We start from the raw sequence: 57,671 nt of genomic DNA on the forward strand, positions 1-57,671 counted from the left end.
GGCGTCAGCAAACCGTTGAGATGCTTGGCGAGCGTGGTCTTGCCCGAGCCATTGCGACCTAGCAGCGCAAGAAACATGCCGCTAGGGATGCTCAGGCTAACATCGCTGAGTGCCGGGGAATCGTCATAGCTGTAGGACAGATGTGAGATGGCGATGCCCGAGGAAAGCTGCCGGTCTGGTGAGTTTCGGCGTGGCGAATGCTGCTGCCTTGGCTGATTCGCCTGGTTTGTCAGATCGCGTCGCTCCGGCTGCATTGCCTGAACCGATTGTATCGATGCGAACGACATGGGCGGCATAGATGGCGACGTTAACGGTGATTGTGCAGACGACATGGTGGATGCGTGTGATTCAACCTGCTGACCGCCTAATGCAGCTAATCTGACATTGCTCAGTGCTCGCAGGGCTTCGTCTGTCGTTGCAAAATGATACGCATGGCCGCCGTTAGCATCATCGACGTTGCCCGAACTGTCTACGCCCTCCGTGCAGTGTTCGGTCTCATTGAGCTTCCAAGCCATTTCGCATGCTTCGGGAAGTTCGATGCCGTTGCTGATAAACAGCTCCGGGTCGTCGGCAAACAGCGCGGGGTCGCCCTGTCTGATGATGCGACCCTCATCCATAACAATGACACGGTCGGCACATTGTGTAATCCAGTCCGTCTCCTGCTCCGCCATCACGATGGTGATTGGGCGCTGGTTCCGTATCGTTTCGAGTGCAGCGAACACCTCCGATTTGCCCGCCGAGTCAAGGGCCGCAGTGGGCTCGTCGAGTATCAGCACGTCCGGTTCACTCACCAGCGCAGCCGCAATCGCCACGCGCTGCATCTGGCCGCCCGATAGCGCAGTGGGCTTGCGCTTGCGGAACTCGTTCATGGATACAAGATTCAGCGCCTCGGTGATGCGGCGATCCATCTGATCGTAAGGCACGCCCATGTTCTCCAACGGGAATGCGATCTCGTCCTCGACGGTGATGCTGAACAGTTGCGCGCGCGGCTCCTGTTGCACATAGCCGACGTGCCGGGCGATATCAGCGACCGCGGCTTGGCTCGTGTCGTCGCCGTTGACGAGCACTCGGCCATGCATAAAACCGTCGACTGAACTGGGAATAAGCCCAGTCAGGGCAAGGCACAGCGTGCTTTTCCCAGCTCCTGTCGCGCCGGTGACGGCAAGGAATTCACCTTGGCGCACGCTCAATGAGACATGATTCAGCGCTTGCACGGGCTGACCGTCTGCCGTGAGCGGCATGTAGTGCCAGTTCAGGTCATGTGCCTCGATGATGTCCGTCATATGGTCGTTTCTTTGGTCTGTTGGGCGCGTTGTCGGCTGCATAGTGTTGGCCGCCGTTGTGCGCATAGTGTTGTGCGGTGTGGCATAACCTGCCTGTCATGCCACACCGCACTGGATAATTAACGTCTACCAATCACGTCGTCTTAGCTTACTGCTTGCTGTCTTCGGGCAACGATACTTCGTATCCGAGATTGCCGATGCGCACCAGCGGCGGATATGCCTTGCGGATGGCGGTGAACAGTGCGAGGCCAATCACGAGGCCGAACACGGCTTGGACGCAGTTGCCCGGGACTTCGGTGAGTGCCGGGCCCCAGCCGGAGAGGAAGGTGCCGGCAACGAGATAGCCGAGTACCTTCCAGACGGCTGATACCGCGGAGCCGGTGATAAGATACGACGGCTTGAACTTCTTCACGATAAGGCCCATGATTACCGCTTGGCCGCCGTCGATCACGAAGGTGAATGCGGCCCACTGCGGGTAGCCGGAGATCAGGTCGGACAGAGCCGGGCCAAGCCCGCCGATTACGCCGCCGATCCACGGGCCGAATGCCAGCGAAGAGAAGTAGATCATGGCGTCCGAGAGATTGAAGTAACCGCGTGTAGGGGCCGAGGGGATACGAACCGCGAAAGTAAGCACGGTGGTGATAGCCGTCATGATCGCGACCAGCGGAATGGTGCTCGCGGTGAGAACGCGTTTTCTTGCCATTATTATCGACCTTTCGAAGATCCTTCAAAGCAACTTGCTCCACCGTAGCGGATTAGTGTTGCACGAGCCTCACGACAACAATTCTCGGGGTGATGGCGGAGAAAACGGCAGAGCAAGATAGCGGGATACATGCTGAAGCAGCAATGGCTCAACGGCATTCGACCGTTGAGCCATTGGGCCGTTGAGCTATTTGGAGTATTTGGAGTATTGCCGAGGGCTAGGCGAAGAGCAGCTTGAACAGCCAGGCTCCGACGGTTGCGCCCACGATGGGGGCCACGACCGGGATCCAGGCTTCGCCCCAGCGCGAGGTGCCCTTGTGCTCGATAGGCAGAATGGCATGCAGAATGCGCGGCATCAAGTCTCGTGCGGGGTTCAGGCCTGGGCCTGTCGGGCCGCCCATCGAGGTCACCAGACCCCAGACGATGAAACCGACGACGATGGCTGCGGCGCCAAGGTTCTTTGCGCCCCACGGATTCGACAGCGCACACAGGGCGCCGAGCACCAGAATGAAGGTGCCGAAGAACTCGTTGATGAAGTAGTTGAAGCGGTTGTCCTCCGCGTCGGTGGTGCAGAAGGTGGCGAGAATCGCTTCGGGCTCGGTGGTCGAGGCGTAATGCGGCAGATACGTCACGTAGACGATGAGCTGGCCGGCCAGTGCGCCGAGCAGCTGCGCCACGATGTACGGGAGCACCTCGCTCCACGGGAACATGCCGTTGACGGCCTGCGCGATGGTCATGGCGGGATTGACATGCGCCCCCGAAATGCCGCCGAACATGAGCACGGGGAACATCACGCCGAAGCCGTAGCCCATCGCGATATTGACCCAGCCAGCGTGGTGGCCCTTGGTCTTGCTCAGCTCCACGTTCGCGACGGAGCCGTTGCCGAAGACCATCAGGAGCGCAGTCCCGACGAATTCCGCGGCCAGTTTGGTGAATAGCGTGTATTCCATAGTGTCCTCTGTCATCCTCTTCTCAGGGTTTCGCGCATGATATCGCGCTTGCACGGGCAGTCGAGGCCGGTTGCAGCGCGCAAGGCACAGTAGTCGACCTCGACTGTCGTAGGGTGGCGCACGTCGCCGTGTGACGAACGAAAACCGTAAGAAATCTTACGCTTAGGACTGAATTTTGTGGTGTCGGCGAGGTGCGGAGCTGCCGCGTGGATGAAGTTGCTGGTATTGGATTGGTATCACGCGCTATTTTGTAAGGCCTAATGTCAGATTATGGCATCTCCTAACGCATGATTATGGTAATTCTTAATGTCAAATTATGGTTTTGTGTGACGACTAAATCGGGGAAACCCAGGTCGGTTTCATGTCTGGTTGCCATAGACTTGTGTTATTGGTGGGGTTCGCCACGTCGAGCGCCCAGACCTGCGTCTTGGCGCTCGGCAACGCCAATTCGGTTACTGTCGTCCTAGTGGCTGGCGTTCTTGCCGCTGGAGCATAGTAGCTTTCGATAGTCTGATTCCTCAGACCTTTTCGCGTTCCAATGGGACAATTGGTCTGAACCCCGACTAAGAATCACCATGCCAGGCAGCGTTACTGGATGTTTGCTGTGGTCTTGCTGGTTTTTGGCTTCGCCGTGTATTTCAGTGCTGTTGTACGCGCTCGCTGTGCTGACCGACCCGGTAATCCTGACTCACGTATTGAGTACTATCTTCGTCGGATTCTGTACAGCGGTCGTCGCGATTCTTGGCAGAGCAGCGCGGCCCGGATTGCGGCGCGATCTTAAAAATAAATGAACCCCCTACAGAAGGGTTCACTCACTGTTGCGATATGAAAATACAGTTGTCTATTATGGCAATAACGTCACAAGCTGGTGAATCCGCGAATGGCACACTCGCCATATGACGAGTGGTGGCCTATATAAAAGGAGCAGCGTATGTCCAAGGCGCTTATTGTTGTTGATGTGCAGCCGACGTTCTGCGAAGGGGGAGAACTGGGCGTGCAGGGCGGCAATGCCGTGGCCGAGCGCATCGCGGCGTTCGTGAGCGAGCATCGCGGCGACTATGACTATATGGCCACTACGCAGGATTGGCATATCGAGCCGGGTGTGCACTTTTCGGAGCATCCCGATTTCGTGGACTCATGGCCGCCGCACGGCCGGGCGTCCACGACGAACGCCCAGCTGCACCCTGCCATCGCTGCGCTGGACATCGCCCATCATTTCAAGAAGGGGCAATACAGCGCCGCGTACTCGGGCTTCGAAGGCATCGAAGACAACACTGATGCCATCCCGTCACGCGATGAGGTTAAGGCGCAGGAACAGGCGGGGCACACCCTTGCCAATGCCTTGAAGGCCGCGGGCATTGACCATGTCGACGTGGTGGGCATAGCCGAATCCCATTGCGTCAAGGCGACAGCTCTCGACGCAAAACAGCTCGGCTACGAGGTGACAGTGTTTTCGGACCTCACCGTTCCGGTCAGCCCTGAATCCGGGGAAGCTGCGCGCGCTCAAATGCGCAAGGCGGGTGTTGAGCTGCGATAATTGCCGGCAAATACCGTATGAATTTTAAGGTTGAAGGTCGCTGACGTATCGCTACGTCAGCGACCTTCGCTATCCCATAAGGGGACGGATTAGAAAACGCCCCACTGGATTTCGGACCGTTCCCAGAAGTCTTAGCTTGGCGGCTTTGATGCGGGAACGTTCGCAGTGCCTTGTCCAGTACCTCTAGCATAGCCTGTAGTCTGGAACGCATCGATGGAGCCTTGTCGCAGAGGCCGAATCGATCGTCCGGCATTAGCCGGATGTCGCTGCCGCGTCTAAGCGGCGCGGCTATCCCTATAAAGGAGGGCATATTATGCCCGATTTAGAAGAAGGGCCGCACTCCGGCCTGTCACGGTGGTTGGTGGCGTTCATCGTTGCCGTCATCTGCACGAAGATCGACCCTAATGCGGTCGCTCTAGGCATCGCGCTCGTCGCGACGTGGAAAATGCCGAAGTAAGGCAAGCCCGCTCACGGGAAACTGTGGGCGGGTCTTCACTGGCCACACCGCAATCACTTGCCGAGCAGCGGCAGGTACTTGCCGTAGCCTTCTGTCTCCATCTGCTCGCGCGGGACGAAGCGCAGCGAGGCCGAGTTCATGCAGTAGCGCAGGCCGCCGCGATCCTGTGGCCCGTCGTCGAAGACGTGGCCGAGATGAATCTGCGAGTCAGCGGTGCGCACTTCGACGCGGGGGCGGCCGGGAAGCGTTGTGTCACGGTGATTGGTGAGCGCGGAGTCATCGATGGGCTTCGAGAATGCCGGCCAGCCGCAGCCAGAATCGTATTTGTCGGTCGAAAGGAACAACGGCTTGCCGCTGACGATGTCGACGTAGATGCCTGGCTCGAAGGTCTGGTCGTAGGCATTGTCGAAGGGCCGCTCGGTGGCCGCCTCCTGCGTCACCGCGTATTCTTCCGGGCTCAGCTTCCACACGCACTCGATATAGCGCTGCCGACGACCGACGTTGAAGATCTTGTCGAGGGGAATATGGCAGTAGCCGCCCGGGTTCTTGTCGAGATAATCCTGGTGGTAGTCCTCCGCGTTGTAGAAATTGCGCAGTTCCTCGACTGCGACCGCAGGCGTGCGCGGGTTCCGTGCGGCCAGTTGCTGCAGCACCGTATCATATACGGCCTGCTGGGCTGGCGAGGTGAAGAACATGCCGGAGCGGTATTGACGCCCCGTGTCGTTGCCCTGCTGATTCACGGAATACGGATCGATCACATCGAGCAGTAGCAGCGCGAGCGTGCGCAGCGTCACTCGTGCCGGGTCGAAGGTTACGCGCACGCTTTCCGCCGCGTCGGTCTCGCCTGAACAGACTTGCTCGTAGGAGGGGCTGGGAACCTTGGACTGCGCATAGCCGACCTGGGTCGCGCTCACCCCGTCGACGCCTTGGAAATAGCGTTCGATTCCCCAGAAGCAGCCGCCCGCGAAATAGGCATCCTGAGTCTGCGGCTCATGCTGCGGATCGCTGTGTGAACTTGCCTGGCCTGTAGCGTCGGGCCGCTCGGTAGTCGTGCTGCTGGTTTCCCTGCTATCGGTTGTCATACCGACAGTATCGCACCTCGGGCGTCGTTTCGCGCGCTGTCGTTCGCTATGAGAAGAGGTGGATGCAGAAAGACTTCGCTGCCTTCCTCCACAACGCCTTCGCCCGGTAGCCATAGGGCAGAAACAGCGCAAAGGTACAGGGGAGTGGTGATAATGGAAAGGTTGAGGCGGTGACTAGCCGCTGCAGGAGGTGTGAATGAGATTCACGACGATAAGCAGCATCGAGACCGATCACCGGTCCGATGCCAAACTCTACGTGATGTTTCATGGGTACGGCAACGACGAAACCGAGATGATTCGCATGCTTGGTGCCATCGACCCGGATGCCGACTACATGTCGGTACGCGGGCCGATTCGTCGCGAAAACCAAGGCGGCAATGCCTGGTACGACAGCGGATCCGACGATAATGCCGCCATTCGCGACCGGTGCTCGGCGGTCGGCGACGACATTGTCGACATGCTCGATGCGACCGCGATGCACGACAGGCCCGTCGTCTCCATCGGATTCTCGCAGGGCGGGTATCTGGCGTATCGGCTGCTGGCCGAGCACCCGGACGTTTTCGATGCGGCTGTGCTGCTTTCGCCTTCCTTCCATGACGGTGCGGATGATGACGGCGACGGGGATGAGGAGATCGAGGAGTCCTTGGTCGTCGAGCAGATCACGGATCAGCCCTCGCGTGTCTTCCTGGGCTATGGTGCGCTCGACACGAGGGTTCCGGCCGAGCAGCAGGAGGCGATTGGTCGTTCGCTGGCGCGCTTCGCCGATGTGGATGCGCATGTCTACCCCGATATGGGTCATGACGTGTGCGAGCAGGAGTTTGCGGATGTCAGGCACTTCCTGGCGCTGTAGCGAGGTCGAAGTCGGAATGCCACGAGACCAGATGCATACCTTATATATTAAGTATCGTGTGCGCCGCACGCATGCGGCAGATGAGGAGATAACGGGTTTTTGGATTGGCACGCCTCGGTATACGGATCGCGCACCGGCCATGAGGGCGGGTACGGCGCATACGACGATGACGAATTCGGTTTCGATGAGGGCGAAGACGGCATTGCCTACGGCGCGCAGGAGATCATATCCGATCGCAAGCTGAAGCAGCTGGGCGGATCGGCGTACTACCGCGCCTACGAGGTCATATCCAGCGGCCGCATGCACGATATGAGCGTCGCCGACGACGAGGAGACGCCGAACGGGCTGCTGCTCTCGGCCTACGTGGACAGCGCCGACGGCTATGGCGACGATTACGAGGTCCTTGCAGTCGTTGACGAGCAGGCCAACGACATCACTGAATCGCATTGCACCTGTCCGGCTTTCGGACGATATGGGGCAATCTGCAAGCATGTGATCGCGCTGATCATGGCGTACAACGAGAACCCGCAGAATTTCGAGCTGCAAGGCGGGCCGCTGCGGCGCTCGCCGACGCAGGACACTACGCGCCTGCTGAAAGCCTTCATGGGCACGCAGGATCGCGAGATGCAGGAGCAGGCTAAGAACCGTCATCTTGCGCTCCTGAAAACAGTGAACGGCGAGGCGGCGTCAGCCAAGAAAGGGTCGTCGGCGGCCTCGTCGGCGGCGATACAGCATATGCCCATCGGCAGCGTCACGCTGCTGCCAACCATAGGCCGGTCGATGGGCGCGTGGTATCTGCGGTTGCGGATTGCCGCGCCAAACCGCGCCGCGTCATACGTTGTCAAGGACATCGGTTCGCTGCTGCGGTCGGTGCGCCGCAACGAGCCGGTGGCCTACGGCAAGAAGCTCGCCTTCGTGCACACCGTGGATTCCTTTGACGAGCGCTCGCGCCGGATGCTTTCGGTGCTCGGCCGTGCTGTCGATATCCGCCGCAGCGTCGGGGGAGTGGTGCGCCGCAGCATGCCTTCCGAAACCGGCGGCGGGGATATGACGCTGTCCGATGACGAGATTGCGGATATTCTCGATCTCTACGTCGCCGATGCCGCAGACGCAATAGGCACAGCAGATTCGGATAAGATTCTCCAGACTCATCAGGTTCATCATGATGCAACGGTCTTTTCGCGGCGCACGTCACAGACTGGTCGTGCTGCCGGGCGGAACAGTGGCCGAAATGGTGATGGTGACCCCGAAGGCTGCGCAGTCGGGTACGTTCCGCGCGGCGTGTGGTTCACCCACGCCACATTCGCGCAGGTCAAGGATGGCGACCCCGATCTGGGGCTGCGCATCGTGCGCGCTGGCGAGTCCTCCCAGGCTCAGGGTTTCATCATCCGCCACGCGCGTTCCATCGAAGACGTGGTGTCGGGAGGGCGGTCGCGCTATGTGATGGTGCGCGAAGGCGGCGCTGATGCCGGTGCTGACGCAGACTTCGGCAGCACATTCTCCCACGCTCGTGCTCATGCCCAGTCTGATGCGCATGTGACCATCTACCGCTGCTCGGAGGCGTTCTACCGCAATCGCAAACTTGCGCAGACCTTGTGCGGCAATGGCGAGGAGGGTGAGCTCTTCCTCGCGCAGGACGATGTGGAGGCGTTCTCGCGCACGGTGCTGCCGTTCCTCGATGTGGTTGAGGATAATGCGGTTGGGGACGATGCTGGCGAAAGCGATGCTGGCGAAGGTAGCGGCGAAGGCAGCGGCGAAATTGGTGGTGCGAAAGACGATAGTGCAGCAGATACCGCTGTGCGGGATAGCGCTGCACCTTCTTTAACTTCGAACAAGGGCCTGCATGTGCGCCTTCCCGCCGAGCTGCTGCAGCGCAAGCCCGAGCCGTGCCTGATCGAGATATATCTCGACCGCGATCGCTCTGTGGGCGGGGTCACCTGCGATGTGCAGGCGCGGTACGGCGAGCGGCGCTTCCATGTGTTCGACGGCATTCCTACGGATGGGGTCACCGATGGCGTGGCGCGTGACCGGCAGAGCGAGCGGCTCGCCGTCGAGGCGGTGCGCCACTATTTCCCCATGCCGCAGGGCAATATTGCGTTCCTGCCAGAGCATAATGACGAGGCGATCTACAAGCTCATCAGCGAGGGGCTGCCAGTGCTGCGCTCGCTCGGCACCGTGTTCTCGACGCCGTCCTTCGACGGGCTGACGTCAACTCCGCGGCCGAATATCAAGGTCGGGCTGTCGCTGAGCTCCGGATTGGTCGAAATCTCGCCGATCGCCGACGAAATCGACCCCGATGATGTGCCAGCGCTGCTCAATAGTTACCGCAAGCGCCGCCGCTTCCATCGCCTGCGCAACGGAGCTTTCGTTGATATGCGCGATGTGAATGCCAGCGCTGTCGATGAGCTTGCGTCTGATTTGGGGCTTTCCGCCTCGGCCTTTGACAAGGGTTCGGTGACGGTACCCGCCTTCGAGGCCTACTATCTTGACCATCAGGTGGATGACGCCGACAAGTCCGAGGGATTCAAGGATTACCTCGACGATCTGCGGGTGATCGATCCGAAGACCTATCAGGTGCCGAGTTCGCTGCGCGACGTGCTCAGGCCGTATCAGGCCGAGGGCTTCCGCTGGCTGAGCGCGGTGTGCGACAAGGGCTTCGGCGGCATTCTGGCCGATGAAATGGGCCTGGGCAAAACCGTGCAGCTGCTCTCGCTTTTGGTTGCGCGGCGCGAGGAGAGCCGCAAGGTGGGGCCGAGCCTCATCGTGTGCCCGGCGTCGCTGGTCTACAATTGGGCTGCGGAATGCGAGCGATTCGCGCCGGAACTGAATGTGCTGACGGTCGCAGGCAACAAGGCCTCACGGCGCGCCATGCTTGATGAAGCCAAGGCGCAATATGCGCGGGTCGGGCAATCTGGGCGGGCTAACGCCGCTGCGGGAGCGAATGGGGCGATGAGCATTACGGGTGACCATGTTGCCAGTGTTGCCGATACTACCGGTATAGCTGATGCTGGCACCGTCGCTGCGAGCGCCGGCTGGCAGGGCGCGAAAACCGCTCCGCAGTCCGAAAGCAGCGGCCTCATTCCCGATGTGCTTGTCACCTCATACGATCTGCTGCGCCGGGATATCGCGGATTACCAGGGACTCGAATGCTTCTGCATGGTGCTGGACGAGGCGCAGTACATCAAGAATCATGCGACCAAGGCTTCGAAGGCCGTGCGCTCCGTGAACGCCCGCCATCGGTTCGCGCTCACCGGTACGCCCATCGAGAATCGGCTCTCGGAGCTGTGGAGCATCTTTGATTTTCTCATGCCGGGCATGCTCGGGTCATACGCGCACTTCCGTGAGCGCTTCGAAATGCCCATCCTGAGCGACGATGAGGATGCGCAAGGCAAGCTGCAGGCCTTCGTCGGGCCGTTCATTCTGCGCCGGCTCAAGGCGGACGTGCTCAAAGATCTGCCCGACAAGATCGAGAATGTCATCGCGGTGCCGCTGGAAGGCGAGCAGCGGCGGCTGTATGCGGCCCTTGAGCAGCGCCTGCGTGCGACGCTTCTGAAACAGCGCGATATTGAATTTGCCACCGGCAAGATTCAGATTCTCGCGCAGCTCACACGGCTGCGGCAGGCTTGCTGCGACCCGAGACTGCTGTATTCCAATGTGGGCGAAAACGTGGTCGAAGCGAATGCAAAGGCCTGGGGCATGCCGGCCCGCACGCTTGAGGAGTCGCAGGAGGCGACCGCAAAACGCGAGTTGGCGGCTTCGGCGAGTTCAACAGCATCGGGTAGGAAGGTCCGCAAAGTGCCTTCGGCCAAACTCGATGCCATCGAAGAGCTGGTGTCAAGTTGCCAGGATGCGGGGCGCAAGATGCTCATCTTCTCGCAGTTCACGAGCTACCTGGACCTGATTGCCGAGCGCCTGCGCGCGGGCGGCGTGGATTACGACGTCATCACCGGGGCGACGCCGAAGAAGCGCCGCGTTGAACTGGTCGACCAGTTTAACCGCGACGACACGCCAGTGTTCCTCATCTCGCTCAAGGCGGGCAACACGGGCCTCAACCTGACTGGGGCCTGCGTCGTGGTGCACGCCGACCCGTGGTGGAACGCCGCCGCGCAGGATCAGGCCACCGACCGCGCCCACCGCATCGGTCAGACGCAGGATGTCAACGTCTACCAGATTGTTGCCAAGGACACCATTGAGGAGCGCATCCTCGCCCTGCAGCAGTCCAAAAGCGATCTGGCCTCGCGCTTCGTCGACTCGGCTTCGTCGTCCGGTGCCGCAGTCTCCCGGCTCACCAAGGACGATCTACTGGCATTGCTGGGCTAGCTGGCAGTTGAACCATCGCAAGGCAGGGCGAAAAAACTTGCGCATCACTCCATCCGCACGTCATTCCATGCCCGCGGGCACCTTCGTGGAACCGGGTTTGCGACTGCGCTGCTGCTCAAGGAAGTGCTCGCGATTGTCGCCTGTGGCTGCCGTGGCAACGGTTTGTGCCAGAGCGACGGCACCATCGAGGCAGGTCTGGTCTGCGGCGGGAGTCATGGCATCCTTCGCGAACTGATAGGTGTGCTGCGAGGCGCTTGAGCCGAGGATGGCGATGGCCGGGTGAATGGCGGGAACCACCTGCGAAACGTTGCCCATGTCGGTCGACCCGCCTCCGGCCTCAATCGTGCCGTCGACCACTCTGCCCGTGCCCCTGAGCCCGGCGTCCCAGGCTTGAGAGAGCGCAGGATCCTGGTGCAGCGCCTCGTATCGCGGCTCGGCGCGCTGCTTGGTCCAGGTGCAGCCGGTGGCCACTGCTCCCGCCTCGAAGCAGCGCATCACCATGTCGACGCACCGTTCCAGCTCTTCGTTGGCGGTTGAGCGCACTTCGATGCGCACCACGGTGGTGTCCGGGATGATGTTCGTCGCGCTGCCGCCGTGGGAGATGTAGGGGTTGATATGCACGTCGTCGGCCATTTGCTGGCGCAGCAGGCCGATGGCGGTCAGCGCTATGGTGGCCGCGCTCATGGTGTTGACACCCTTGGCTGGATAGGCGTCGGCATGCGCGGCGAGACCTTTGTAGGTGATGTCGAAGCGGTCTACGGAGCGCGAGCTGGTGTTTTCGCAGGCGATGTCGTACGTGCCGGGAGCGCCGTGGGCCATCAGCGAGATGGTCGCATCCTCCCACGCGCCGCGTTCGATCAGGATGGCCTTGCCGCCGCCATGTTCTTCGGCCGGGGTGCCCTGGACGGTGACGGTGAGGCCCAGTTCGTCAGCCAAGGGCTGCAATGTGAGTGCTGCGCCGAGCGACATGGTGGCGATGACGTTGTGCCCGCAGGCGTGGCCCACGTCGGGCAGCGCGTCGTACTCGGCGCAGATAACCGCGTTGAACGGGCCGGAGCCGTAGGTTGCCGTGAACGCGGTGGGCATGTCGTAGGTGCCACGCTCGACTGCGAATCCGTGCTGTTCGAGGAAATCCTCGACGAGTGCGGACGTTTTGTATTCCTCGAAGGAAAGCTCCGGCATCTCATGAATCGTATGGCTGAGCTCTAGGAGCTCCGCCCTGTTGGCTTCGACGGTCTGTTTGATCGCCGCTGCTACTTCCTGCGTTTCCATGCTCATGTGTTCCTTACCTGTTGGTTGTTGTGAATCATCTGAATCATCTGAATCGTCGATCGGCATCCCGAATTAGCAGTATCTCTCGCGAGACAAGAAGACGCCGGTCGCCTCGAATATAGTAGCGAGGCAGCCGGCGTCTTTGGCTTGTTGTCAGCTCCACAGGCCCAGGGCCAGCTCGGCCACGCACACCGACAGCAGATACGACGCGGCGACCGACACGAGGCCGACGGGGATGATCTTCCAGCCGAGTCCCTTGAGCAGCGACAGCTTGGTGCCGACGGTCAGACCGGCGATGGACAAGACGACCGTGCAGATGGACAGGAAGTCGACCGGGGTGGTCATCGCCGTCACCCATTTCGCAATCGGGCTGATCGGGGAGCTGATGATGACGCCGAGCGTGACGATCATGACCATCGCGGGGACCTTGTTCCGTGTGAGCTTCGCCAGCGCCATGCCGGCTGCGGCGAGTCCGGCGACCAGCAAGTAGCCGATTACGAGCTGGTAGGTGAAGGACTTGGTCGCGATGGCGGTGATCGGGATGCCGATGACGACGAGAATGACGAAAATAACCCAGGTCGGCATGGTCACCAGGCTCTCCGGCTTCTTCTCCACTTCGCCAGACGGCGCAGCGGAGATTTCCGCGGTGATGGGGCGGACGTTGTCATGGGCGAGCTTGTTGTAGAGCTTTTCCGCAAGCGGCAGCGCGACATATACGCCGACGTACACGCCGATGAGGCCGGTGATGACGTTCGAGGTTGCAGCCATCGCCAGCACCTCGTTTGCCATACTGGGATGTTCTGCCGTGATGGCGCCGGTGGCCGCCGCCATCATCGAGCCGGAGCCGACTCCTGCGCCCATGGCGAGCGCGAGCGGGTTGAAGATGTGCAGCTGGCTGGTGACGGATGCAATCAGCCCGACGAGGATGGTGCCGAACAGCGTGCCGAAGATGTACATGGTGAGTACGCCACGGTATTGGGGCGAGCCGGAGCCGTATCGTTCGCTGACCATGGCGAACGACCCTTCACGGTCGATGGAGAACGTCGCGCCGATGGTGGACGGTCCCATATGCAGCAGCACCGCAAGAGGCAGCGCGAGCAGAATCGTGGCGAACATGTGCCCCAGCTCCTGCAGCAGCAGCGCCGGCCCGGCGTGCACCAGCAGCATGATGCTCGGGCCCATGGTGAAGGCGAGGCGCGCGGTGAGCAGCAGCACGGCCACGTCCATGATCTTCTGCGCAATGGCGACATCGCGCTCGCTGAACGGCCTGAATTTCTGCGCGGACACCACCGTACCGATAACTAGACCCCAGAGCATGGGAAGCAGCGTGACCTTAATGGATTTTCCGAGCGGGATGATCAGCGGGCCGGCGATCTGCGACACTGCGGCTATCAGCAGCACGATGACGCTGACGATAAGAACGGCTTTTTTGGGGAATTCAGGCTTATGATGAGGTGCATCTGAAGCGTTGGGCGCGGCCGACTCGGTTTGCGCTGCGGACATGGCGTCCTCCTTAGGTTGAAGTCTCGCGGGGAGATGATTCACGGGTATTCGGGCTGGGTTGGTAACGTTCTGCGTTGCTGAACGATATTGCTGAAACATAGGCGGTCAAATGTTAACTGATGTAACGAATACATTGCCGTGAAGTAATCTAGGCATATACTCCCTGTCTATGCAGGATACATCACAGATTGCCGTATCAGATGACGAATATCGTCTGATCAATGCGTTGCAGATATCGCCCCGGGCCCCATGGTCGGTGCTGGCTTCAGTGCTGGGGCAGGACCCTGTCACCCTCGCCCGGCATTGGGCGCGCTTGGAACGCTGCGGCATCGCCTGGATAGGGGCGTATCTTTCCGGCAACGCCGCCAAGGCCAGCGCCCTGTTCGAGCTGTCCTGCCCGCCATCCCAGGTGCTCGCGGTCGCCCGCAGTCTCGCCTACGACAAGGAGGTGCTCACCATCGACCTGACCACCGGCGCGCGCGACCTGCTGCTGACGGTGCTGTGCGAGGACTTCCAGGAGCTGCAGCACTATGCGGTTGAACGCATGCGGCTGCTTCCCCAGGTCGTGAGCATGCGCACGCAGATCGTCACTTCGAACCGGCTCACTTTCGACGCGCGCACATGGCGGCTCAATGTCCTGACGCCAGCCGAGGTCCGCCAGCTGGCGCAATACCAGAAAAGCCAGAACGAGCGCGGTCTCGCCGTGCAGCGCAAACCCGACCGGCGCGAACGCGATCTGATTGCCTCCGCGCTCAGGCACGACCCGCGCATGAGCATGGAATCGCTGGCGCGCTATACCGGCATTCCGTCGCAGCGGGCGCGCGACTGCCTCAGCTCGTCGCTTGCCGAAGGCGATATCGTGCTGCGTGCTGAAATCGCCAGGATTCTGTCGCAAACGCCGGTGTATGCGTGGCTGTTCATCAAGGTCGCTGCCGGTCAGGTTCCCAAGACGCTCAAAAGCCTTGCCGCCATGCCCGAGACGAGGCTGGCGACCGCCGTCATGGGCAGCTGCGACATCGCCCTGGCCGCATGGCTGAAAAGCCTGGAGGATCTTGAACGCCTGAAAACCGCGCTGGCGCAGCAGCTGGGCTTAAGCGTCATCGACACGTCCATCGTCATGCGCACCCCAGTTCATTTGCACGAATGGCTAAACGAAGCCGGGCTGCGCATACGCGCCGGCGACGCGCAGCCCGGCTGACCATGATGGCAAGCTGGATAGGTTATACCCGTTGCTTATGCTGAGTGGCTGCGTCTGACGGATGAGTTTGCCGACTGGATGTAATGAAATTCAGTTGAATTCAAGCGTCTTCCTCTCGCGCGCGCATTGGGCGAGATGCAGGTTGATGAGACTTTGATAAGGAATACCCGTCTGCGTTGCCTGCGTCTTGAAATACTCTATGGTGTCGAGGTCCAGACGCATGGTGACTGCCTTTCGAGGCTTTTTCGCATAAGGATTGGGCTGTGACTGTTGAAAATCGTATTCATCGCGCATCGTAGTGACTCCCGGATATGTACGTTTGGTGAGTGGAACATTCGATTATCGTATTCAAATATATTGAATTATTGCATATATCGTACATATATTTTTATCTGTCCCGCAGGCGCTGAACAATATGGGTATGAGCAACGTTCTTGTTATTACCAGCAATCCTGAGCCTGCCTCGCTTACCGACGCGGTAGGTGAGGCCTTCGCAGCGGGCGCGCGTGGGAGCGGAGCACAGGCGGAGGTGCTCGATCTGTACGAGGTCGGCTTCAATCCGGTCTATAGCGCCGAGGACCGTGCACACTATCTTGGCCGCGCGCCGATGCCCGACGATGTGGTGCCAATACAGAGCAAACTGGCGGATGCGGATGTCATCGCGCTCGTCTTTCCGGTGTATTGGTACACCATGCCGGCGATGGTCAAAGGCTTCTTCGACCGGGTCATCTGCCGTGGGTTCGCCTACGACGCAGCCACCGGCAAGCCGCTTGCGCTCGCGGGCAAGACGGTGCGCGTGATTGCGCTCACCGGCGGCGCACGGCAGTGGTACGAGTCGGACGGCATCGATGCCGCGCTGCGCAACCAGATATGCGCACAGACCTTCACGAAGTACTGCGGCGTGGACGATGTGGACCTCGTCTACGTCGACAATCTGAGCATGGGAGATGACGACCCCGCCAAGCGCGCTGCCGCTGCCTTGCAGCTCGAACGCATCACGGCGCTTGGCGCATCGCTGGTCTGAAGGTCGGCTGGGCAGACGGCAGGCCAGCGGGTATGCCGTCACGTCCCAGTTGCGCGGCACAATAGGTCGTATGACTCAAGCTGAAACCGCAACCCAAGCACGACCCGCCGCCGAAGGCAAGCCCGAACTCCCTGAAAATGTCCGCGTCCGATTCTGCCCGTCGCCCACCGGCACCCCGCACGTCGGCATGGTGCGCACCGCGCTGTTCAACTGGGCGCAGGCGCGCCACAGCCACGGCACCTTCGTATTCCGCATCGAAGACACCGACGCCGTGCGCGATAGCGAGGAAAGCTACAACCAGATTCTCGACGCGCTCAAATGGCTCGGCATCGACTGGGACGAGGGCGTTGAAGTGGGCGGCCCCGACGGCCCGTATCGCCAGTCCGAGCGCAGCGCGATCTACAGCGATGTCGCGCAGAAGCTCCTGGACGCCGGATACGCCTACGAATCGTATTCGACCTCCGAGGAGATCGAGGCGCGCAATCTCGCCGCCGGCCGTCCGAAGGCCTTTGGCTACGACGGCTATGACCGCGATTTGACCGAGGAGCAGAAGGCCGCCTTCCGCGCCGAGGGCCGCAAGCCCGCGCTGCGCATCCGCATGCCCGATGACGATGTCGCCTTTGATGATCTGATCCGCGGGCGCATCGAGTTCAAAGCCGGTTCAGTGCCGGACTACGTGATCGTACGGCCGAACGGCGACCCGCTCTACACCCTGACCAACCCGGTCGATGACGCGATGATGCGCGTCAATGTCGTGCTGCGCGGCGAGGACCTGCTCAGCTCCACGCCACGGCAGATTGTGCTCTACCGTTATCTCATCGCGCTTGGCGTGGCGAGCGAAATGCCGCTGTTCGGCCATATGCCGTATGTGATGGGCGAAGGCAAGAAGAAGCTTTCGAAGCGCGACCCGGAGTCGAACCTCTTCCTGCATCGCGAGAACGGCTTCATCCCCGAAGGACTGCTTAATTACTTGGCGCTGCTCGGCTGGTCGATCGGCCCCGACCGCGACGTGTTCTCCATGGATGAGCTGATCGAGCATTTCGACGTGCGCGACGTGAAGGCCAACCCGGCCCACTTCGACATCGACAAGGCCATCGCCATCAATGCCGAACATATCCGCATGCTGGAACCGCAGGACTTCCTGAATCGCTCCGTGCCCTACCTGCATCGCGATGGCGTGGTTTCGGCATCCTCTTGGAATGAGCTCACCGACCGCGAACGGGAGATTCTTTCCGCTTCGGCCGAACTGGTCCAGCCGCGCGTGCGGCTGCTCGGCGAGGTGTCGGGCATGGTCGGCAGCCTGCTGAGCGACGCGGAATACCTCGAACCCGAGGCTGACGCGCGCAAGCAGCTCAAGGACTCGGCGGCCGATGTGCTCGGCAAGGCCATCGCTGCGCTGGAGCCAATCGAAGAATCCTCCTGGACGACCGATAACTTGCACGAGACGCTGACCCAGGCACTGGTGGAAGATGGCGGCTACAAGCCCCGGCTTGCCTTCGGCCCGGTGCGCGTGGCGATGTCCGGCCGCCGCGTATCCCCGCCGCTGTTCGAGTCCATGGAGATTGTCGGCAGGGCGATCAGTGTGGCGCGGCTCAAGGGGTTGCTTGGGCAGCTGTGATACAGAAACCGTGATGTATACGGCTGTGGTGTTTTCCTAAAAGCTGCCGCAGCAGCCGGAAGGAATTGGCGACTCTGTCTTGTTTCTGACAATAAGCCTCCAATAATGGCAGAAACGAGACAGACTACGGTGAACTCTGTCTTGTACCTGACATTTGACGCTGGAAACTGTTGCAAACAAGACAGAGTTCGGGTGGCACCGGATATGCTTTACGGCTCGACGTTTTCTCGTGTCCCGAGTCCGGAGGACTGGTGTGGTAGCTAGCTAGCCATAGCTCAGCCAAGGCTTGACGATGCCTTCGTCATCGTCCTTCGCAGCCTTAGCGGCTGCTCACTTCACCTACAGGCAACGCACTGCGTTGCCTGCTTAACGGTTCAGCCCACAGCCTTAGTGGCTGCTCGGTCGAGCCTACAGACTGACGATGCCGCTGGCATCGTCCTTCGGCTCCTTAGCGGAGCCTCACTTCGCCTACGGGCAATCCACTGGATTGCCCGCTTAACGGCTCAGCACTGCGCTGTCTGCCTACGGTTCGACGTTTTCTCGTGTCCCGAGTCCGGAGGACTGGTGTGGTAGCCGTCTAGCCATAGCTTCGCCTTTGGCTCAGCTCCTCGCAGCCTTAGTGGCTGCTCGGTCGAGCCTACGAACAACGCACTGCGTTGTTCGTTTAACGGCTCGACACGCCGTCTTGCGCTTGGCGATGGATGCCGGTATATTTACATGCTGTTGCTTGAAAGGGCGATAGATAATTTAAGCCTCCATCGTCTAGCGGTCTAGGACTACGCCCTCTCACGGCGCCAACACCGGTTCAAATCCGGTTGGAGGTACGAAGACGCTGTAGCTGCTCGCAGCTGCGACGCCTGCCAATTGGGGTATGGTGTAATTGGCAACACGGCAGTTTCTGGTACTGTTGTTCTTGGTTCGAGTCCAGGTACCCCAGCAAATACGAAAGCCCTACAGCCACAACGGCTGCGGGGCTTTCCCACATTCTCTCTGAATCCCAGAGGTACCCCAAACAGCAGCGACGCCCGAGCGCTCCGCGCGAAAGCAGCACGACACCGCGACTCATTTAAGGCACGCCGTGAAAAGCGCACACAATCGGTGTTATTATATGGAAGCACAGATATCCGCAATTGATGCGGGTGTTTCGGGCGACATATCGAACCGGTTGATTTTAGTTCGTCAACCGTGAGACGATATGAAACACGATGTGCGAACACAGTGATGTGAGCGCACAGCAAACATAGAAAGAAGGGCGATGATGCCACGTATCTTCTACCGGCCGCAGCGGCCGGATCGCGCCATGGCCTCGCAGGATGCCGGGCACGAGACCTTGTTCTCTCGCGCATGGTTCGCTTTGCGAGGGCAAATTCAGCGGGGAGGGGGGGCTGACAGGTCTTCCCGCCGTCCCAACGCAGGCAGGGGCAAGCGCGTCATAGCGGCCCTCGCGGCTGTTGCCATGATCGGCGCAGGACTGGCCGGGTGCTCGTCCGGCGGCCGCACGAAACTCGTATTCGCCTTCAACAAGCGCGAAGCGGTGCCGTTCATGCAGCAGGTCGTCGACGATTACAACAAATCGCAGGACAAGGTCAACGTGGTGATGGACACCTCAGGCCTCAACTCCACTGCTGCGGGCTTTGTGCGGGGCACGCCTGCCGACCTGCTGCTGGCCAACTTCAACAATCAGGCCGCTCGTTACGTCAACCAGTGCGCAGTGACGGATCTGTCCGACACCGATGCCGCCAAACGCGTCCGTCCCGACGTCAAGGCTCTTGTGGACGGCGTGGGCAAGTGCCAAGGGCGCACCAGCGCAGTGCCGTATTCGATCATGGCCGCCGGCGTGATCTACAACAAGGACATCTTCGCCAAATACAACTTGCAGGTGCCCAAGACCTACGATCAGCTGCTGAGCGTAAGCAAGACGCTTAAGAGCAACGGCGTCACCCCGTTCTTCGGCACATTCTATGACGGGTGGACCGTCTCTCAGGGATGGTTCGACTATGCTGCTGGCGGGTCGCTGGATCTGAAATCGTTCTTCCAGTCTATCGAGAAGGACGGCGCCAACGTCGGTCCCAATTCCTCGGTGTCCTACGAAAAGGACTTCCTCGAGCCGATGAACAAGATGATGACGCTGGCCAAGGATTACACCAATACAGACGCCAACTCCAAGATTTACGGCGATGGCAACACGGCGATGGCCAACGGCAAGGCAGCGATGTACCTGCAGGGCCCGTGGGCTTTCAGCGAAATCTCGAAGACCAATCCCAAGGCGAATCTGGGCACCTTCCCGCTGCCGATGACAGACAATCCCAAGGATTTGAAGACGGCGGTCAACGTCGATCTGGGCGCGATGATCCCGGAGCAGTCGAAGCATCAGGCTGAGGCTCGGGACTTCATGAACTATCTCTTCCAGCCGAAGATCATCAACGCCTACAACGCCTCGCAGCTCGGTTTCGGCCCGCTGAAGGATTCCGCCCCGGAGACGGATCCGCGCGTCGCCGGTCTGCGTTCCTACTACGAGAAGGGAAAGATCTACGCCGGCCCGTCATACGTGATTCCGCAGGCGATTCCGATTCCCCAGCTCGCGCAAAGCATCGTCCTGGGAGCCGATCCCAAGGACGTCCTATCCACCATCGATGCGGACTGGGCGCGTTTCGCCCGCCGCCAGTAACCGTGGAACCGAAGGAGTTACATCATGGCTATCAGTTCACTTCCCAGCGTCCCTGACGTTCCCGAAAAGGCAAGTCGCAAGCATCGCAAGGTGGAGCCGGTCTTCTGGTGGATGACCGTCCCGACGCTGGTCGTCTTCACCCTGGCGATACCGATTCCTGCGGCGATAGGAATCTTCTACAGCTTCACGAACTATATCGGCGTGGGCAAATGGCATTTCCTCGGGCTGGCGAACTACATCGCGATGTTCACCGACCCGCAGATTAGGCAGAGCTACATCTTCACCATCGGCTTCTCGCTGGTCACCGTGCTCGCAGTGAACGTCATCTCGTTCCTGTTAGCAGTGGGACTCACCGCGCGAATCCGGGCCAAGGTGGCGCTGCGCACGGTCTTCGTCATCCCGATGGTGATTTCCGGCATCGTGATCGCGTACGTGTTCCAGTTCCTGTTCTCCAACTCGCTGCCCGCGCTCGGGCAGGCGCTGGGCATCGGCTGGCTCAAGGAGAGCATGGTCACCAACCCGCATCTGGCATGGGTGGCGGTCGTGTTCGTCACGGCCTGGCAGTCAATCCCCGGAACCCTGCTGATCTACATCGCCGGTCTCATGTCCGTGCCCGAGGATGTGTACGAAGCCGCTGACATCGACGGCGCGAGCAAGTTCCAGCAGATGACCAGGATCACGATTCCGCTGGTGTTCAGCTATGTGGTGATCAACACGATCCTCGGCTTCAAGGGCTACCTCAACGCCTACGACATCATTGTCGGCTTGACGAACGGCGGCCCGGGCACCTCGACGATGAGCGTGGCGATGAACATCGTCAACGGCCTGACGAACGGCGATTACGCCTACCAGATGGCCAATGCGACGATCTTCTTCATCTTCACCCTGATCGTCTCGCTGCTGCAGCTTTCTCTTATGCGTGGAAGGAACAAGTGATGAGTGCACAATCCATAACCCCGGCCGCTTCAAACGCGAAACCGAAGAAGATCAGGGCGCGCATGGAGCGCGTCAACTGGCCTGCGACCATCATTCTGGCCGTGTGCTCGCTGACGGTGCTCATTCCGCTCTACGTCACCGTTTCGATGGCGTTCAAAACCACCAAGCAGGCGGTTGACGGCAACGCCTTCAGCCTGCCGAATCCGGTGAGCGTCGACGGGTTCAAGCAGGCCTGGACGATGACCAAGACCCCGGTCGGTGCGGGCATTTCGGTGCTGATCACCGCCGGCGTGGTGTTCCTGGTGATCTTCCTGGCCGCGTTCCTCTCCTACTCGATCGTGCGCAACTGGGATCACCGCTTCTTCCGCTATTCCTTCTTCTACGTGCTCGCCGCGATGTTCATCCCCTTCCCGGTGGTGGCGCTGCCGCAGATCAGCCTGACGGGCCGCTTGCACCTGGACAACCCCTTCGGTGTCATCATTCTGGCATCGATGTTCCAGCTGGCGTTCAGCGTCCTGCTGTTCACCACCTTCCTGCGTTCGATTCCGAACGAACTTGAGGAAAGCGCGCAGATCGACGGCGCATCGACGTGGCAGACCTTCCGCAAGATCGTCTTCCCGCTGCTGGCCCCGATGAGCGCCACGGTCGGCATCTTCGCGTTCCTGTATGCGTGGAACGACTTCATGATGCCCTCGCTGATCATCTCCGACGCGACGCTTCAGTCGCTGCCGGTGCGCCAGAACATCTTCCAGTCGCAGTTCAGCAACAACTACAACGTGTCCTTCGCCTCGTACCTCATGGCGATGGCCCCGGCCATCATCGCCTACATCTTCACCCAGCGCTGGGTGATGAGCGGCGTAACCCAAGGTGCAGTGAAAGGCTGAGGCGTTAAAGAGACAGCGCAGTGCCGAGCCGTTAGGCGGAGAGCCCAGTGGGCTCTCCGCAGGCGAGGTGAGCAGCCGCCAAGGCTGCGAAGGACGATGCCGCCAGGCGGCGTCACTCTCTAGCCTCAGTGAGCGCCCGCTAAGGGCGCGAAGCGAACGACTGGAAAAGTTGGTGTGCAGTCCGTATGTGGTGTCGTTGCTACTTACGCAAGCAACGACACCACACTCGCTCATACCCCATACATCACAGCCCCCGCACTATTTCGACACCGGTGCGGGGGTTGCGGCGTCTCCTGCCAGTTATACGTCACAATTCCCGCACTAACTCGAACCTTATGCGGGCCTTGTAGCATCTGACCGCGGTTATACGTCACGACCCCCGCATGATGGTCGAATTCGTGCGGAGGTTGTGACGTTTACTTACCAGTTTCCCGCGACTCACCCGTTCTGCGGGCACAGAAAGCAGCCTTGCACATGATCATTGACCATGCCGACTGACTGCATGAAGGCATACATAATGGTCGGACCGACGAACTTGAATCCCCGGGTTTTCATCGCCTTGCTCATAGTGGTGGATGTCGGGTTGCTCGGCGGTATCGCGCTCGCATCCGCAGGTCGATTGACCCGCACCTTGCCATCGACGAAAGACCATAGGTAGCTATCGAACGATTCTCCGACTGTTTTCATAGTGTTGACCAATTGCGCGTTGTGGATGATTGCCTCGATCTTGCGCCGGTTGCGGATAATGCCGGGGTCGGCCATCAGCACAGGCACTTCGTCATCCATCGCGGCCACGCGCTCTGGCTCGAACTCATGGAACACGGTCCGCAGCCGTTCCCGCTTGTTCAGTATCGTGCTCCACGACAGCCCAGCCTGCAGCCCTTCCAGACACAGCCGCTCGAAAAGATCACGGGAATCGTGACACGGCTTGCCCCATTCCTCGTCATGGTAGGCAGGCATCGCATCGCCCGCGCTGTATGCCCACGTACAGCGTGCGGGTGTCTTTGATGGCGGAGCATCGGGTTCATCGTCGTGCGTGGCGGCCGATAAGCGTTCAGACATAGTAGTTTTTCTTTCGTGCTGCATGCCAATCACTGTCCCATAGCGTCACGTCATCTGGATGATGTGACGCTATGGGACAGAGCAGCGCACGCCTGGCTCGTGGTTTACCATCGAAATGAGCGAGCTGCGGCCTATCGAGACTGCATGTCTCTGACGAATTGGACATATGCTTCGGCATTCTGCGCGATATGCTCCTCCGATGGGGCGTGCGAGGTGCCGTACAACGCAAAAAACGGCCGGTAATCGGCGTGGCAGTAGTCGAATGTGGTTTCAAAGGGCGCGAGCAATTCCTTGAGCGTGTACCGATATCTGCCTTCAGCGCTGTAGTCGGGCTGCGCGATACCCGCGCTGACGGCCAGTGCAACGGGCTTGTTGCGCAGCGCATTTCCGCCCACGCCGTACGCCCAGCCGTGGGTAAGCACATCGTCGAGCCACTGCTTCACCAGGGGCGGGCAGTTGAACCAGTACAAAGGAAATTGCAGGATGAGCGCGTCATGAGAGTCCACGAGGCGGCGCTCGCATTCGGCGTCGATCTGGCCGTCCGGGTATGCCTCGGCGAGCACATGCACATCGCATAGTTCGCCGTGCCGGCGCAATGCTTCGACCCAGTGCCGGTTGATAACTGATTCGCCAAAGTCGGGATGCCCTACGACCACCAGTGCTGCCATATGAGAAGCGCCTTTCTTGCGCGACGGATGCTGCTGGCTCTAGTATAGTGCGTACGTACGTACATTAATATGTTAGGATGAGGGCTATGGGAAAAGACTATTTCGCGGGTGACTCTCGTTCGAACCGCGAACGCATGCTCGCCGGAGATCTCTACATCGCCGAAGACCCGGACAATGCGCGGCTGTCGCGTCGGGCCACGCAGCTGGCCGATTTGTACCATCGCGCGTATGTCACGAACGAGGACGAATCGCGGCATTTCCTTGAGGAGCTGATTGGTGACTTGGGCGAAGGCGCGTATGTCAAGCCGCCGCTGTTCGTCGATTATGGCGAGAACATCACCATCGGGGCGCGCACCTTTATTAACTTCAATCTGACGGCGCTGGATGTCGCGGCTATCACGATAGGCGAGGATTGCCAGATCGGACCGAACGTGCAGCTGCTCACTCCGCTGCACCCCATCGACCCGGAGCCTAGGCGCGACAAGCTCGAAGCGGCCAAGCCGATTGCGATTGGCGACAATGTGTGGCTGGGCGGCGGCGTCATCGTATGCCCCGGAGTGAGCATCGGCGAGAACAGCGTGATTGGCGCGGGTTCCGTGGTGACCAAGGATATACCGGCGAATGTGGTGGCGGTCGGCAACCCCGCACGAGTGATTCGCCGAATCGGGGAGGCAGCCTGAAATGAACGCGAAGCTGCCCGCAAAGGATAAGACGTCTGCGAATGGTACTTCTGCAGATACAAAGCGTTCCGTGAAGCGTTCCGTGAAAGCCAAGCGTTCCGCGGATGTGGAATTGTCGGCGAAGGCGGCATCGGGCCGCAAGAACCACAAGGCTCAAGCAGAAAAATTGATTCGCACAAGCAGCGCAGTTCATGAAGGCAGTGTAGCATCGGATTCTCGAACGCGCCGCTTGCGGCGTACCGACCCTGGGCGGCGTGATCGCATCATCGACAGCTGCTTGGACGTCATAGCGCAGGTCGGCGTGGCAGGCGCGTCGCATCGCGTGGTCGCCAGGGCCGCCGATGTGCCGCTGGGCTCGATGACCTACCATTTCAACGGCATGGATGAGCTGCTGCGCGAGGCATTCACCCGCTTCGCCAACAGTGTCGCCGACCGCTTCGAACGCCGCATGGCGCAAGCCAAGGACCTTGATTCGGCCCGGGTCGCGGTCGTCGCCATCATCACCGAGGACATATTCTCCGGTCCGCGCGAGCAGGTGCTCACCCACGAGCTGTACACGCTCGCGGCCAGAGACCCGTCATTCCGCGCCATTACCACGGCATGGATGCGCCGCAGCCGCGCCGCGCTGGAACAGTTCTTCGACCCCGAAACCGCACGCATGCTCGACGCGCTCATCGAGGGCTTGAGTATCCATCGTGCCCTCGATCAGCAGCCGCGCGGTGCCAGCGAAGTCGTGGAAGCAGTCAACCGCATCACCGCTATCGCAGTGGACTGAAACCCAAGCAGGCCAAGGCAAGCTCTGAATAAACAGCAGGGCATAAGGGGCATATCGTTGTGTTTCTCGCTGTATAACGCACGAATCTGCACAGTAGTGGGAAACGGATGGACAGACAGGCAGACTGCGGCTAGGCTGCGCTGTCATTGAGGTCACGCTGTGTTTAAGTTGCACTGCGTCTGCACTATGGTGGTGAATATGAACGAAACGCAGCGAACGTTGCCGACGACGATGCCGGCCCAACATGCCCAGCAGGCCCAATCCGCGCATCAGGGCGACTGGCGGCCGCTGTCAGTGTCCGCGCGGCTTGGTCGGCTGCAATTCCACAATTCGGGCAAGTTCCGGGTGCTGCAATTGGCGGACATCCAGGACGGGCCCAAAGTTGACAAGGACACCATCAAACTGATAGGTGCCTGCCTCGACGCTGCGCGGCCGGATGTCGTCGTGTTTTCGGGCAATCAGATCGCCGGCTATGACACCGCGTACGCCGCGACCTTCCGCAAGCGTCGCTGGACTGTGGCATGGAATCGGGTCAGGACGCAGAATGCCGATCGCTTTGCCGCCGACTTGGAGCATACGCGGGGACTGGTGCGCTCGCAGATCGCACAGTTTGTGCAGCCACTTATCGATCGTGGAATTCCGTGGGCCGTGACCTATGGCAATCATGACTTTCAATGCGGTCTCGACAATGCGGAATTGGACGCAATCTACCGCGAGTTTCCCGGCTGTCTGAATCCCGAGTCTACGGCTGCAAGCCCCGGTCATCCGCGCATTCAGCCCTCGTCCGGGCTTCCTGAGCAGCGGATTTTCCCATGTGAGCCGGGCACCTTCGCGCTGCCCGTGCTGGATGCGGAGCGTCGACGTGCCGTCATCGCCTTGGTGCTGCTGGACTCGGGCGATTACTCGCCGCTGGGCGGTTACGGTGTGCCATCCGACCGGGCGCTGACCTTCCTGCATTCGATTTCGGGTCTGCTGGGCGTGCGCTCGATGGTCTTCCAGCACTTCCCGCTGCCGCAGCATTACGAGCTGCTCAAGGAGGTGCTGGCCACGGCCGACCATGCTGTGGAAGGCTACCGCGCCTTCGCGGGGCATCATTATGTCATCGATGAGACCAAGACGCTGCCTGGCAGCTACCTCGGCGAAGGCGTGAGCTGCCCGGATCACGACTGCGGGGAATTCGACCTGATGAAGGACGGCGAGGGATGCTTCGCGCTCAGCGCCGGGCATGACCATCGCAATCGCTTCGTTGGCACGCTCGACGGCATCCTGCTGGCGGCGACCCCGACCTGTGGCTTCGGCTCCTACGGTCCTGCACCCGCGCAGCGCGCCGCCCGCCTGTTCGAATTCGATATCCGCCACCCCTTCGCCCCGCGCACGCAGCTGCTCGAATTCGGTGAGCTGGTCGGCAAACCAAGCAATCGCAAGGCCTATACCTACGCGCTCAACGACACGGCGGCCTCGCCGGGGGAGACGATGGACCTGCTGCGCAAGCCGGGGCTGGTCTCGCGCATCGCCAAGCGACTGCGCGGTATTGGTCAGTGATATCAGTAGTGCCAATAGTGTCAGCAGCGCAGGGCGGCAATGACGAACTCGCAATAGTAGAACTGGAATGAAAGGGCCGCCCCTCTCCAAGGCAGCGGCCCTTTCATTCCAGTTATTGCAAGTCTGTCACCGCATGTCTAGCGATTGACGCTGGCCTTCATGAGCGCATCGGTCAGGTACTTGCCTGCGGTCATCACGAGCGGCGCGTAGCGACGGCCCGGCGCGGAACCCATGCGACCGGAGGGGCCGGAGATGGAGATGGCGGCGATGACCTGCCCGGAAGCGTTGCGAATCGGCGCGGAAATCGAGCACACGCCTTCTTCGCGCTCGTTGATTGACTCGGCCCATCCGCGTTTGCGCACGGCGGCGAGACGGCTGGCCGTGTATTTGGCGTGAAGCAGCCCCTGATGCAGCCGCTCCGGATCCTCCCATGCCATCAAGATCTGCGCTGCCGAGCCAGCCTCCATCGAAAGCATCGCGCCTACGGGAATCGAGTCACGCAGCCCACTGGCCCGCTCCACGGCGGCGATGCATACGCGCTGGTCGCCCTGACGACGATATATCTGCGCCGATTCGCCGCTGCGGTCGAGCAGCGTCTGCAAAATAGGCCCGGCGGCAGTCAACAGACGGTCCTCGCCGGCGGCTGTGGCTAGCTCTGCGAAACGCGAGCCCAGCACGAAGCGCCCGTGCGTGTCGCGCAGCACGAAACGGTGTCGTTCCAAGGCAATCGCCAGCCGGTGCGCGGTAGGGCGCGCTAGACCGGTGGCCGCGACCAGCTGGCTGAGCGTCAACGGGCCCGATTCCAAGGCGTCGAGGATCTTGACGGTTTTGTCAAGCACGCCGACTCCCGAATGGATCTCTCCGTCATCCACGTGGGCAGCCCCGGTCGCGCCGTGGCCGTTGCGCGCGGCATCATCGTCGATCTGCGCATCGAACTCGTCGGTGTTGGTGCTAATAGAAGTCATATTCGGATTATGCCATCTCATATTTCGAAACGCAAAAGTCCGTGCGCGCTGCAAGCTCGCATACTCGGTTGTGGAAGGGCTGTGTTCAGACGCACAGCCGAAATGTTTTCAGGCGCAAAACCGTGTATGGCGAGTCCAAAAGGAGACTACATGGGAACCACATTGGCTGAGAAGGTATGGGCCGACCATTTGGTGCGGCGGGGAGAAAACGGCGCCCCTGATCTGCTGTACATCGATCTGATGCTGATGCACGAGGTGACCAGTCCCCAGGCGTTCGAAGGGCTGCGGCTCGCCGGTCGCAAGCCGCGCCACATCGACCAGCTCATCGCCACCGAGGATCACAACACGCCGACGGTCAACATCGACCGCCCCAATCCGGACAAGACCTCCGCACTGCAGCTGCAGACCTTGGAACGCAACTGCAAGGAGTTCGGCGTCCGTCTGCACGGTTTGGGCGACGCCGATCAGGGCATCGTGCACGCCTTCGCGCCGATTCTGGGACTTACGCAGCCCGGCATGACCATCGTGTGCGGCGATTCGCACACCTCGACGCACGGGGCTTTCGGCGCGCTGGCCTTCGGCATCGGCACCTCCGAGGTCGAGCATGTGATGGCGACGCAGACCCTTTCGTTGAAGCCTTTCAAGACGATGGCCATCAACGTGGACGGCGAACTGCCGGCTGGTGTTACTTCGAAGGACATCATCCTTGCGATTATCGCGAAGATTGGCACCGGCGGCGGCCAGGGCCATGTGCTCGAATACCGTGGCGAGGCGATTCGCAAGCTGTCGATGGAAGCGCGCATGACCATGTGCAACATGTCCATCGAGGGCGGTGCGCGTGCTGGCATGATCGCGCCGGATGAGACGACGTTCGAATATCTCAAGGGTCGTCCTCACGCTCCTGAAGGCGAGATGTGGGATCAGGCGCTCGAATACTGGAAGACGCTCAAGACCGATGACGATGCCGTGTTCGATAGGACCGTGAACCTGAATGCCAGCGACCTCGCGCCGGTCGTGACCTGGGGCACGAACCCCGGCCAGGGCCTGCCGATCACTGCGAATGTGCCGGTGCCGGAGCAGATTCCGGATGCCAATGCGCGGGCTTCGGCCACGTCGGCCATCGAGTACATGGGGCTGACGCCGGGCATGCCGATCAAGGATATCGCGGTCGATACGGTGTTCATCGGCTCGTGCACCAACGGCCGCATCGAGGATCTGCGCACGGCGGCGAAGATCATGAAGGGCCACCACAAGGCGAAGTCGATTCACCGCGTGCTGGTCGTTCCTGCCTCCTCGCGCGTGCGGCTGCAGGCCGAGCAGGAGGGACTTGACAAGGTCTTCACCGATTTCGGAGCCGAGTGGCGCAACGCCGGATGCTCGATGTGCCTAGGCATGAACGCGGACAAGATGGTGCCGGGCGAGCGCTCGATTTCGACTTCGAACCGCAACTTCGAAGGCCGTCAGGGCAAGGGTGCGCGCACGCATCTGTCCTCGCCGATCGTGGCCGCTGCGACTGCGATTCGCGGCACGATCTCAAGCCTGGAAGATTTGTAAAGCCAGCTTTCGGCGGTGTGGCCTGCGGTTCTGGCGGGCGGTGGTTTTCGGCCTATGTGATTTCGGCCGATATGGTCTGTCTGACGAGAAAACCATTGCCAGCAGGCCGTATGGCTGGTAAGGATTGTAGAAGAGGATTCGCGCGGCGCGTTTGCTGGACTGGACAGGGAATCGGGCAGATTCGATTTCGGCTGGTTTCAGCTAGATAAAACTGCGAAACGGATACGTCAAAGGACGTGGAGATTTATGGAAAAACTTACTGTGGTGAGCGGTGTCGGCGTGCCGCTTCGTCGTTCGAATGTGGATACGGACCAGATCATCCCGGCCGTGTTCCTCAAGCGCGTGACCAAGAGCGGCTTCGACGACGCGTTGTTCTATGCGTGGCGGCGCAACCCCGAGTTCGTGCTCAACCGTTCGGAATATGCGAATGGCAAGATTCTGGTCACGGGGCCGGACTTCGGCACCGGCTCGTCGCGTGAGCACGCCGTGTGGGCCTTGCATGACTACGGGTTCAAGGTCATCATCTCGCCGCGCTTTGCCGACATCTTCTACGGCAACACCGCCAAGAATGGCGTGCTGGCTGCAATCATGCCGCAAGAAAGCATCGAGCTGCTGTGGAAGCTGCTTGAAGAGGAGCCGGGTCGTTCGATGACCGTGGACCTCATCGAGCGCACCGTGACCTGCGGCGACGTGACGCTGCCCTTCGAAGTGAACGACTACACGCGCTGGCGCCTGATGAACGGCTACGACGACATCGACCTGACCTTGCAGCACGAGGACGATATCACCGCCTACGAGAAGCTGCGCGCCGAGCGCTTCCCCTTCAAGCCCAAGACCCTCCCCGCCAAGCACATGCCCGAACACCGCATCGCCTCCGCCAGAGAACAAGATGAGGGTGAATGGTCGGGACCAATCAGTGGACAGCGCGGTGCGCTGTCCACTGGTCCCGAGCTGCGCCGCGATCTACGAGCGGCGTAGCCAATATTGAGCCCGCCGCAGGCGGTCCCTAATTGCAGGACCAGGGCCGTCATTGAGATAGGCGGGCTCGGTGAGTCTGCGCGTAGTCAGTCATTGTCTATGCCGCAGGCGGTCCCTAATTGCAGGACCAGGGCCGTCGTAGTTATGGGCGGCCTGGTGTCTGCGGGTACCGAGTATTGCATAGTATGCGATTAGTGATTGCAGGACCGGGACCGTCATTGAGATGGATGGTCTCGATGAATCCACGCATAGTCAGTCATTGTCTATGCCGCAGGCGGTCAAAAATTGCAGGACCGGGACCGTCATTGAAATGGGTGGCCTGATGTCTGCGCGCACCGAGTATTGCGTAGCATGCGATTAGTGATTGCAGGACCGGGACCGTCATTGAGTTGGATGGCCCCGGTGAATCTGCTCACAGCCAGTCATTGTCTCCATCAGACCCATCCTCTGCTGTTCGTAGCGCCGTTCTCCTATACTGGTGCAAAAATCTATAGGAGTGTGTCATGGCCGAGTATGCCGAGCCGTTCTACGATGTGAACCTTAGCTATGCCGAGAACTACGAGCGGGGCCCGTTCGGCGCATTCGGCGGTGTGCTTGCCGAACAGTCGTCCCAGCCTACCGGGTCGTCTGTATCCGAACACAGCGTGAACTTCCTCGGCTTCCCAGTCAATCTGCCTTTCGGTATCCCCGCTGGCCCGCTCCTTAATTCGCGATTCACCACGGCGGCGTTCCGCATGGGCTTCGATCTTGCCGTCTATAAGACCGTGCGTACCCGGGCTTGGGACTGCAATCCTTTCCCCAATGTGCTCTCGGTGCATCCACGTACGAGCACGCTGACTCCGGGCGACGCCGAACTGGACGAAGGCGTGCTGGCGGACAGCCGCTTCGAGCGGCCATTGTCAATTTCCAACTCTTTCGGCGTACCCTCGCGCGACCCGGACGAATGGCAGCCGGACATGCGTGCCGCCATCGCTGCAGCAGGGTCTGGGCAGCTGCTTATTCCCAGTTTCCAAGGCTCGCGGCATGAGGGCATGACGACGAGCGAGTACATCGCCGACCATGTGACGGCTGCCAAGCTGGTTCGGGAAACCGGGGCGCAGCTCATGGAGATGAACACGAGCTGCCCCAATGAAGGCCGTAACCGCTTGCTGTGCGATGACCCGCGCTTGGTTGGCGAAATCACGCAGGCTGTGAAGAACGAGATCGGCGACATGCCGCTGATCATCAAGCTGGCGTATCTGCCCAGCGATGAGGCTTTGGAACGCATGGTGCGCGAAACCGCCGCGCACGGCAGCGTGCAGGCGTTCGCGACGATCAACACGGTTTCTGCGAAGTTGGTCGACGGCAAGGGCAATCAGGCGCTGCCGGGCGAAGGGCGCGAGCGCAGCGGCGTGTGCGGCTCGGCCATTCGCAGCGCCGGGCTGGACATGGTTCGTCGACTCGCCGGTATGCGCGAGCGGCTGGGACTTGATTTTGCGATTATCGGCATCGGCGGAGTCATGGGTCCGGCAGATTATCAGGCATATCGCTCGGCTGGCGCGGATGCGGTGATGAGCGCGACCGGTGCCATGTGGGACTGTGAGCTGGCGCATCGAATTAAGGGCGAATCGGCGCAGCAGTAATGCAAGCGGCAATATAGCAAGGAAACTTAGGTGGGGCTGCGGCCCAGGGTGTTGTATCACAGGGAATGACTGCGCTCGGCGTTGCATCCCTGTGGTATCGCGATGCTGGGTTATCTCAACACTGCAGCATTGCAACGCGTGCGGAAACGAGACAGCCTATCGGCGCGTGTCGTTTAGGCTGCGGGCGTATGTAGCGCATTTCACCAAGCCCCCACAAGCCTTGTGGCAAACTAAATGCTAGCGTTATATCCGCCCGCAAACCTGCGTGGGGAATGAAAGAGGACTGAAGAGTGGCTGAAGATAGCGAAGATGTTCTGCATGTGGTCGGCGGAAAACCGCTGAATGGCACCATCAAGGTGCGTGGCGCGAAGAATTTCGTCAGCAAGGCCATGGTGGCCGCGCTGCTCGCGCCGGGCGTGTCCGTGCTCAAGAACGTGCCTGAGATTCGGGACGTGCACGTGGTCTCCGATCTGTTGCGCCTGCATGGCGTGAATGTGGATGTCAATGGCGACAAGGGCATCGTCACCATTGACGCGACGAATGTGCAGCTGGCCGATGTCGCCGATGTCGACACGCTGTCCGGTTCCTCGCGCATCCCGATCCTGTTCTCCGGCCCATTGCTGCACCGGCTGGGCGAGGCCTTCATTCCGCAGCTGGGCGGCTGCAACATCGGCGGCCGGCCGATTGACTTCCACCTTGAGACGCTGCGCAAGCTGGGCGCGAACGTCGACAAGGAGCATCAGGACGGCATCCATATCACCGCGCCGGACGGACTGCATGGCGCAAAGATTCACCTGCCTTACCCCTCCGTGGGCGCGACCGAGCAGACGCTGCTCGCTGCTGTGCTCGCCGAAGGCAGGACCGAGCTGTCCGGGGCGGCGATCGAGCCGGAAATCATGGATCTGGTGGCGGTGCTGCAGAAAATGGGCGCCATCATCTCGGTTGACGTGGACCGCACCTTCCGCGTCGAAGGCGTCAAGGAGCTCAAGGGCTACACACATACCTCGCTGACCGACCGCATCGAGGCGGCATCCTGGGCTTCGGCGGCGCTGGCGACGCATGGCGATATCTTCGTCAAAGGTGCGACGCAGCCCGAGATGATGACCTTCCTCAACGTATTCCGTAAAATCGGCGGCGAGTTCGACATCACCGACAAGGGCATCCGCTTCTGGCACCCGGGCGGCGACCTGAAATCGGTCGCCCTCGAAACCGACGTGCACCCCGGGTTCATGACCGACTGGCAGCAGCCGCTCGTCGTTGCGCTCACCCAGGCCAACGGCCTGTCGATCGTGCACGAAACCGTGTACGAGAACCGCTTCGGCTTCACCAAGCCGCTGGTGCAGATGGGCGCGACCATCCAGCTTTACCGCGAGTGCCTGGGGTCATTGCCCTGCCGCTTCCAGCAGCGCAACTACAAGCATTCCGCAGTGATATTTGGGCCGACTCCGCTCGAAGGTCGTGACATCGACGTGCCCGACCTGCGCGGCGGATTCAGCCACCTTATCGCGGCGCTGACGGCCAAAGGCCCCTCAGACGTGCGCGGCATCAGCCTGATCGACCGTGGCTACGCCGACTTCCGCGGCAAGCTCACCGCCCTCGACGCCGCCATCGACTAACGGTGTTTGCGTGTCTGCACCTGTGCTGTTTTCAGGCGATTGGCGTTGAGACATTCGAGATACGGGGCATCCAAGCTGCATAGGGTGCCCCAATAAGCTGCCTTGGTTGCTATATGGTGCCACACAGATATATCGGATGCAGAATGCAGCATAAAACCTTCTGATTTGCATCTATTAAGCACTTTTTTCGTCAATTAAGCACATGCGAAAGTAGCCACAGTTTTATGAGGTGATGAAAACGTTGAAATTACGCCGTTTCTGAATAATCTATTTTCAGAGCATATGGGTAAAAACCATGCATAACCGAGAAATGTGCTTAATAGATTTCAAGAGCGGACGATATTGCATCGCCACAGCTTGCGGGCGAAGGACATGGGCGCAAGGAATCGCAATGCTCAATGGCCTGAACATCAGTGAACCGAATGGTAATGAACCTGGTTACGGCGAACCGGATGCCAATCTGCGGGGTTCCTGAATCTATTAAGCAGATTTGGCTCAAATTGAAGTTCTACGGAGGATGTTAAGAGGTGGGGCCTTTTTGAAAACGTTGAATTTGAGCCGTTTTGAGAGCAGGTTATTTTCCGGCTACTTTCGCAAGTGCTTAATTGACGAAAAAAGTGCTTAATCAATGAGGTTGCAGGGCAAATCGATGCATTTTGACTTGCCCCGTGCTTTTCGCTGCCCATCAGGGCGGAGTATTTCGTTTCGACTACGCACGTGAGAGTTCGGTCTTCGTGCGCTGCTTCACCAGTTCGGGCGACCGAACTGGTGAATGGCTTTGTCGGCCTGAGCGAGAGCGTCGGCAACCATCATCACGAAGTTATGCAGCGTTGTATCGCTTGAAAACACTTCTTTTGTTGCAGTGAAAACTTTCCATCCAAGACTCTGCAATCTGTTGCGTTTATAGAGGTCATAGGTCCAGCGGTCTCTGGTGTAGTGGTATTCCCCGTCGTATTCAATAATCACCTGCTGTTTGAGATAGGCCATATCTACTGAGAACTGATTGCTTTCAACGGTGTCGATGATGGTCGGGTTCACTTCCGGGATAGGGAGCCCGGCTTCGGGAAACTTGAGACGAATATAGGTTTCCTGAGGAGAGTCCGTTCCCTCGATGCTGAGGGGAAGAGCCTCTTTGCAGACTCGCACTCCGCGGAAAGAACCGATGCTATAGATGAAATCCGCCAAGTTATCATGAGTGGTCTGTTTCAAATCGGGATTGTTGCAAGTGAGCCAGTCCATGATTATGACCATCGAGTCGCGATCGCAGAAGGCACCCATCTGACATACTGCCTGCTCTACCGAAACTCCGGCGATATTGTCGCCGAACTGGGTATGGGTCATGGGGCGCGGCCATAAATGATTCTGTACGCCGCGCAGATGCGAGAGCCGTTGTTGCGAATTGGCTGTGACGTGCAGCAGCCTGCTGTCTAAAGTGCTGGGTACGTTGACGCTCATGCCGCATAATCTCAGAAGGGTGATGTGGCTAAAAATGAGCGTGCGCTTGGTTCGTCTGGCTGCTTCGGCGCAGGCCAGATGCTGCTCGCTGGCGAGTCGTTGCGCCTCATCGAGGGTGAAGAATGTGCTTCGGAAAGTCGTTTGCATGTTGGCATCATATGGGAGGTTGCTCGGTCGTGTCATGCGTATCGCGGTTATGTGGTCGAAGGCTTGAGGTTTCGACACGCCGAGGATTTTGTGTGTTCGAAGTCGGTTGTGCAGAGCGATTTCAGCGTTACGGAACGTCAGGAGACTGATGGTGGGAGTTGCCGCGCGCGGTATGGTGCGGCTCGGTTTCTGCATCAAAATGCGCGAACAGCGAACGGGCGCAGAGGGTCAGCGCGGCTATGGCGGCTGCGGTGACAAGCGCGATCCATAGCGGGGGCACGTGGTCGTAGGCCCAGCCGTATGCCATCTGTCCCAGCGGCATGGCGCAGATCGACAGGCTTGAAACCATCGCCATGACCTTGCCCGTGAGCGCTTCTGGGGTGCGCATCTGAATGGCGGGAATTGCGATGATGGTGGTGAAGCTGGCAGCGATGATCATGCCGCAGAACGAGGCGACGATCAGTGCCAGCCTGGTCCAACCGTTGAATGGCGCTGCGAACGCCGCTGCGCAGGGCAGCACGCATACGGCAATGGCGTAGCAGGCGACCGGGAATCGTTCGATGATGAGCTTCGAGGCCAGCGCGCCGGTGATGAAGGCGCCCGCGACTCCCGCGATGCCGACGATTCCCTCGCTGATGCCGTAGATGGTGGCGTTGAAGCCCAGCGTGGCGCGCACCATATAGGTGAAGCCGACGGAGCTGTTGCCGTTGACGAAGAAGTTGACGACGGTGGCGAACAGCATGAGCTTAAGGATGTTGGGTTGCTTGCGAATCAGGAACCGCAAGGCTTCCTTGATGTCTTCGATAGGCGTGGGCATGGCTGTGGGTATGTCCTTGGACGTATCTTCGTCGGTTGCGGTTGCGGCACCGTCGCGGTCTGCACGCCGTGGGGGCGCGAGGCGCAGAAAGCATTCGAGGACTGCCGTGGCGTAGAAGCCCGTGATGCTGATGATAAGCATCATTCGGATGCCGAATGCGGCGTACAGCACTCCGCCGGCGAAGGAGGGCAGCAGCGAAGTGAGCTGCTGAACCTGATTGACGATGGCCATGCCGCGGCGCATGGTCGTCTCCCCGGAATCGCGCAGCAGCTGGGGCAGCGCGGCTTGGACGGTCGGTGTTTCGAAGGCGCTGAGCACGGAGAGCGACACCATGAGCGCGCTGACCGCGACCATGCTGAATCCATTGCCTGCGGCGAACCAGACGGCTGCCAGCACGATGAAGGTGCCGGAAAGCGCATCCAGCGCAACCATGATGGTGCGCCGGTTGATGCGGTCGGCCAGCACGCCGCCGAATGGGGACAGCAGAATCGTCGGCACGACGGCTACAGCGAGCATCGAGGCGAAGGCCGAGGCTGAGCCGGTTTCGTCAAGCACCCACATCGACATCGCGAAGCGCAGCATCGTGTTGGCGAAGAGGGAGAGCCCTTGTCCCGCAACTAGGAGGATGAAGTTGCGGCTGGTGAGTGGGGAGTGAGAGGCGGGGCTGAGGTTGGGATTGAGACGTGACGATGCCATGATAATCCTTTCATACCGACCGACGGTATGTATAGAAGTGATGAAAAGATCGAGAATGAGACGGGAAGTTGAAAAGAAGGCTGGATTGGCGGAGGAATAACTGACGAGAGATCTGAGTGGCGGGAAATAGGCCGTCCGACGACCGAACCGACCGAACGACCGACCGACCGCCGAGAACGTTTACTGTTCCGTTGCGATCTGCGGCGCTTCTGTCGATTCGTTGCTCGGCGCGGCAAGCACGGCGATGCCGGTCATGAAGTCATCGATGAGCGCATCGTCGAAAACCGGCACATTGATGGCTTCAAGCATGGCTTCCAGACATTCGATACGGTGCCTCAGCTCGCTCGGCGTGCCGGGGAAGAAGTGCGGAATCAGCCAGTAGTTTGGCAGCAGAGCCAGCATCTGGGCCGCTTCGCGCGGGTATTGCGTCGGTGTGGAGCCATCGGCGACGCCCTCCTCGATATAGACGAGCAGCTGCTGCGAGAGCTCGTTGCCCCAATGCCGCAAGTTCGCGGCCAGCGTCGTGGGGTCGTCGAGCTGGGGGAGCAGGGCGCGGATGGCGGTGAGATGCTGCTTGTCGCGCATGGTGGAGCGCATGGTCTCCTGCAGTTTCTGCAGTCCGGACATCGTCTTGTCGCTGTCGAGGCGAGCGAAGATATTCTCGGTGAATTCCATATCCTGATTGCTCAGCGCGTCGAGAATAGCTTCTTTTGAGGCGAAATGGTGGTAGATTGCGCCTTTTGAAAGGTCGCCCAACTCATTGAGAATGTCTTGGATGGAAGTTTTCTCAAAGCCTTTCGCGGCGAACTGGGCTCGGGCTGCATCGAGGATGCGCTGCCGGGTGACTTCCGGGTGGGCATTGCGTGCCATAAGGCTGCTTCCTTTCTGAAACAAGGCTGCGCGGTGCGCGGCTGTTTGCCGGGCGGAGATGGGGCGTACGTATAAACGCCAGACGTCGGGTGCTGCTAACTGCAACTATACATACCGTCGGTCGGTATGTAAAATTGAGAGTGTCTCTGATGTCTTTGCGATTGTCTCGTGGCCACTTCTGCGGTTCGTTCGGCGCTTGCGGCACAATGGGGGCATGACTTCCAAAGGAAAACCGTCTCCACGCTCGGCTGTGAAACCCTTAAGCGATGAGCAGGTTCGTATACTCAACGAACGCCATCATCTGGTCGACCCGACGTATGAGCCGCCCATCCAAGGGCATGCGCCCAATACGGCTGAGATCGAGGCGCAGCATCCCAAAGGCACCAAGCGCCTGCTTGCCGGAGTGTCGGTCGTGATGCGGACGCACAGCAAAGTGCAGGCATGGGGGTTGGAGCATATCCCCGAAACCGGTGTGTTTATTACTGCGGCCTCGCATGTGACGATGTACGACGTGTTCGTGCCGATGATGACGCTGTTTCATATGGGCAGGCGGCCGCGGTTCATGGCGAAGGCGGAGCTGGGCGGCTGGCCGGTGATCGGCAAATGGTTCCAGCTGGTCGGCATGCAGCCGGTGCCGCGGCGCAGCGGCAAGGCGCGCGTTATCGAAGAGGAGTCCGTTAGGATTCTCACGTCTGGTCGCCCGCTGACGATCTGGCCGGAGGGCACGCTGACCCGCGATCCGCTCAAATGGCCGATGAGCATGAAGAACGGCGTCGGCATCATCGCGCTCGAGGCCTCGCGCCGATTGGGCCATCAGGTGCCGTTGTTCTGCGCGGTCACTTGGGGTGCGGCAAGCATCAACCACTGGTGGCCGTGGCCGCGCAAGAACGTCGTCATGTGCTACGACGCGCAGCTTGACTATTCCGATTTGCTTAGCGACATGGCTCAATGGGGCGAAGAACCACCGGCAGCGCTGGCCGATGAGCTGGCGGGGCGGGTGCGCGAGCGCATGGAAGCCGTGATGACTGAGATTCGCGGCGAGCAGCCGCCCGCCGAGGGATACTGGGACTTCCGCACGATGAGCCGAAAGCCGCGTTTATCCGCCTAACGACTCGGCAAGGTCAATGCAAAGTCAAGGCGGGCGGTAGCATAACAAGGCATAGATACGTCCGCTGGCGCGAAGGAGCGAGGTATGAAGATCACGGTGTTGGGCGCGGGAGCCTGGGGCACGGCCTTCGGTCAAGTGCTTGCGGATGCCGGCAATGACGTGACGATGTGGGCGCGCGAACCTGAGATCGTGCAAGGCATCCGAGATCAGCATCATAATGCGGTCCGCCTGCCCAGCGTCGAATGTCTCCCCGAGAATATGACGGCGACCGGAGACCGGGCCGAGGCGGTGCGCGGTGCGCGCATCGTCGTGGTCGCGATAGCCGCCCAGTTCGCTCGGATAGCGCTTGAGCCGTTCAAAGACCTGATTTCTGAGAATGCCATCGTCGTCTCGCTGATGAAGGGCATCGAGCGCAATACCGGCAAGCGCATGGACGAGGTGGTGCGCGAGGCGCTTGCCTTGCCAGCCGAGCGCTTCGCCGCCGTATCTGGCCCGAATCTGAGCAAGGAAATCGCCGACCGCCAGCCTGCGGCCACCGTTGTCGCATGCGAGGATATCGACGTGGCACATACGGTCGCCTCCGCCTGCGCTACGGAATATTTCAAGACCTTCGTCACCACTGACGTGATTGGGCTGGAAATGTGCGGATCGCTCAAGAACGTCGTGGCGCTCGCGGTCGGCATGACCCGAGGAGCTGGATACGGCGAGAACACCGCCGCCATGATTGAAACGCGCGGGCTCGCGGAGCTTACGGCGCTGGGCGAGGCCGCCGGGGCGAACCCGAGAACCTTTGCCGGATTGGCAGGCGTCGGCGATCTGATTGTCACCTGCGGTTCGCCGCTGAGTCGCAACTATACTTTTGGATCCAATCTAGGCAAAGGCATGAGCGTTGCAGAGGCAACGGCCGCCAGCAGCGGCGTGGCCGAAGGCGTGCCCACAACCGATGCCGTCGTAGCACTGGGTCGCAAGTTTGGCGTGCCCACTCCGCTGGCTTGTGCGATGAGCCGGGTACTGGACGAGGGCATCTCGTGCGCGCAGATGCTCGCCGAGCTGTTCAGCGCCGATATCAGCGAAGAATAATCGCTGGTGCATGACATAGTTCGATAATGCCTGCGAACTGAAGACGGCTGGGAGCTGTAAGACCAAGGTAACTCCACAGAGTCTGCGTGAAGCATGGCTCGAAGCATGGTCAATTCGGCAAGGTTCTCAGGGGCAAGCAGACATAATCGCGAGTAACTTAAGGAAAGATCGCAATCCCGCAGTCTGGGTTCCCAACAGAAACGTAGCAGGGCATATCGGGCTGGTATGGTGGGAGCCCTACATGAACCTTGCATGCTGCATAGGCCTGAGAAACCCCAAACGACAGCGGGCTGAGTATTCTGGCTGGCAGAGGCAAACGAAGCAAACGAGGCAAGGCCCCGCATGGGGGAGGTTGGCTGCTGCGGCTGCGGCGGCCGGTACGGATTCGTGAGGATTGACATGGTCAGGAAACGCATTGCGGTGCTGTACGGCGGAAAGGCCGATGAGCACTCCATTTCGTGCATTTCGGCTGCTGGGGTGCTGGCCGCGATGGATGAGGAGCGTTTCGAGGCGGTTCCGATCGGCATCACGAAGCAAGGCGAATGGCTGACTGGCTGCACGGATCCGCGTGACTTTGATTTCAAAAAACAACCGCTTCCTGTCGTGAGCGCTGGGGAGGGCACGAGCCGCGTCGTGCTGGATATGGGTTTGGGAGGCGATGGCTTCTTCGCGCGCAATAACCCGGACGGCGGTGTGCAAGGACAAAGTAGCACGAACAAGCACGGCACGCTGACTTCGCTGGGCCATATCGACGCCGTGCTGCCGATATTGCACGGCCCATACGGCGAGGATGGCACGGTGCAGGGCCTGCTTGAGATGCTGGGGGTGCCGTATGTCGGCTGCGGCGTGTTCGCTTCCGCCGTGTGCATGGACAAGCATTTCACGAAAATCCTGCTTACCGACGCTGGTATACCGGTCGCGCCCGACGTCACTCTCGACACGCGCCCTTATACGACCGCCAGCTCATTCGACTCGGCAGCCGAGGAGTTCTTCGCGCAAGTGCGTGCGGCCAAACTGCGCTACCCGTTGTTCGTCAAGCCGTCGCGCGCGGGTTCGAGTTTCGGCGTGACTAAGGTGGAGCGTGCAGGAGACGGTGCCGAACTGGCCGCCGCAGTACGCGAGGCGTCCCGACACGACTGGAAGGTGCTGGTAGAACAAGGCATCGATGGCCGCGAAATCGAGTGCGCGGTGCTTGCGTCGCGAATCAGCGAGGAGCCTCTGGCCAGCTGGCCGGGCGAAATCGTGCTGGACCGGCGCGAATCCGGCGACGTCCAGTTCTACGATTTTGACAGCAAATACATCGATTCCGGCGCCTCGCATGTGCAGGTGCCAGCCGATCTGTCTGCCGAAACGCTGCGACGCGTGCAGGAGATTGCCATTAAAGCATTCAAGGCGGTTGATGGCATCGGCATGAGCCGCGTGGACACCTTCGTGGGCGCGGATGGCAGCATCGTCGTCAACGAAGTCAACACGATTCCCGGCTTCACGCCGATTTCGATGTATCCCAAGGCGTGGGAGGCGACCGGAGTCAACTATGGCAAACTTATTACGACGCTGATCGAGAGCGCGCTTGACCCCGCGTAGCCTTGGCCCAGGTTTCAGCCCAAGCGCACAAGCATCGGTCTCAGCCTCAGTCCCAGTCAGCAGGCAAACTGTGATCGTGACTATGCTTAGGCAAGCATAAACATAAACGCAAACGCAGGGCCGATGCTTGGGTGCAAGCGCGAATGCAATGCACTGACGAACCGCAACAGATCGCGATGACGAGACGCCGCAACGAACCGCGAGAACGAGACGCAAGACCCAAGGAGAACGCACTATGAACCACAAAAGCCGCCCGGAGGATAAGAACCAGCCCGCGTATGCCTACGATCCTAGACTCGGTTCGCCGTGGTGGAAGCATGCCCGCAGCCGGTTCTCGACGGTGGGAGTCGCGCTCAGCGTGATGCTGGTCGTGTGGTTCGCGTTGAGTCTTGCGATTTCCTTGAGCCTTAAGTTCGCGCTGCCCTCGCTGGGCATCGATGCGAAGCACATTCCTACTTGGGTGAACCTGCTGGCCTCCAACGGGCCGCTGTACGTGATTGCGATGCCCATCGCGGTGGCTATGCTCCGCAAGGTTCCGAAATTGCCGACAAGGCGCTTCTCTCTGGGCGGCAAGCAGTTTTTCGCGCTGCTAGTCATGTGCGTGCCGATCATGTACGCCGGCAGCCTCGTCGGGATAGTGCTTTCGTCCCTGCTGTCAGGCGGCACTGCGGTCAGCAACGTCAGCCAGCTCGCGTCCTCGCTCGACCCGCTGGCGGCGTTCGTGTTCATGGTGCTTATCGCGCCGGTGTTCGAGGAATGGATATTCCGCAAGCAGATCATCGATCGGCTGCGGCGCTACGGCGAGAAGACGGCCATCGTGATTTCGGCGCTCGCCTTCGCCCTCTTCCATGGAAACCTGTTCCAGTTCTTCTACGCATTCGGCATCGGGCTCGTGTTCGCCTACGTCTACATGCGCACCTCGCGCCTGCGCTATTCGATTGCGATGCATATGATCATCAACTGCAACGGCGGCGTGGTGGCACCGTGGATCATGCGCCAGTTCGACCCTAAGGCGCTCGAATCGCTGCAATCGGCGGGTGCGCAGATGCAGAACCAGTCGGAATCGCTCAAGCAGCTGGAATCCATCGATCAGGGGTCCATCGCAGGTCTCGCCGGGGTCACGTTGTATGGGCTGGCGCTGCTGGCATTGGTCGTGGCGGGCATCGTCCTGCTGATCGTGTGGCGCAAGCGCTTCGAGCTCTACATCACTCCCGAAGAGCTGCTGCCTGGAACCCGTCTGCGCACGGTGACTAACCCCGGCATGATTGCCTACGGCGTGCTGTGCGTGGCGCTGATGGTCGGGGAGCTGTTCTTCCGCGGGTGACAAATAACGGGATTTGGCCCGGCAGCGTCCGGCAGCATGAGAACGCAGCTAATGCCCTGTTTTACTGACCGATGGCGGCGCGCTGCTCGATGAATTCGGCGTCGGCTAGGGCGCGCACGGCCTTGTCGCGCACGGTGCTGAGCAGCACGCCGGGCTTGGCGAAGAGCAGCACCTGCCCCTCGACGCCGTAGGGGGTGAATCCAGTGAAGTTCACCACCGCCGAAGTGCCAGGGCTTGTGGCGTCCGCTGTAGCACGCTCGACCGATGCGGCGATGCGCCTGCTGATATCGCTCAGGTCACTTCCTGCTTTGGCGGTGAAGGGGATGGTTACGCAGCTTTCGGCCGCCGGCGTGATGCGTTCGAGCAGCGAGGTGTTGAGCACGGAGTTGGGGATGATCAGATCGTTGCCACCGCGCTCTTCCACAACGGTCTGGCGCCAGGTGATGTCCTTGATCGTGCCGGTCACGCCCGAGACGGTGACGATGTCGCCGGGGGTGACGACCTTGCCGAGCATCAGCCCGAAGCCGCCGATTACGTTGGCTATGGTGTCCTTGAGACCGAGCGACAGCGCGAGGCCGCCGACGCCGAGCGCCGTGATGAGCGTCGTCGGATTGATGCCGAACACAGGTCGTAGCACGATGGTGGCCGCGAACAGCCAGATCATCAGGCGCGCCAGATTGATGAAGATCGAGGCATTGGGCACGTTCGAGCGTTCCAGGAACTTGCGCAGCAGCCGACTGGTGACTTTTGCCAGAATCAGCGCGGCCACCAGCACAACCGCGAGCAGCACGATTCTGTCCGCGTGCGCCGACAGCCAGTTCAGCATCGTTTCCATAGCGTCCTTTCCTCGTGGTTCCTCGCCTGAAAGGCTGGAATACTCATAGCGTCGGTTTCGTCCTGTCGGATGTGTGAAGCCGCTGTGCGCCGAGCGTCTGTTTACTACCGTCGAGCATATCCGAAGGGGGCATCGAGCGCCGACAATCCGTGCTACGCATCGCTTCCGTTCCCGCGCTGGGCGCGCCAACGATAGCTCCATGTCGATCTGATGAGCAGATTCGCGGCGAACAGGATGTTGCGCCGGTCCTCGTCCGAAAGCCCGGCGAACGATCCGATCATCTCGGGCAGGGCCTTGGGCAAGGAGCCCAGCACGCCGGAAAAATGGTCGGTGCCGCTTGCGGCGAGAATCGAGAACAAGGCGTCGACGGCGCGTTGGCGCTGCTCGTGCGACAGGCTGCCCAGCCACTCGTTCAGCGATGTGTTGAAGTACTGCGAGCTGGGCGCGATGGCGGGAAGCACTTCGAAAGCGCCGTCCTGCACCTGCCAGGAGAACGCCATATGCTGCATGATGCCCTTCTGGTCGGAACGCACCACGACGCAGGGCTCCGGGGTTTCCAGAATCATGCCGACTATGGATGAATCGGGCACGATTTTCTCGACTTTCGGCACGATTGCCTGATAGCGCGGACTGGTCACTACCTCGGATGGGAAACCGGGGCCGTCAAGCGAGAAGACGCGCACGATCCGCTTCTGGATGTCGTCGGCGGCATTCATGGCGGCATGAACGGCGAGATTGCCGCCCTTCGAGTGTCCGAGCAGCATTATCGGCCCGTTCCACACCCGCGCGACCGACTGCAGGTAATCGCTGGCGGCTTCCTGCGCAGGCACCGGGTACTGGAAGGCCATGTTGAAGTCCTCCTTCCACCCTACGAAGGAGTCATCGGTGCCTTGGAACGCGACGGCCAGCGTGCCGTCGGGGAGCTGCATTGTCTCGGCGGCGAACTGCGTCTGGCGCTGCGCGCTGAAGCGCTGATCATAGGCTGAGATCCGTATTCCGGCGAAGCGCGGGGAGCTCGCTGCCGCCGCATACAATTCGTTGGTCAGCTGTGGGTCGGCGAATCCGGCGACATCGATCTGAGTGGGCTGATTAGGCTGATTGGGCTGATTGGAGTCGGCAGGTTCTGCGCGGCACTCCACGAGACAGGCGTTCACTTCAGCAAGCGTGGGGCCTTCGAAGGGGGCTTTGCATAGTGTTCGCAGCGAAGCGATTGGATGCCGCAGATCGAACAGCCGCGCGCGGGCAGCAAGCGTACCGTATTTCGTCATGATGTCGCTGAGTCGGGGCACTTCGTCGGGCACATCGCAATATGCGAGGGAAGCCAGCACCAGCGCGTCGACCGCGTTGAAAGGGCGCTCGGAGAGGTCGTGCGTCTCTTCGCGCGTGTAGTCGTTGATGTTGCCCATGACAGCCTCCTGCATTATCTGTGATGATAATCGCTGCACATAACCGTGTGCGCGGTGGGTTTGACGCGGTAGCGGTGACGGCATGCGCGGAGGCGCGACGATAAAGGTGGTGCGTGCGGTGCACAGGGCAGCGTTATTGCTGTCGGCGGAATCGAGGGCGGCGGCATCGAGAACAGCATAGTGAGGTGGTGGCGTAGTTGGGTAGCAGAACGGTGACGCGACAGTGCAGTGACGTGACAGTGAAACGATGCGACAGTGCAGCGCGACGTAACAGCGCGAAACCATAAAGAACTGCGATAGTTTGTTGCTCGCAATGCGGTGGAACCGCTCGTGTCGGCGGTCGGGTGGAATCGCTCCGTTCGCTGCGCAGGCATACGATGAACGCATGGATATTCTTGTCGGCGGGTTCGGCCCGCTCAATGGCCAGACATGCAAAGGCATCGAGCGTTTCGCGTTCACGGTTGATGCGCACAACGCTTCCTTCGCAGCTAAATGCGAAGATGAGGCTGAAGTCGAGTGTGGGGCTGAGGACGGGAACGGCTGCAACGACAGTGACACTATCCGCGTGCTTGGGCACGATGTGCTGGCCGACCTGCCGTCGCCCACATGGCTCGAACGCGACGGGGACATGCTGTACGCGGTGCTGGAAAACACCGGCGAGATCGCCTCGCTACGTATCGAGCGCGATGATAATGGGCTTCGACTGCGAGAACTGCGCCGGGTGCCGGTGCAGGGCGATGGACCGACCCATGCCGCAGTAGCCGTGGACAGTGAAGGCCAGCGGCATCTTGTCGTTGCGGATTACGGCGACGGGAGCATTGCCGTGCATCCGATTGGCGACGATGGCAGCACGATGCAGGGCACGCAGATGCTGCGCAGCGAGGGACATGGCCCATTGCCGGCGCAGGCCGGGCCGCACGCCCATTGGGTGCTGCCGCTGCCGGATGGGCGCGTGCTCACCACCGACTTGGGAGCTGATCGAATCTACGTGCACCAGTGGGATCATGGCGTGCTGCGTCGCGTCGGTGCGGTGATGCTTGCTCCTGGCACCGGGCCGCGCGATATGCACCTCATGCCCGCGAATGATGGCGGCTGGCGCGTCGCAGTGGTCGGCGAATGGGGCGACTCGGTTACGCTGCTGGCGTGCGATGACGTTTCGGGAAGCTCCGCTGAACACGGGCATGAGAGTGAACATGAACGTGGACGTGATGCGGGCAGCGACGGCATCCGTGTTGTGCAGACCGTCGATCTTGGCGGCGACACCGGCGATCAAGCCGCATCGTTGGCCTATGTGCCATCGGCTGCCGCGCTCGCTGCTCGCTCTGACGGCTCTGCACGCGCTGCTCGTTCCTCCGGCTCTGCACGCTCGGGAGGGAGTGCGCCAACCGCTGCGGGCTTCGCCTACATCGGTCTGCGTGGATCGGAGCGCATCATCACGCTGGCTTGGGATGGAGAGCGCTTCGCACGCCTTGCCGAGCCGGAAACGCCCGGCTGGCGCGGCTGCGGCATATTGTGCGGCGGCAAGAGACCCCGGCAGCTCGTGGCCTTTGACGCGCTGCTGTTCGCAGCGGATGAGACCTCGAATAACATCGCCGTATTCGAGCTTCTTGCGACCGGCGAGCCGCGCGAATGCGCCCGCTTCGACGCTGACTCGCCCACGGTGATAGTGCGGGTGTGAGAACGCGCGGGACGGGACTCTTCGGGCCAGGCTGATTGGTCTACCTGGCCCGGTTGCGTGCCCGTTATTCGCTCTCGCCCTGCCCATGCCCTTCGGCCAGCGCCAGCGCGTCCTGACGGTCAGGGCAGTCGGGCACACCGGCGATATTGCGTTCGATAGCGAGCGAAGCGGCGGCGTTGGCGATATGCGCGGCGTCGAGCATCGACCAGCCTTGGGCGAGCATGGCGCAGAAGGCTCCGGTGTGGCAGGCACCGGCCGAGCGGGTGTGTGCCGACTTGACCGGGAATCCCGGCACATGCGTCACAGCGCCTCCCGGCTCGCGTACCCAGGCGCCGTGCGAGCCGGCGCGCAATATCAAGGGCGCTCGCAGGGTTTCGCCGAGTGAGCCGCACAGATCTTCCATCGCTTCGTCGAAAGCGCCTCCGACCGTGAGCTTCTTGGCGTCGCTGAGCGGCACGCCGAGCCGTTCAGCCAAGGTGTGCGCCTCCTGCCGGTTGCATGACCAGATCGGGCGGGCCAGCACCACATTTTCCAGCAGCTGCTCGCTGACCAGCTCCAAGGCGTTCGTGGGATTGATCACCAGCGTATAGGGACGGTCGTCGGGGTCGAGCGCCGTGCGTGCGAAGAACGCTTCGATGCCGGACGACGAATGATCCATCAGCGTGTTGCCGCTGATATGCACCACATCGCCGACTCGTGGCTCGATGGCATCGAAGGTGCTGACGTCACCCTGCGATTCCGCGCCGTATGTCGCGATGAAGGTCTTGTGCTCGCCGTCGTTGAGCACCAGTCTGAATCCGGTATCTGAGTCCAGCCGATCCTGCCCGATATGATCGATCCCGTTGTGCGCCAAGGCTTCGCGTACGGCGGTGCCCCACATGCCGCTGCCGATGATGCCCGCATGCTTGGCAGGGGAGCCCATGCGGCTCACGGCCTGCAACACGCGGAAGCTGCCGCCGATAGTCGCGTTGACCTCCTGCGAGACGGAGAATCCTCCGGAAGGCGGCATCTCGTTGACATCCATCATGACATCGACCCATATCTGACCGAGCGACAGCACCGAAGCGGCCTGCGGGCGGGTCGGCCTCGTGAACGCGTGTGGCATGAATTCGTGCAGCATTGCAACCTCCTTCGGCATGACGGCCATACTCGTATATCGAATATGGCCCTACCTGCGGTTTTTTCCTTTATATCCTGAGCATATGAAGGTAAGCTGAACGCTCGGCAGGCTTTGGCGATACGCGGACGGCAAGGCTGCCGAATTTGCGTTATGTCTGCCCTAGCTGTATAGTTGTGTGATTGTGCGTTCAACAGCATGCGTGTATGCGTATGATTGCTGATCGCCAAGACTTGCAAGTCAAAGAATTAGGGAGTCCATTATGGCAGCTCGTTGCGCAGTGTGCGGCAAGGGACCGCAAACCGGTTACACCGTTTCACACTCACATATCCGCAATAAGCGCACCTTCCGCCCGAACCTGCAGCCAGTCCGTACCACGGTTGACGGCGAGAACGTCCGCGTTCGCGTCTGCGCCAAGTGCATCAAGGCCGGCAAGGTTCAGCGCGTGGCCGCGTGAGTCGCGAGCAATCGCGATTCAAACCCCGGAGGCGTCAAGCCCCCGGGGTTTTGTGTATTCCAAGCCACTTACCTGCTAGAGAATCGGGGACTCTGTCTCGTTTGTGACAATTACCAGCGGTAAATGTCATGCATGAGACAGAGTTCAGCATGCTCTGTCTTGTTTCTGCCATTACGGTCGATTTACTGTCACAAACGAGACAGAGTTGCCGATTCGCCAGTGAACGACCTCAAGGACACGAAGGCTGTACGACTAGCGCATAGCGGCAAGCTGTCGGGCTAATTGACAACAATGGGAAATATGAGCGTTTCACTGAGTACCCCGATTTCGTCATTGATGACGAACAAGCGGCGGGTCAGCGCGCTCAAATCCTTAGGGCTCATAACGGTCGGCGATGCGCTGACCTATTATCCCTTCCGTGTGACCGAGCCGGTCGCGCTTAGGGCATTGCACGAGGCTCGCGCAGGGCAGCCGATGGCCTTTGCCGCCCAGGTGCGGCAGGTGCGCGTAGTGCCGATGAGCGCTCGGCGCGGGTTTCGGCTTGAGGTGAGTGTCGATGACGCGGACTTCGCGCGGACCAGAAACGTCAACGGCACCATCGCCCGGCTTGTGTTCTTCTCGGGCAAACGGCAGTACATCGACTGGCTCAGCGCACGGATGCATTCCGGCGCGGATGTCGTCGTCGCGGGGGAACCTACGGAGTTCAATGGCCAGCTGCAGTTCACGCATCCTGAGGTGCTGACGGTCGATCCCGATTCGCACGAGGATACGGAATCTGACGCTGCCAGACCGGGCGACGCGGCGCAGTCGCGCGGCGGAGCAGCGACGAAGCGTATATACGATGCCGACTCCGAGGAAGAGGCTTTGCGGCGAGTGTGCCGACCCCGGCCTGTGTACCACGCCACTTCACGTATTTCCAGCGAGCATATACACGAGGCGATCCTGGGATTCCTCGATCTGCTGCGTGACAGCGGCACTGGAACTGACGGTGATGCGGAGAATGAGGAGATGCGAACTGGTGTCGTCGGAGTTGACGCTGCGTCAACCGATGTTTCACGACACACTGACGCTGCTGGCCTTGCCGGTTCTACTGACGCTATTACCGCTACCGTTACCGCCGCCGACGCCTCCGGAACTTCACCCGACATAGCCGCCCTGCGCCAGGCCGTCCCCGATATCGTGCCCGAATCGATTCGTGACGTGCACGCGCTCATGCATCGGGCGCAGGCCTTCCTCGCGATTCACGATCCGCAGTCGACCAAGGAATTCCATCAGGCCATCGCCACGCTGCGTTATGAGGAGGCGCTGGTCTCCCAGACCGCCGTGCTGCAATCGCGCCAGCACGCCCGCCAAACACAGGCCCATGCGTGTGCGGACGATGCATTGCGGGACATGTTCATCGCTTCGCTGCCATTCGAGCTGACTGGCGGCCAGCGCGAGGTCATTGACGATATCGCCGCCGACATGGCGCAGAGCTATCCCATGCAGCGGCTGCTCCAAGGCGAGGTCGGGTCGGGCAAAACCGTGGTGGCGGTTGCCGCGATGCTGCAGGCCGTGGGCGCGGGGTACCAGGCCGTGCTGGTGGCGCCCACGCAGGTGCTTGCCGAGCAGCATTACCAGACCATATCGGCGATGGTCAACGGCGACTCGATGCAGGTGGCGGTGACGCTGCTGACCGGCGGCATGCGGCTGGCTGCCCGCCGCAAAGCCTTGGCACAGGCCGCAAGCGGCGAGCCGGGCATCATCATCGCCACGCATGCCGCGTTCTCCTCGACCTTCCAGGCACCCAATCTCGCGCTCGTGGTCATCGACGAGCAGCACCGCTTCGGCGTCGAACAGCGCGAATCGCTGCGGGCGCGAGGAGAGCTGACCCCGCATCTGCTGGTGATGACCGCGACGCCCATCCCGCGCACTGCCGCGATGACATGGTTCGGCGATCTGGACATCTCATGGCTCACCGAACTGCCCGGAGGCCGCAAGCCGATCAGAACGGTTGTCGTGCCGGAGGCCGATGCGCGGACGATGGCAGCCATGTTCGCGCACATCCGCAAGCGTCTCGATGCGGGGGAGCGAGCCTATGTGGTCTGCCCGCGGATTGATATGGACGAAGATGCAGACGGCGCAGGTGATGCCGGCGAAGACGGCTTCGAAGCCTTCGATGACGGATCGGATGATGAACGGGCGCAGGCTGCTGCGGGCCGGCAACCAGGCAGGCGCGGGCGAGGTGCCAGCCAAGCGAGCGGCAGCGGTTCAGACAGCTCGGAACCAATGGCTGAACCCAAGCCGCCCTTGCATGCGGTCGCCGAAATCGCGCAGCGCCTGCAATCGCTGCCCCAATTCGAAGGCGTTGCCTTCGCAACGCTGACCGGCAGCGATGATGACGCGACCAAGGCGCAGGTCATGGCCGACTTCTCCTCTGGCAAGACGCCTGTGCTCGTGGCCACCACGGTGATCGAGGTCGGCGTGGATGTCCCGCAGGCCAGCTGCATCGTGATATTCGACGCCGACCGCTACGGGCTGTCCCAATTGCATCAGCTGCGTGGCAGGGTCGGGCGCGGCGGCACCGATTCATGGGCATTCCTCGTCTCGCGCGCCGAGCCGGACAGCATCGCGGCCCAGCGGCTCGAAGTCATTCACCACTCGCTTGACGGCGCGGAGATTGCGCAAGCCGACCTCGAACTGCGTGGCGCGGGCGATGTGCTTGGCGATACCCAGTCAGGCGTCAAATCCGGGCTCAAGCTCTTGCGCGTGGTCAAGGACGTCACGATTATCGCTAAGGCCCGCACCGATGCCGATGCGCTGCTCGACGCCGACCCTGATTTGAGCCACGCGGTGCAGTTGGCGGGCGCGGTGCTCGACTTCACGCGCGGCGGCGAATCGCAGATCGTCAGCAGCTGACCATCGTCGGATACCTTAGACGTTTCGTATGGGAGAGGCTAAGGTGGTTGGTGGAAAAACGCGCCAACGAATTAAGGAGCGAACATGCAGCATATTATTCTCGACTGCGATCCGGGGCATGACGATGCGATGGCGATTCTGCTCGCCGTGGGCAATCCGGGCATCGATCTGATCGGCGTCACCACTGTTGGTGGCAATCAAAGTCTCGACAAGGTCACCTACAACGCGCGATCCGTGCTGGAAATGGCCCATGCGACCGATATCCCAGTGCACGCCGGAAGCGACAGGCCGCTTATCCGCCCGCTTGAGGTCGCCGCCTCGATTCACGGCGAGACGGGGCTGGATGGCGTGACGCTGCCCAAGCCGACACGCCCGCTCGAACAGGGCCACGCGGCCAACTGGATCATCGACACCATCATGGGCAGCGAACCCGGCACCATCACCCTGGTCCCCACTGGCCCGCTGACCAACATCGCCCTGGCCGCGCGTCTGGAACCGCGCATCGTGGAGCGCGTCAAGGAGGTCGTGCTCATGGGCGGCGGCGTGCACGTAGGCAATTGGAGCGCGGTTGCCGAATTCAACATCAAAACTGACCCTGAGGCTGCGCGGGTGGTGTTCCGCGAGGCATGGCCGCTGACGATGGTCGGCCTCGACCTGACTCATCAGGCGCTGTGCACGCCGCAGGTGCAGTCGCGCATCGACGCGATCGGCTCTGATCTGTCGGCCTTCGCCAGCGGGTTGATGGATTTCTTCCGCAAGTCCTACCAGAACAATCAGGACTTCATCGACCCGCCGGTGCACGATCCCTGCACGGTCGCCTACCTGATTGACCCTTCGGTGATGACCACCCGCCGCTGCCCGCTCGACGTCGAAATCGCCGACGGGCCGACCCTGGGCATGACCGTCGCCGATCTGCGCGGACCGGAGCCGCCTGCCAAGGACTGCCATACGCAGGTCGCGCTCAAGCTCGATTTCGACAAGTTCTGGAACCTGATCATCGACGCCATCACGCGCATCGGCTAGCAGCACAGCAACCAGCAGTACAGTAATCATGCAACATAGCAATAGGGAGTAGGGAAATACCGATGTCTCAACAGGTGGCGTCCCCGTCCGGCGGGCAAACCGGCAACGGCAACAACAGCAATAACGGCGCGATGCTCGACCAAGGCGGCCGCTCCATCGTCGCGTTGATGACCGCGCTTATGGTCGCGATCTTCGCCTTCCAGCTCAACGCCTCCATGCTCTCGCCGGCGCTGGCGACCATGGAGCGCGAGCTCAACACGACCTCCGACCAGATCGGCCTGACACAGACGGTGTTCTTCACCGCCGCCGCGCTGTTCTCGCTGTTCCTGCCGCGCCTGGCCGATCTGGTCGGCCGCAAGAAGGTGCTGTTGGGCATCCTCATCGCCACGACGCTCGGCTGCGTCGTCTCCGCGCTCGCCCCTAACGTCACGGTGCTCATGCTCGGCAGAATCCTGCAGGGCGCGGCCGGCCCGGTCGTGCCGATGTGCCTCATCATGCTGCATGTGCGCGTCACCGAGGAGAAGCGCTACGCCAAGCTCATGTCGATTCTGACTTCGGTCAACGGCGGCATCGCCGGCATCGACGCAATCCTCGGTGGCTGGCTCGCAGGCAACTTCGGCTTCCGCTCTGTGTTCTGGACCATGGCCGGCATCGGGCTTGTCGCCATCGTGCTCGTCGGCGTCGCCACCGAGGAATCGACGGCGCAGGACACGCCGCGCATGGACTGGCTCGGCGTGGTGTGCCTCGGCATCGCCTTCCTCGCGGCCTATCTGGCCATCAACGAGATTCAGAAGCTCGGGGCGGCGAACTGGCTTGTCGTGATTATCGAAATCATCGTCGCAGCCGTGTTCTTCGTGGTCTTCTGGCAGGTCGAGAGCCGGTCCAAGGCGCCGATGGTCTCTACGGTCTACTTGAAGCAGCGCCGCACCTGGGGACTGCTGTCCACCACGCTGCTGACCATGACCGGTGTGTTCGCCATCATGAACGGCGTGATACCCGCCATCGCGCAGGATACAAAACTGTGGTCCGGCATGGGCGCTGATGTGGTCTCCTTCGCCACGCTCACCCCGTATGCGATCGTCGGCCTGCTCTTCGGCATTGCCGCAGGGCAGCTCGCCAGCCGCTTCGGCTACCTGAAAGTGCTGCGCGTGGGGCTGGTCGTGAGCCTGCTTGGCGCGCTCTTCGGCATCGTCGTGGCGCATGACCCTTCCGTGTGGATTCTGGTCGCCATCTCGGTGCTGCTGGGCCTGAGCTACGCAGGCACGGCGAACATCATGCTCAACGGCCTGGGCATCGTGCTCTCGCCGAAGGACAACACCGGCTATCTGCCCGGCATGAACGCCGGCGCGTTCAACCTTGGTGCCGGCCTGAGCTTCGCGGTGCTGTACGCCTTCATGACCTCGCTGAGCGCTTCGCATGGCTCGGTGGCCGGCTATAGCGCGGCGATGATCGCGGGCGCGGTGCTGCTGGTGGCCGCATTCGGCTGCTCCTACCTGATTCCCCAGCCTGAAGACGAACGGGAATAGAACAGGAATAGAACAATGCGGCGCGGCGGCGGAACAGCACGGTCGCACGTTTTATACTGATGCTGATGAGACTGCGAATTGATTTGGCCTATGACGGCGGCAATTTCCACGGATGGGCGAAGCAGCCCGCCCTGCGCACGGTGCAGGGCGAGATGGAGACGGCGCTGCACCGCATTCTGGACGTGCCGGATGACGACTTGCAGGAGCCGCTGCGCCTCGTCGTGGCCGGGCGCACCGATACGGGCGTGCACGCGAGCCACCAGGTGTGTCATCTCGATGTGCAGGTCGAAACGCTTGCCGGCTGCATCGGCCATATGGACATGCCGGCCATCGAGGCGCTCATGCGCCGGCTGCGGCATTTCCTGCCGGACGACATCACGATCCACGCCATCAGCGAAGCGCCCGAGGGCTTCGACGCGCGCTTCTCCGCGCTGGAACGCACGTATGTCTTCCGCATCGCCGATGGCGCTTATGCGCCCGATCCCCGGCTGCGCGGCTTCGTGCTGTCGATGGACGGCGAGCTCGACACTGACGCGATGAATCAGGCTTCGGCGATGATGCTCGGCCTGCACGACTTCGGCTCTTTCGCCACGCCGAACCCCGGTGGCACCACCATACGAGAGGTCAAGACGGCATGCTGGCGTCGCGTCATCACTCGCCCGCTGATCGATGAAGAGGCACGGGGGCATTATTGCACGCCTGCCATCGAATCCGGGCTGGTGTGCTTCACCATCGTCGCCGACGCCTTCGCGCACAACATGGTGCGCTCCTTGGTCGGCGCATGCGTGCAGGTCGGACTGGGCAAGCGCTCGCTGGACTGGTTCGCTGGCAAGATGGCGCAGCCGGTGCGCGAGGGTTCCACAGGCCCTATCGCGCCGCACGGCCTGACGCTCGAGCATATCGCCTACCCGCCGGACAAGGAGCTGGGCGTGCGGGCCGAACGCATCCGGGCCAGGCGCACACTGCCATGACGGAGCGGCGTGTGTGCGGCTGCTATACCTGCCTATTCTGTCTGCGGCCGGCTATGTCTGTCTTCGACTGACTGCGGCTGTCTGCGTTTGCCGATTCGCGCTTGTTCACGCCTCGTGACATGTTCGTAACATAGCCACGCGCCGATGGTAATGCGCGGTGGTTAGCGTTGCCAAGGAAATCGCAAGGAAGCATGCTCGCGGGCACGTCGCGGCATCGCGTTGTGACCATTGCAGTGATTCGCGGAGGAGTTTCGAATGGCAGTAAATTCAGTGCATCAACTGACGGGGGAGCTGGTCGATCGCAGGGAGGGGATCAATCGCGAACTCAGCCGCAACGGAGTGCGCTTCGGAGTCTACAAGGACGGCGAGTACCGCGATCGGCTCTTCCCCTACGATCCGATTCCGCGCATCATCGAATCCGACGAGTTCGATCAGCTTGAGGCCGGTCTTAAGCAGCGCGTCAATGCGCTTAACGCCTACCTCAAGGACATCTACGGTGACAAGCGCATCATCGCCGACAACGTGATTCCCGGCGAATACGTCTACACTTCCGCAGGCTACTTCCCGCAGGTCAATGGCGTGACGCCTCCTGGGGGCATCTTCGCGCATATCGCCGGCGAGGATCTGGTGCAGGGCGAGGACGGTCGCTGGTGGGTGCTCGAAGACAATCTGCGTATCCCCTCGGGCGCCAGCTACCCGCTGTTCGCCAGGGATGTCGAGCGCCGGACCAACCCCAAGCTCTTCCGCCAGCTGCATGTGCGCGACAATCGCGACTACCCGCGGCTGCTGCGCAAGGCCATGGACTTCGTTTCGACCGACGGCATAGCGGTGGTCTTCACGCCGGGCCGTTACAACTCCGCGTTCTTCGAACATGCCTATCTGGCCGAGAAAACCGGTGCGGTGCTTGCCTTCCCCGAGGATCTGGAAGTGCTCGACAATCGACTGTACCTCTTGGACTATGCCGGCCGCCGCCACCGCGTGGGCGTCATGTACCGCAGGATGTCGGACGAATTCCTCGACCCCTTCGCCTTCAACCCCGATTCCGTCATCGGCGTGCCGGGGCTGCTCTCCGTGTATCGCTCGGGCAATGTGGCCATCGTCAACGCGCCGGGCAACGGCGCTGCCGACGACAAGGCGATCTACTACTTCGTGCCCCGCATGATTCGCTACTATCTCAACGAAGAGCCCATCCTGAACAATGCGCCGACCTATATGCCGATGTTCGAGCAGGATCGCCGCGAGGTGATCGACCGGCTTGGCGAGCTGGTGATCAAGGACGTGAGTGAGGCCGGCGGCTACGGTGTGGTCTTCGGTTCGAGCCTCGACAAGGCGCAGCGTCAGGAGCTGACCGAGCGCATCACGAGCGAGCCCCGCCGTTTCATCGCGCAGGAGGTCATCCAGTTCAAGGATATCAATGTGATCGACCCGGTCACCGGCGAGGAGACGCCGCGCAAATGCGATTTGCGCGCTTTCGTAGTGACCGGTCAGAACACGCATGTGTGGTATTCGGGCCTGACCCGATACTCCTCGAAGCCCGGGGAGATGATCGTCAACTCCTCGCAGGGCGGCGGCTTCAAGGACACTTGGGTGCTGGCGCCTGACAAGCCGAAGAACAGCCAGCAGCAGGGCGGCGTATCCGCGGCGGACGCGGCCAGCCTCATCGCCGACCCGCAGCCGCACACGCTCTCGCTGGTCACTGTCTCGAAGGCCGACAACCTGTACTGGCTCGGGCGCTATACGGAACGCGCTTTCACCACGCTCGCGCGCTTCTTCCCCTTCTACGACCGTGTGATGGACACCGATGTGGACGCTTTCCGCCCCTTCGCCGAGGCGCTCGATCTGCCGCAGGACTTCGGCGATTTCGACGACTTCATCCATTCCTTCCTCTACGACGGTCAGGACCCGAACTCGGTGCGCAGCGCCGTCGTGCGCGCCTTCGACAACGCCGTGATTCTGCGCCCGGAACTCAGCTCGGGTCTCCTGCAGTACATCGAGCTCGCAGTGAGCAATATCACCGCTGCGGCGACGCGCTTCGCCAGCGCGGAGGATATTTACAAGCAGCGCGACATCGAAGACAACATGCTTGCTTTCTGGGGCGGCGTCGAGGATTCCGGCATGGATACGACGCTGAAGGCGTCCATCTTCATCGGCAAGTACATCGAACGCATCGACTTGTACACACGCCTCCACTTGGCGCCTGAAGAGCTGAGCGCACCGCTGACGAAGCTGGAAACCTACGCGCATACGCTCGATGGCCTGCCGCTGCCGCAATGCTTCGCCATCGGCGTCGGCTGGCTCTCTGAGCAACTGCCTGCACGCGGATACGCCCAGCTGGCTGAGCGGCTCAACGAGTTCCGCAGCGATTTCGACAGCAGATCGGTGCTGGTGCAGTCCGAGGACGGCACGCTCAGCGCCATGAACATGGACTCTCGTCGTCCGTGAGCTATGCGAGCTGTGAGCTAGCAGGCCATGAGCTACGCCGTCTGTGAAGCTACACGACCCGTGTTTCGGCGGTTCCGGCCAGTGCAAACTGACGAGACGGAATCGCCGAGACAGGAATTGCCCAGCGCGTAGTCGCATCTGCTAAGGTGGGATGAGCGTTCGCAGCATATGTCGAATTCGAGGAGCCGAGATCAATGAAGAAACTGGTGTTTGATTACGAGATGAAGCTGTCGTTCAGCTCTCCCGTCACCGACCACCGTTTCCAGTTGCGCTGCGTTCCCGGCTCCGGCCCCCGCCAGCAGGTGGTGGATGTCGAGGTTGAGATAGAGCCCAAGGCCGAGTTGGAGACCACGGTCGATGCCTTCGATTCCGTGGTGAAGACCGGATACATCCGGCAGGCGCATTCGAATTTCAACTACTCGGTCAAGGGCATCGCATTCGTAGACACCGAAAACACCAAGCCGGAAAAGTACAAGCCGCTCTATCGCTTT

At 60.9% G+C, this 57,671-nt stretch carries 45 protein-coding genes and 2 tRNA genes (1 of these 47 running past the window's edge); 31 read left to right on the forward strand and 16 right to left on the reverse strand.

Features of this window, described 5'->3' with window-relative positions; genetic code table 11:
• The 3 genes from LKK40_RS06445 to LKK40_RS06455 form a co-directional block, all read right to left on the reverse strand.
• Positions 1-1,283: ATP-binding cassette domain-containing protein (locus LKK40_RS06445; RefSeq protein WP_304309941.1), on the reverse strand; the 1,283-nt coding region annotated here is incomplete at its 3' end.
• Between the two features lie 148 nt (positions 1,284-1,431).
• Positions 1,432-1,986, reverse strand: coding sequence for an ECF transporter S component (locus LKK40_RS06450; protein WP_304309942.1), 555 nt, complete (start codon positions 1,984-1,986; stop codon positions 1,432-1,434).
• Between the two features lie 217 nt (positions 1,987-2,203).
• On the reverse strand, positions 2,204-2,935 hold the full coding sequence (locus LKK40_RS06455; protein ID WP_273194130.1) for an MIP/aquaporin family protein: 732 nt from the start codon (positions 2,933-2,935) through the stop codon (positions 2,204-2,206).
• 931 nt (positions 2,936-3,866) lie between these two features.
• Here LKK40_RS06455 and LKK40_RS06460 point away from each other — a divergent pair.
• Both LKK40_RS06460 and LKK40_RS06465 read left to right on the forward strand, forming a co-directional pair.
• The gene (locus LKK40_RS06460) at positions 3,867-4,472 is read left to right on the forward strand and encodes an isochorismatase family protein (protein WP_304309943.1); all 606 of its coding nucleotides are present in this window, start codon (positions 3,867-3,869) and stop codon (positions 4,470-4,472) included.
• Between the two features lie 313 nt (positions 4,473-4,785).
• Positions 4,786-4,929: a hypothetical protein gene (locus tag LKK40_RS06465; RefSeq protein ID WP_273193918.1), complete on the forward strand. Its 144-nt coding sequence runs from the start codon at positions 4,786-4,788 to the stop codon at positions 4,927-4,929.
• 53 nt (positions 4,930-4,982) lie between these two features.
• On the opposite strand, the gene msrA is transcribed toward LKK40_RS06465, so the two are convergent.
• Positions 4,983-6,011 carry a peptide-methionine (S)-S-oxide reductase MsrA gene (gene msrA / locus LKK40_RS06470; protein WP_304309944.1) on the reverse strand — a complete coding sequence of 343 codons (1,029 nt, stop codon included), beginning with the start codon at positions 6,009-6,011 and terminating at the stop codon, positions 4,983-4,985.
• A 196-nt stretch (positions 6,012-6,207) separates the two neighbouring features.
• Here msrA and LKK40_RS06475 point away from each other — a divergent pair, with 196 nt between their 5' ends.
• Positions 6,208-6,861, forward strand: a complete 654-nt coding sequence (locus LKK40_RS06475) for an alpha/beta hydrolase (protein ID WP_304309945.1) — start codon at positions 6,208-6,210, stop codon at positions 6,859-6,861.
• A 99-nt stretch (positions 6,862-6,960) separates the two neighbouring features.
• Entirely contained in the window at positions 6,961-11,181 is a 4,221-nt protein-coding gene (locus tag LKK40_RS06480; RefSeq protein WP_304309946.1) for an SNF2-related protein, read from the forward strand.
• A 60-nt stretch (positions 11,182-11,241) separates the two neighbouring features.
• On the opposite strand, the gene LKK40_RS06485 is transcribed toward LKK40_RS06480, so the two are convergent.
• On the reverse strand, positions 11,242-12,459 hold the full coding sequence (locus LKK40_RS06485; RefSeq protein WP_304309947.1) for an amidohydrolase: 1,218 nt from the start codon (positions 12,457-12,459) through the stop codon (positions 11,242-11,244).
• 147 nt (positions 12,460-12,606) lie between these two features.
• Positions 12,607-13,956: a DUF3100 domain-containing protein gene (locus LKK40_RS06490; protein WP_304309948.1), complete on the reverse strand. Its 1,350-nt coding sequence runs from the start codon at positions 13,954-13,956 to the stop codon at positions 12,607-12,609.
• A gap of 169 nt (positions 13,957-14,125) precedes the next feature.
• On the opposite strand from LKK40_RS06490, the gene LKK40_RS06495 reads away from it, so the two are divergent.
• Positions 14,126-15,154, forward strand: coding sequence for an Lrp/AsnC family transcriptional regulator (locus LKK40_RS06495; RefSeq protein ID WP_273193935.1), 1,029 nt, complete (start codon positions 14,126-14,128; stop codon positions 15,152-15,154).
• 90 nt (positions 15,155-15,244) lie between these two features.
• On the opposite strand, the gene LKK40_RS06500 is transcribed toward LKK40_RS06495, so the two are convergent.
• Positions 15,245-15,448 carry a BrnA antitoxin family protein gene (locus tag LKK40_RS06500; RefSeq protein ID WP_304309949.1) on the reverse strand — a complete coding sequence of 68 codons (204 nt, stop codon included), beginning with the start codon at positions 15,446-15,448 and terminating at the stop codon, positions 15,245-15,247.
• A 127-nt stretch (positions 15,449-15,575) separates the two neighbouring features.
• Between LKK40_RS06500 and LKK40_RS06505 the strand changes: the two genes are divergently transcribed.
• The 7 genes from LKK40_RS06505 (at position 15,576) to LKK40_RS06535 (ending at position 22,284) form a co-directional block, all read left to right on the forward strand.
• The gene (locus LKK40_RS06505) at positions 15,576-16,178 is read left to right on the forward strand and encodes an NAD(P)H-dependent oxidoreductase (protein ID WP_304309950.1); all 603 of its coding nucleotides are present in this window, start codon (positions 15,576-15,578) and stop codon (positions 16,176-16,178) included.
• A gap of 70 nt (positions 16,179-16,248) precedes the next feature.
• A complete protein-coding gene (gltX, locus tag LKK40_RS06510; protein ID WP_304309951.1) occupies positions 16,249-17,796 on the forward strand; it encodes a glutamate--tRNA ligase in 1,548 nt (515 codons plus the stop codon).
• Positions 17,797-18,547: 751 nt separating this feature from the next.
• A tRNA-Glu gene (locus LKK40_RS06515) sits at positions 18,548-18,620 on the forward strand.
• 41 nt (positions 18,621-18,661) lie between these two features.
• Positions 18,662-18,733, forward strand: a tRNA-Gln gene (locus LKK40_RS06520).
• A gap of 318 nt (positions 18,734-19,051) precedes the next feature.
• On the forward strand, positions 19,052-20,464 hold the full coding sequence (locus LKK40_RS06525; protein WP_304309952.1) for an ABC transporter substrate-binding protein: 1,413 nt from the start codon (positions 19,052-19,054) through the stop codon (positions 20,462-20,464).
• Between the two features lie 24 nt (positions 20,465-20,488).
• A complete protein-coding gene (locus LKK40_RS06530; protein WP_273193947.1) occupies positions 20,489-21,400 on the forward strand; it encodes a carbohydrate ABC transporter permease in 912 nt (303 codons plus the stop codon).
• Entirely contained in the window at positions 21,400-22,284 is an 885-nt protein-coding gene (locus LKK40_RS06535; protein ID WP_152581233.1) for a carbohydrate ABC transporter permease, read from the forward strand. Before LKK40_RS06530 ends, LKK40_RS06535 begins: the two co-directional genes overlap by 1 nt.
• A gap of 438 nt (positions 22,285-22,722) precedes the next feature.
• Here the strand turns inward: LKK40_RS06535 and LKK40_RS06540 are convergent, their stop codons facing one another.
• Both LKK40_RS06540 and LKK40_RS06545 read right to left on the reverse strand, forming a co-directional pair.
• The gene (locus tag LKK40_RS06540) at positions 22,723-23,346 is read right to left on the reverse strand and encodes a DNA-3-methyladenine glycosylase I (RefSeq protein WP_304309953.1); all 624 of its coding nucleotides are present in this window, start codon (positions 23,344-23,346) and stop codon (positions 22,723-22,725) included.
• Between the two features lie 131 nt (positions 23,347-23,477).
• The gene (locus tag LKK40_RS06545) at positions 23,478-24,014 is read right to left on the reverse strand and encodes an NAD(P)H-dependent oxidoreductase (RefSeq protein ID WP_304309954.1); all 537 of its coding nucleotides are present in this window, start codon (positions 24,012-24,014) and stop codon (positions 23,478-23,480) included.
• An 86-nt stretch (positions 24,015-24,100) separates the two neighbouring features.
• Here LKK40_RS06545 and LKK40_RS06550 point away from each other — a divergent pair, with 86 nt between their 5' ends.
• The 3 genes from LKK40_RS06550 (at position 24,101) to LKK40_RS06560 (ending at position 27,011) form a co-directional block, all read left to right on the forward strand.
• On the forward strand, positions 24,101-24,694 hold the full coding sequence (locus LKK40_RS06550) for a sugar O-acetyltransferase (protein ID WP_304309955.1): 594 nt from the start codon (positions 24,101-24,103) through the stop codon (positions 24,692-24,694).
• Between the two features lie 70 nt (positions 24,695-24,764).
• Positions 24,765-25,469, forward strand: a complete 705-nt coding sequence (locus tag LKK40_RS06555) for a TetR/AcrR family transcriptional regulator (protein ID WP_304309956.1) — start codon at positions 24,765-24,767, stop codon at positions 25,467-25,469.
• Between the two features lie 198 nt (positions 25,470-25,667).
• Positions 25,668-27,011, forward strand: coding sequence for a metallophosphoesterase family protein (locus LKK40_RS06560; protein WP_304309957.1), 1,344 nt, complete (start codon positions 25,668-25,670; stop codon positions 27,009-27,011).
• A gap of 137 nt (positions 27,012-27,148) precedes the next feature.
• On the opposite strand, the gene LKK40_RS06565 is transcribed toward LKK40_RS06560, so the two are convergent.
• On the reverse strand, positions 27,149-27,976 hold the full coding sequence (locus LKK40_RS06565; protein ID WP_304309958.1) for an IclR family transcriptional regulator: 828 nt from the start codon (positions 27,974-27,976) through the stop codon (positions 27,149-27,151).
• A 150-nt stretch (positions 27,977-28,126) separates the two neighbouring features.
• Here LKK40_RS06565 and leuC point away from each other — a divergent pair, with 150 nt between their 5' ends.
• From leuC to murA, 4 genes are all read left to right on the forward strand, one after another.
• Positions 28,127-29,530 carry a 3-isopropylmalate dehydratase large subunit gene (gene leuC, locus LKK40_RS06570; RefSeq protein WP_304309959.1) on the forward strand — a complete coding sequence of 468 codons (1,404 nt, stop codon included), beginning with the start codon at positions 28,127-28,129 and terminating at the stop codon, positions 29,528-29,530.
• A gap of 246 nt (positions 29,531-29,776) precedes the next feature.
• Complete coding sequence (gene leuD, locus LKK40_RS06575) at positions 29,777-30,508, forward strand: 3-isopropylmalate dehydratase small subunit (protein ID WP_304309960.1); 732 nt, start codon at positions 29,777-29,779, stop codon at positions 30,506-30,508.
• A gap of 503 nt (positions 30,509-31,011) precedes the next feature.
• On the forward strand, positions 31,012-32,130 hold the full coding sequence (locus tag LKK40_RS06580) for a diguanylate cyclase (RefSeq protein ID WP_304309961.1): 1,119 nt from the start codon (positions 31,012-31,014) through the stop codon (positions 32,128-32,130).
• A 290-nt stretch (positions 32,131-32,420) separates the two neighbouring features.
• The gene (gene murA / locus LKK40_RS06585; protein WP_152581239.1) at positions 32,421-33,746 is read left to right on the forward strand and encodes a UDP-N-acetylglucosamine 1-carboxyvinyltransferase; all 1,326 of its coding nucleotides are present in this window, start codon (positions 32,421-32,423) and stop codon (positions 33,744-33,746) included.
• A gap of 744 nt (positions 33,747-34,490) precedes the next feature.
• On the opposite strand, the gene LKK40_RS06590 is transcribed toward murA, so the two are convergent.
• The 3 genes from LKK40_RS06590 to LKK40_RS06600 all read right to left on the reverse strand — a co-directional run bounded on the left by LKK40_RS06590 (position 34,491) and on the right by LKK40_RS06600 (position 37,731).
• A complete protein-coding gene (locus tag LKK40_RS06590) occupies positions 34,491-35,348 on the reverse strand; it encodes a DUF559 domain-containing protein (protein WP_304309962.1) in 858 nt (285 codons plus the stop codon).
• A 127-nt stretch (positions 35,349-35,475) separates the two neighbouring features.
• Positions 35,476-36,861, reverse strand: coding sequence for an MFS transporter (locus LKK40_RS06595; RefSeq protein WP_304309963.1), 1,386 nt, complete (start codon positions 36,859-36,861; stop codon positions 35,476-35,478).
• 180 nt (positions 36,862-37,041) lie between these two features.
• Positions 37,042-37,731: a TetR/AcrR family transcriptional regulator gene (locus LKK40_RS06600; protein ID WP_304309964.1), complete on the reverse strand. Its 690-nt coding sequence runs from the start codon at positions 37,729-37,731 to the stop codon at positions 37,042-37,044.
• A 214-nt stretch (positions 37,732-37,945) separates the two neighbouring features.
• On the opposite strand from LKK40_RS06600, the gene LKK40_RS06605 reads away from it, so the two are divergent.
• From LKK40_RS06605 to LKK40_RS06620, 4 genes are all read left to right on the forward strand, one after another.
• The gene (locus LKK40_RS06605; RefSeq protein WP_304309965.1) at positions 37,946-38,839 is read left to right on the forward strand and encodes a lysophospholipid acyltransferase family protein; all 894 of its coding nucleotides are present in this window, start codon (positions 37,946-37,948) and stop codon (positions 38,837-38,839) included.
• Positions 38,840-38,923: 84 nt separating this feature from the next.
• The gene (locus LKK40_RS06610) at positions 38,924-39,919 is read left to right on the forward strand and encodes an NAD(P)H-dependent glycerol-3-phosphate dehydrogenase (RefSeq protein WP_304309966.1); all 996 of its coding nucleotides are present in this window, start codon (positions 38,924-38,926) and stop codon (positions 39,917-39,919) included.
• Positions 39,920-40,318: 399 nt separating this feature from the next.
• The gene (locus tag LKK40_RS06615; protein WP_304309967.1) at positions 40,319-41,503 is read left to right on the forward strand and encodes a D-alanine--D-alanine ligase family protein; all 1,185 of its coding nucleotides are present in this window, start codon (positions 40,319-40,321) and stop codon (positions 41,501-41,503) included.
• A gap of 235 nt (positions 41,504-41,738) precedes the next feature.
• Positions 41,739-42,827 carry a CPBP family intramembrane glutamic endopeptidase gene (locus LKK40_RS06620; RefSeq protein WP_304309968.1) on the forward strand — a complete coding sequence of 363 codons (1,089 nt, stop codon included), beginning with the start codon at positions 41,739-41,741 and terminating at the stop codon, positions 42,825-42,827.
• 61 nt (positions 42,828-42,888) lie between these two features.
• Here the strand turns inward: LKK40_RS06620 and LKK40_RS06625 are convergent, their stop codons facing one another.
• A complete protein-coding gene (locus tag LKK40_RS06625; RefSeq protein ID WP_304309969.1) occupies positions 42,889-43,662 on the reverse strand; it encodes a mechanosensitive ion channel family protein in 774 nt (257 codons plus the stop codon).
• Positions 43,663-43,814: 152 nt separating this feature from the next.
• On the reverse strand, positions 43,815-45,068 hold the full coding sequence (locus LKK40_RS06630; protein ID WP_304309970.1) for a DUF2974 domain-containing protein: 1,254 nt from the start codon (positions 45,066-45,068) through the stop codon (positions 43,815-43,817).
• 385 nt (positions 45,069-45,453) lie between these two features.
• On the opposite strand from LKK40_RS06630, the gene LKK40_RS06635 reads away from it, so the two are divergent.
• Entirely contained in the window at positions 45,454-46,746 is a 1,293-nt protein-coding gene (locus LKK40_RS06635) for a lactonase family protein (RefSeq protein WP_304309971.1), read from the forward strand.
• Between the two features lie 64 nt (positions 46,747-46,810).
• Here LKK40_RS06635 and LKK40_RS06640 read toward each other — a convergent pair whose 3' ends face one another.
• A complete protein-coding gene (locus tag LKK40_RS06640; protein ID WP_304309972.1) occupies positions 46,811-47,866 on the reverse strand; it encodes a PfkB family carbohydrate kinase in 1,056 nt (351 codons plus the stop codon).
• 259 nt (positions 47,867-48,125) lie between these two features.
• Between LKK40_RS06640 and rpmB the strand changes: the two genes are divergently transcribed.
• The 7 genes from rpmB to LKK40_RS06675 all read left to right on the forward strand — a co-directional run.
• Positions 48,126-48,320, forward strand: coding sequence for a 50S ribosomal protein L28 (gene rpmB / locus LKK40_RS06645; protein WP_152581262.1), 195 nt, complete (start codon positions 48,126-48,128; stop codon positions 48,318-48,320).
• 300 nt (positions 48,321-48,620) lie between these two features.
• Complete coding sequence (locus tag LKK40_RS06650; protein ID WP_304309973.1) at positions 48,621-51,218, forward strand: ATP-dependent DNA helicase RecG; 2,598 nt, start codon at positions 48,621-48,623, stop codon at positions 51,216-51,218.
• 84 nt (positions 51,219-51,302) lie between these two features.
• Positions 51,303-52,241, forward strand: coding sequence for a nucleoside hydrolase (locus tag LKK40_RS06655; protein WP_304309974.1), 939 nt, complete (start codon positions 51,303-51,305; stop codon positions 52,239-52,241).
• Between the two features lie 131 nt (positions 52,242-52,372).
• Positions 52,373-53,767 carry an MFS transporter gene (locus LKK40_RS06660; protein WP_304310044.1) on the forward strand — a complete coding sequence of 465 codons (1,395 nt, stop codon included), beginning with the start codon at positions 52,373-52,375 and terminating at the stop codon, positions 53,765-53,767.
• A 65-nt stretch (positions 53,768-53,832) separates the two neighbouring features.
• A complete protein-coding gene (truA, locus tag LKK40_RS06665; RefSeq protein WP_304309975.1) occupies positions 53,833-54,738 on the forward strand; it encodes a tRNA pseudouridine(38-40) synthase TruA in 906 nt (301 codons plus the stop codon).
• A 255-nt stretch (positions 54,739-54,993) separates the two neighbouring features.
• Positions 54,994-57,180 (forward strand): circularly permuted type 2 ATP-grasp protein, encoded by a 2,187-nt coding sequence (locus tag LKK40_RS06670; protein ID WP_304309976.1) that lies wholly within the window; start codon positions 54,994-54,996, stop codon positions 57,178-57,180.
• A 194-nt stretch (positions 57,181-57,374) separates the two neighbouring features.
• Positions 57,375-57,671 carry the start of a transglutaminase family protein gene (locus LKK40_RS06675; protein ID WP_304309977.1) on the forward strand. It continues 498 nt past the right edge of the window, so 297 of the gene's 795 nt are visible here — the first part of the coding sequence; its start codon is at positions 57,375-57,377; its stop codon lies beyond the right edge, outside the window.

It is taken from the genome of Bifidobacterium tibiigranuli, assembly GCF_022655035.1.
GTDB lineage: Bacteria > Actinomycetota > Actinomycetes > Actinomycetales > Bifidobacteriaceae > Bifidobacterium > Bifidobacterium tibiigranuli_A.

Bases quoted from the DNA above. Each gene is read 5' to 3' on its own strand.
- LKK40_RS06530 (WP_273193947.1), top strand. From the start codon at position 20,489: ATGGCTATCAGTTCACTTCCCAGCGTCCCTGACGTTCCCGAAAAGGCA.
- LKK40_RS06450 (WP_304309942.1), bottom strand. From the start codon at position 1,986: ATGGCAAGAAAACGCGTTCTCACCGCGAGCACCATTCCGCTGGTCGCG.
- LKK40_RS06590 (WP_304309962.1), bottom strand. From the start codon at position 35,348: ATGCAAACGACTTTCCGAAGCACATTCTTCACCCTCGATGAGGCGCAA.
- LKK40_RS06650 (WP_304309973.1), top strand. From the start codon at position 48,621: ATGAGCGTTTCACTGAGTACCCCGATTTCGTCATTGATGACGAACAAG.
- LKK40_RS06580 (WP_304309961.1), top strand. From the start codon at position 31,012: ATGGCCGAGTATGCCGAGCCGTTCTACGATGTGAACCTTAGCTATGCC.
- msrA (WP_304309944.1), bottom strand. From the start codon at position 6,011: ATGACAACCGATAGCAGGGAAACCAGCAGCACGACTACCGAGCGGCCC.
- LKK40_RS06550 (WP_304309955.1), top strand. From the start codon at position 24,101: ATGGGAAAAGACTATTTCGCGGGTGACTCTCGTTCGAACCGCGAACGC.
- LKK40_RS06535 (WP_152581233.1), top strand. From the start codon at position 21,400: ATGAGTGCACAATCCATAACCCCGGCCGCTTCAAACGCGAAACCGAAG.
- LKK40_RS06610 (WP_304309966.1), top strand. From the start codon at position 38,924: ATGAAGATCACGGTGTTGGGCGCGGGAGCCTGGGGCACGGCCTTCGGT.
- truA (WP_304309975.1), top strand. From the start codon at position 53,833: ATGAGACTGCGAATTGATTTGGCCTATGACGGCGGCAATTTCCACGGA.
- LKK40_RS06660 (WP_304310044.1), top strand. From the start codon at position 52,373: ATGCTCGACCAAGGCGGCCGCTCCATCGTCGCGTTGATGACCGCGCTT.
- LKK40_RS06490 (WP_304309948.1), bottom strand. From the start codon at position 13,956: ATGTCCGCAGCGCAAACCGAGTCGGCCGCGCCCAACGCTTCAGATGCA.
- LKK40_RS06460 (WP_304309943.1), top strand. From the start codon at position 3,867: ATGTCCAAGGCGCTTATTGTTGTTGATGTGCAGCCGACGTTCTGCGAA.
- LKK40_RS06595 (WP_304309963.1), bottom strand. From the start codon at position 36,861: ATGGCATCGTCACGTCTCAATCCCAACCTCAGCCCCGCCTCTCACTCC.
- rpmB (WP_152581262.1), top strand. From the start codon at position 48,126: ATGGCAGCTCGTTGCGCAGTGTGCGGCAAGGGACCGCAAACCGGTTAC.
- gltX (WP_304309951.1), top strand. From the start codon at position 16,249: ATGACTCAAGCTGAAACCGCAACCCAAGCACGACCCGCCGCCGAAGGC.
- LKK40_RS06565 (WP_304309958.1), bottom strand. From the start codon at position 27,976: ATGACTTCTATTAGCACCAACACCGACGAGTTCGATGCGCAGATCGAC.
- LKK40_RS06455 (WP_273194130.1), bottom strand. From the start codon at position 2,935: ATGGAATACACGCTATTCACCAAACTGGCCGCGGAATTCGTCGGGACT.
- LKK40_RS06475 (WP_304309945.1), top strand. From the start codon at position 6,208: ATGAGATTCACGACGATAAGCAGCATCGAGACCGATCACCGGTCCGAT.
- LKK40_RS06495 (WP_273193935.1), top strand. From the start codon at position 14,126: ATGCAGGATACATCACAGATTGCCGTATCAGATGACGAATATCGTCTG.
- LKK40_RS06620 (WP_304309968.1), top strand. From the start codon at position 41,739: ATGAACCACAAAAGCCGCCCGGAGGATAAGAACCAGCCCGCGTATGCC.
- LKK40_RS06630 (WP_304309970.1), bottom strand. From the start codon at position 45,068: ATGGGCAACATCAACGACTACACGCGCGAAGAGACGCACGACCTCTCC.
- leuC (WP_304309959.1), top strand. From the start codon at position 28,127: ATGGGAACCACATTGGCTGAGAAGGTATGGGCCGACCATTTGGTGCGG.
- LKK40_RS06500 (WP_304309949.1), bottom strand. From the start codon at position 15,448: ATGCGCGATGAATACGATTTTCAACAGTCACAGCCCAATCCTTATGCG.
- LKK40_RS06525 (WP_304309952.1), top strand. From the start codon at position 19,052: ATGATGCCACGTATCTTCTACCGGCCGCAGCGGCCGGATCGCGCCATG.
- LKK40_RS06540 (WP_304309953.1), bottom strand. From the start codon at position 23,346: ATGTCTGAACGCTTATCGGCCGCCACGCACGACGATGAACCCGATGCT.
- LKK40_RS06670 (WP_304309976.1), top strand. From the start codon at position 54,994: ATGGCAGTAAATTCAGTGCATCAACTGACGGGGGAGCTGGTCGATCGC.
- leuD (WP_304309960.1), top strand. From the start codon at position 29,777: ATGGAAAAACTTACTGTGGTGAGCGGTGTCGGCGTGCCGCTTCGTCGT.
- LKK40_RS06465 (WP_273193918.1), top strand. From the start codon at position 4,786: ATGCCCGATTTAGAAGAAGGGCCGCACTCCGGCCTGTCACGGTGGTTG.
- LKK40_RS06615 (WP_304309967.1), top strand. From the start codon at position 40,319: ATGGTCAGGAAACGCATTGCGGTGCTGTACGGCGGAAAGGCCGATGAG.
- LKK40_RS06640 (WP_304309972.1), bottom strand. From the start codon at position 47,866: ATGCTGCACGAATTCATGCCACACGCGTTCACGAGGCCGACCCGCCCG.
- LKK40_RS06605 (WP_304309965.1), top strand. From the start codon at position 37,946: ATGACTTCCAAAGGAAAACCGTCTCCACGCTCGGCTGTGAAACCCTTA.
- LKK40_RS06485 (WP_304309947.1), bottom strand. From the start codon at position 12,459: ATGAGCATGGAAACGCAGGAAGTAGCAGCGGCGATCAAACAGACCGTC.
- LKK40_RS06625 (WP_304309969.1), bottom strand. From the start codon at position 43,662: ATGGAAACGATGCTGAACTGGCTGTCGGCGCACGCGGACAGAATCGTG.
- LKK40_RS06545 (WP_304309954.1), bottom strand. From the start codon at position 24,014: ATGGCAGCACTGGTGGTCGTAGGGCATCCCGACTTTGGCGAATCAGTT.
- LKK40_RS06560 (WP_304309957.1), top strand. From the start codon at position 25,668: ATGAACGAAACGCAGCGAACGTTGCCGACGACGATGCCGGCCCAACAT.
- LKK40_RS06600 (WP_304309964.1), bottom strand. From the start codon at position 37,731: ATGGCACGCAATGCCCACCCGGAAGTCACCCGGCAGCGCATCCTCGAT.
- LKK40_RS06635 (WP_304309971.1), top strand. From the start codon at position 45,454: ATGGATATTCTTGTCGGCGGGTTCGGCCCGCTCAATGGCCAGACATGC.
- LKK40_RS06655 (WP_304309974.1), top strand. From the start codon at position 51,303: ATGCAGCATATTATTCTCGACTGCGATCCGGGGCATGACGATGCGATG.
- LKK40_RS06505 (WP_304309950.1), top strand. From the start codon at position 15,576: ATGAGCAACGTTCTTGTTATTACCAGCAATCCTGAGCCTGCCTCGCTT.